Source organism: Pseudoalteromonas lipolytica (assembly GCF_001306915.1).
GTDB classification, from domain to species: Bacteria; Pseudomonadota; Gammaproteobacteria; order Enterobacterales; family Alteromonadaceae; genus Pseudoalteromonas; species Pseudoalteromonas simplex.
In genome coordinates, this window is sequence record NZ_LJTC01000007.1 from 57,672 (window position 1) to 115,342 (window position 57,671).

Annotated in this window: 52 protein-coding genes, 6 tRNA genes and 1 pseudogene (2 of these 59 cut by a window edge); 15 read left to right on the forward strand and 44 right to left on the reverse strand. The window is 42.0% G+C overall.

Features of this window, described 5'->3' with window-relative positions; translation table 11 throughout:
• Both AOG27_RS11370 and AOG27_RS11375 read left to right on the forward strand, forming a co-directional pair.
• Positions 1–406 carry the final stretch of an oligopeptide/dipeptide ABC transporter ATP-binding protein gene (locus tag AOG27_RS11370; RefSeq protein ID WP_054553142.1) on the forward strand. 587 nt of this gene lie to the left of the window's left edge, so only the last 406 of its 993 coding nucleotides appear in the window; its start codon lies beyond the left edge, outside the window; it ends in the stop codon at positions 404–406.
• Entirely contained in the window at positions 406–1,167 is a 762-nt protein-coding gene (locus AOG27_RS11375; RefSeq protein WP_054553143.1) for an ATP-binding cassette domain-containing protein, read from the forward strand. The genes AOG27_RS11370 and AOG27_RS11375 overlap by 1 nt, the downstream gene beginning before the upstream one ends.
• A gap of 101 nt (positions 1,168–1,268) precedes the next feature.
• Here the strand turns inward: AOG27_RS11375 and AOG27_RS11380 are convergent, their stop codons facing one another.
• From AOG27_RS11380 to AOG27_RS11440, 12 genes are all read right to left on the reverse strand, one after another.
• Entirely contained in the window at positions 1,269–1,667 is a 399-nt protein-coding gene (locus AOG27_RS11380) for a GNAT family N-acetyltransferase (RefSeq protein ID WP_054553144.1), read from the reverse strand.
• A gap of 83 nt (positions 1,668–1,750) precedes the next feature.
• The gene (gene ppiD / locus AOG27_RS11385; protein WP_054553145.1) at positions 1,751–3,652 is read right to left on the reverse strand and encodes a peptidylprolyl isomerase; all 1,902 of its coding nucleotides are present in this window, start codon (positions 3,650–3,652) and stop codon (positions 1,751–1,753) included.
• A gap of 158 nt (positions 3,653–3,810) precedes the next feature.
• Entirely contained in the window at positions 3,811–4,101 is a 291-nt protein-coding gene (locus AOG27_RS11390; protein ID WP_175580427.1) for an HU family DNA-binding protein, read from the reverse strand.
• A gap of 197 nt (positions 4,102–4,298) precedes the next feature.
• Positions 4,299–6,659, reverse strand: a complete 2,361-nt coding sequence (gene lon, locus AOG27_RS11395; RefSeq protein ID WP_054553146.1) for an endopeptidase La — start codon at positions 6,657–6,659, stop codon at positions 4,299–4,301.
• 143 nt (positions 6,660–6,802) lie between these two features.
• Positions 6,803–8,086 carry an ATP-dependent protease ATP-binding subunit ClpX gene (gene clpX / locus AOG27_RS11400; RefSeq protein ID WP_054553147.1) on the reverse strand — a complete coding sequence of 428 codons (1,284 nt, stop codon included), beginning with the start codon at positions 8,084–8,086 and terminating at the stop codon, positions 6,803–6,805.
• A gap of 135 nt (positions 8,087–8,221) precedes the next feature.
• Complete coding sequence (clpP, locus tag AOG27_RS11405; RefSeq protein WP_054553148.1) at positions 8,222–8,839, reverse strand: ATP-dependent Clp endopeptidase proteolytic subunit ClpP; 618 nt, start codon at positions 8,837–8,839, stop codon at positions 8,222–8,224.
• A 273-nt stretch (positions 8,840–9,112) separates the two neighbouring features.
• Complete coding sequence (gene tig, locus AOG27_RS11410) at positions 9,113–10,417, reverse strand: trigger factor (RefSeq protein ID WP_054553149.1); 1,305 nt, start codon at positions 10,415–10,417, stop codon at positions 9,113–9,115.
• 410 nt (positions 10,418–10,827) lie between these two features.
• Positions 10,828–10,904 (reverse strand) — tRNA-Pro (locus AOG27_RS11420).
• Between the two features lie 125 nt (positions 10,905–11,029).
• Positions 11,030–11,106: transfer RNA gene (locus AOG27_RS11425), tRNA-Pro, on the reverse strand.
• Between the two features lie 16 nt (positions 11,107–11,122).
• Positions 11,123–11,198: transfer RNA gene (locus tag AOG27_RS11430), tRNA-His, on the reverse strand.
• 23 nt (positions 11,199–11,221) lie between these two features.
• Positions 11,222–11,298: transfer RNA gene (locus tag AOG27_RS11435), tRNA-Arg, on the reverse strand.
• Between the two features lie 50 nt (positions 11,299–11,348).
• Positions 11,349–11,425, reverse strand: a tRNA-Pro gene (locus tag AOG27_RS11440).
• A gap of 341 nt (positions 11,426–11,766) precedes the next feature.
• Here AOG27_RS11440 and folD point away from each other — a divergent pair.
• A complete protein-coding gene (folD, locus tag AOG27_RS11445; RefSeq protein WP_054553151.1) occupies positions 11,767–12,621 on the forward strand; it encodes a bifunctional methylenetetrahydrofolate dehydrogenase/methenyltetrahydrofolate cyclohydrolase FolD in 855 nt (284 codons plus the stop codon).
• 50 nt (positions 12,622–12,671) lie between these two features.
• Here folD and AOG27_RS11450 read toward each other — a convergent pair whose 3' ends face one another.
• Both AOG27_RS11450 and cysS read right to left on the reverse strand, forming a co-directional pair.
• Positions 12,672–13,556, reverse strand: a complete 885-nt coding sequence (locus AOG27_RS11450) for a DMT family transporter (protein WP_054553152.1) — start codon at positions 13,554–13,556, stop codon at positions 12,672–12,674.
• A gap of 137 nt (positions 13,557–13,693) precedes the next feature.
• Positions 13,694–15,073, reverse strand: coding sequence for a cysteine--tRNA ligase (cysS, locus tag AOG27_RS11455; RefSeq protein WP_054553153.1), 1,380 nt, complete (start codon positions 15,071–15,073; stop codon positions 13,694–13,696).
• A 177-nt stretch (positions 15,074–15,250) separates the two neighbouring features.
• Between cysS and AOG27_RS11460 the strand changes: the two genes are divergently transcribed.
• The 3 genes from AOG27_RS11460 to AOG27_RS11470 are packed head-to-tail and all read left to right on the forward strand — an operon-like array spanning position 15,251 to position 17,375.
• Positions 15,251–15,742: a peptidylprolyl isomerase gene (locus tag AOG27_RS11460; protein ID WP_054553154.1), complete on the forward strand. Its 492-nt coding sequence runs from the start codon at positions 15,251–15,253 to the stop codon at positions 15,740–15,742.
• Between the two features lie 55 nt (positions 15,743–15,797).
• Positions 15,798–16,532 carry a UDP-2,3-diacylglucosamine diphosphatase gene (locus tag AOG27_RS11465; RefSeq protein WP_054553155.1) on the forward strand — a complete coding sequence of 245 codons (735 nt, stop codon included), beginning with the start codon at positions 15,798–15,800 and terminating at the stop codon, positions 16,530–16,532.
• A 51-nt stretch (positions 16,533–16,583) separates the two neighbouring features.
• The gene (locus AOG27_RS11470; RefSeq protein ID WP_054553156.1) at positions 16,584–17,375 is read left to right on the forward strand and encodes a transporter substrate-binding domain-containing protein; all 792 of its coding nucleotides are present in this window, start codon (positions 16,584–16,586) and stop codon (positions 17,373–17,375) included.
• A 72-nt stretch (positions 17,376–17,447) separates the two neighbouring features.
• Here AOG27_RS11470 and miaE read toward each other — a convergent pair whose 3' ends face one another.
• Positions 17,448–18,206: a tRNA isopentenyl-2-thiomethyl-A-37 hydroxylase MiaE gene (miaE, locus tag AOG27_RS11475; RefSeq protein ID WP_054553320.1), complete on the reverse strand. Its 759-nt coding sequence runs from the start codon at positions 18,204–18,206 to the stop codon at positions 17,448–17,450.
• Between the two features lie 230 nt (positions 18,207–18,436).
• Between miaE and AOG27_RS11480 the strand changes: the two genes are divergently transcribed.
• The gene (locus AOG27_RS11480) at positions 18,437–19,036 is read left to right on the forward strand and encodes a Yip1 family protein (protein WP_054553157.1); all 600 of its coding nucleotides are present in this window, start codon (positions 18,437–18,439) and stop codon (positions 19,034–19,036) included.
• 82 nt (positions 19,037–19,118) lie between these two features.
• Here the strand turns inward: AOG27_RS11480 and purF are convergent, their stop codons facing one another.
• The 22 genes from purF to AOG27_RS11590 form a co-directional block, all read right to left on the reverse strand.
• Entirely contained in the window at positions 19,119–20,645 is a 1,527-nt protein-coding gene (gene purF, locus AOG27_RS11485) for an amidophosphoribosyltransferase (protein WP_054553158.1), read from the reverse strand.
• Between the two features lie 18 nt (positions 20,646–20,663).
• Positions 20,664–21,158 carry a CvpA family protein gene (locus tag AOG27_RS11490; RefSeq protein ID WP_036969851.1) on the reverse strand — a complete coding sequence of 165 codons (495 nt, stop codon included), beginning with the start codon at positions 21,156–21,158 and terminating at the stop codon, positions 20,664–20,666.
• A 61-nt stretch (positions 21,159–21,219) separates the two neighbouring features.
• Positions 21,220–21,873, reverse strand: a complete 654-nt coding sequence (locus AOG27_RS11495) for an SPOR domain-containing protein (RefSeq protein ID WP_054553159.1) — start codon at positions 21,871–21,873, stop codon at positions 21,220–21,222.
• An 11-nt stretch (positions 21,874–21,884) separates the two neighbouring features.
• Positions 21,885–23,150: a bifunctional tetrahydrofolate synthase/dihydrofolate synthase gene (gene folC / locus AOG27_RS11500; RefSeq protein ID WP_054553160.1), complete on the reverse strand. Its 1,266-nt coding sequence runs from the start codon at positions 23,148–23,150 to the stop codon at positions 21,885–21,887.
• Between the two features lie 25 nt (positions 23,151–23,175).
• Entirely contained in the window at positions 23,176–24,051 is an 876-nt protein-coding gene (accD, locus tag AOG27_RS11505) for an acetyl-CoA carboxylase, carboxyltransferase subunit beta (RefSeq protein WP_054553161.1), read from the reverse strand.
• Positions 24,052–24,209: 158 nt separating this feature from the next.
• Positions 24,210–25,004, reverse strand: a complete 795-nt coding sequence (truA, locus tag AOG27_RS11510) for a tRNA pseudouridine(38-40) synthase TruA (RefSeq protein WP_054553162.1) — start codon at positions 25,002–25,004, stop codon at positions 24,210–24,212.
• 141 nt (positions 25,005–25,145) lie between these two features.
• Positions 25,146–25,478: a Na+/H+ antiporter subunit G gene (locus tag AOG27_RS11515; protein WP_054553163.1), complete on the reverse strand. Its 333-nt coding sequence runs from the start codon at positions 25,476–25,478 to the stop codon at positions 25,146–25,148.
• An 8-nt stretch (positions 25,479–25,486) separates the two neighbouring features.
• Positions 25,487–25,756 carry a K+/H+ antiporter subunit F gene (locus AOG27_RS11520; RefSeq protein ID WP_054553164.1) on the reverse strand — a complete coding sequence of 90 codons (270 nt, stop codon included), beginning with the start codon at positions 25,754–25,756 and terminating at the stop codon, positions 25,487–25,489.
• Entirely contained in the window at positions 25,750–26,286 is a 537-nt protein-coding gene (locus tag AOG27_RS11525; protein WP_054553165.1) for a Na+/H+ antiporter subunit E, read from the reverse strand. The genes AOG27_RS11520 and AOG27_RS11525 overlap by 7 nt, the downstream gene beginning before the upstream one ends.
• Positions 26,286–27,803 (reverse strand): monovalent cation/H+ antiporter subunit D, encoded by a 1,518-nt coding sequence (locus tag AOG27_RS11530; RefSeq protein ID WP_054553166.1) that lies wholly within the window; start codon positions 27,801–27,803, stop codon positions 26,286–26,288. The genes AOG27_RS11525 and AOG27_RS11530 overlap by 1 nt, the downstream gene beginning before the upstream one ends.
• Positions 27,800–28,144: a Na+/H+ antiporter subunit C gene (locus AOG27_RS11535; protein WP_054553167.1), complete on the reverse strand. Its 345-nt coding sequence runs from the start codon at positions 28,142–28,144 to the stop codon at positions 27,800–27,802. The genes AOG27_RS11530 and AOG27_RS11535 overlap by 4 nt, the downstream gene beginning before the upstream one ends.
• The gene (locus AOG27_RS11540; protein WP_054553168.1) at positions 28,144–30,936 is read right to left on the reverse strand and encodes a monovalent cation/H+ antiporter subunit A; all 2,793 of its coding nucleotides are present in this window, start codon (positions 30,934–30,936) and stop codon (positions 28,144–28,146) included. Before AOG27_RS11540 ends, AOG27_RS11535 begins: the two co-directional genes overlap by 1 nt.
• Positions 30,937–31,146: 210 nt before the next feature.
• Positions 31,147–32,349: a hypothetical protein gene (locus tag AOG27_RS11545; RefSeq protein WP_054553169.1), complete on the reverse strand. Its 1,203-nt coding sequence runs from the start codon at positions 32,347–32,349 to the stop codon at positions 31,147–31,149.
• The gene (nlpI, locus tag AOG27_RS11550; protein ID WP_054553170.1) at positions 32,333–33,211 is read right to left on the reverse strand and encodes a lipoprotein NlpI; all 879 of its coding nucleotides are present in this window, start codon (positions 33,209–33,211) and stop codon (positions 32,333–32,335) included. Before nlpI ends, AOG27_RS11545 begins: the two co-directional genes overlap by 17 nt.
• A 128-nt stretch (positions 33,212–33,339) precedes the next feature.
• Positions 33,340–35,469 carry a polyribonucleotide nucleotidyltransferase gene (gene pnp, locus AOG27_RS11555; RefSeq protein WP_054553171.1) on the reverse strand — a complete coding sequence of 710 codons (2,130 nt, stop codon included), beginning with the start codon at positions 35,467–35,469 and terminating at the stop codon, positions 33,340–33,342.
• A 242-nt stretch (positions 35,470–35,711) separates the two neighbouring features.
• A complete protein-coding gene (rpsO, locus tag AOG27_RS11560) occupies positions 35,712–35,981 on the reverse strand; it encodes a 30S ribosomal protein S15 (protein WP_054553172.1) in 270 nt (89 codons plus the stop codon).
• Positions 35,982–36,091: 110 nt separating this feature from the next.
• Positions 36,092–37,036, reverse strand: coding sequence for a tRNA pseudouridine(55) synthase TruB (truB, locus tag AOG27_RS11565; protein ID WP_054553173.1), 945 nt, complete (start codon positions 37,034–37,036; stop codon positions 36,092–36,094).
• On the reverse strand, positions 37,036–37,440 hold the full coding sequence (gene rbfA, locus AOG27_RS11570) for a 30S ribosome-binding factor RbfA (RefSeq protein WP_054553174.1): 405 nt from the start codon (positions 37,438–37,440) through the stop codon (positions 37,036–37,038). Before rbfA ends, truB begins: the two co-directional genes overlap by 1 nt.
• Positions 37,441–37,550: 110 nt before the next feature.
• Positions 37,551–40,208: a translation initiation factor IF-2 gene (gene infB, locus AOG27_RS11575; protein ID WP_054553175.1), complete on the reverse strand. Its 2,658-nt coding sequence runs from the start codon at positions 40,206–40,208 to the stop codon at positions 37,551–37,553.
• A 25-nt stretch (positions 40,209–40,233) separates the two neighbouring features.
• Complete coding sequence (nusA, locus tag AOG27_RS11580) at positions 40,234–41,733, reverse strand: transcription termination factor NusA (RefSeq protein WP_054553176.1); 1,500 nt, start codon at positions 41,731–41,733, stop codon at positions 40,234–40,236.
• A 38-nt stretch (positions 41,734–41,771) separates the two neighbouring features.
• Positions 41,772–42,227: a ribosome maturation factor RimP gene (rimP, locus tag AOG27_RS11585; protein WP_054553177.1), complete on the reverse strand. Its 456-nt coding sequence runs from the start codon at positions 42,225–42,227 to the stop codon at positions 41,772–41,774.
• Positions 42,228–42,516: 289 nt separating this feature from the next.
• Positions 42,517–42,593: transfer RNA gene (locus AOG27_RS11590), tRNA-Met, on the reverse strand.
• A gap of 243 nt (positions 42,594–42,836) precedes the next feature.
• On the opposite strand from AOG27_RS11590, the gene AOG27_RS11595 reads away from it, so the two are divergent.
• Complete coding sequence (locus AOG27_RS11595) at positions 42,837–43,301, forward strand: globin (protein WP_054553178.1); 465 nt, start codon at positions 42,837–42,839, stop codon at positions 43,299–43,301.
• Here AOG27_RS11595 and AOG27_RS11600 read toward each other — a convergent pair.
• The gene (locus AOG27_RS11600) at positions 43,292–44,083 is read right to left on the reverse strand and encodes a DUF4124 domain-containing protein (RefSeq protein WP_054553179.1); all 792 of its coding nucleotides are present in this window, start codon (positions 44,081–44,083) and stop codon (positions 43,292–43,294) included. The two genes, AOG27_RS11595 and AOG27_RS11600, sit on opposite strands and share 10 nt — an antisense overlap.
• A 105-nt stretch (positions 44,084–44,188) precedes the next feature.
• On the opposite strand from AOG27_RS11600, the gene AOG27_RS11605 reads away from it, so the two are divergent.
• The 4 genes from AOG27_RS11605 to AOG27_RS11620 all read left to right on the forward strand — a co-directional run bounded on the left by AOG27_RS11605 (position 44,189) and on the right by AOG27_RS11620 (position 48,575).
• Complete coding sequence (locus tag AOG27_RS11605) at positions 44,189–45,739, forward strand: cryptochrome/photolyase family protein (RefSeq protein WP_054553180.1); 1,551 nt, start codon at positions 44,189–44,191, stop codon at positions 45,737–45,739.
• 117 nt (positions 45,740–45,856) lie between these two features.
• On the forward strand, positions 45,857–46,870 hold the full coding sequence (locus tag AOG27_RS11610) for a hypothetical protein (protein ID WP_054553181.1): 1,014 nt from the start codon (positions 45,857–45,859) through the stop codon (positions 46,868–46,870).
• Positions 46,870–48,054: a peptidyl-prolyl cis-trans isomerase gene (locus AOG27_RS11615; RefSeq protein ID WP_235523694.1), complete on the forward strand. Its 1,185-nt coding sequence runs from the start codon at positions 46,870–46,872 to the stop codon at positions 48,052–48,054. The genes AOG27_RS11610 and AOG27_RS11615 overlap by 1 nt, the downstream gene beginning before the upstream one ends.
• Positions 48,051–48,575: a hypothetical protein gene (locus AOG27_RS11620; RefSeq protein WP_054553182.1), complete on the forward strand. Its 525-nt coding sequence runs from the start codon at positions 48,051–48,053 to the stop codon at positions 48,573–48,575. Before AOG27_RS11615 ends, AOG27_RS11620 begins: the two co-directional genes overlap by 4 nt.
• Before the next feature lie 39 nt (positions 48,576–48,614).
• Here the strand turns inward: AOG27_RS11620 and AOG27_RS11625 are convergent, their stop codons facing one another.
• Complete coding sequence (locus AOG27_RS11625; protein WP_054553183.1) at positions 48,615–49,064, reverse strand: Hsp20 family protein; 450 nt, start codon at positions 49,062–49,064, stop codon at positions 48,615–48,617.
• 328 nt (positions 49,065–49,392) lie between these two features.
• Between AOG27_RS11625 and AOG27_RS11630 the strand changes: the two genes are divergently transcribed.
• From AOG27_RS11630 to AOG27_RS11640, 3 genes are all read left to right on the forward strand, one after another.
• Complete coding sequence (locus tag AOG27_RS11630) at positions 49,393–49,851, forward strand: TlpA family protein disulfide reductase (protein WP_235523695.1); 459 nt, start codon at positions 49,393–49,395, stop codon at positions 49,849–49,851.
• 111 nt (positions 49,852–49,962) lie between these two features.
• Positions 49,963–50,226, forward strand: coding sequence for a GrxA family glutaredoxin (locus AOG27_RS11635; protein WP_054553185.1), 264 nt, complete (start codon positions 49,963–49,965; stop codon positions 50,224–50,226).
• A 147-nt stretch (positions 50,227–50,373) separates the two neighbouring features.
• Positions 50,374–52,179, forward strand: coding sequence for a DEAD/DEAH box helicase (locus AOG27_RS11640; protein WP_054553186.1), 1,806 nt, complete (start codon positions 50,374–50,376; stop codon positions 52,177–52,179).
• 135 nt (positions 52,180–52,314) lie between these two features.
• Here AOG27_RS11640 and AOG27_RS11645 read toward each other — a convergent pair whose 3' ends face one another.
• From AOG27_RS11645 to AOG27_RS11665, 5 genes and pseudogenes are all read right to left on the reverse strand, one after another.
• The gene (locus AOG27_RS11645; RefSeq protein WP_054553187.1) at positions 52,315–53,874 is read right to left on the reverse strand and encodes an AbgT family transporter; all 1,560 of its coding nucleotides are present in this window, start codon (positions 53,872–53,874) and stop codon (positions 52,315–52,317) included.
• 148 nt (positions 53,875–54,022) lie between these two features.
• Positions 54,023–54,301, reverse strand: coding sequence for a YfcL family protein (locus AOG27_RS11650; protein ID WP_054553188.1), 279 nt, complete (start codon positions 54,299–54,301; stop codon positions 54,023–54,025).
• Between the two features lie 2 nt (positions 54,302–54,303).
• On the reverse strand, positions 54,304–55,446 hold the full coding sequence (locus tag AOG27_RS11655) for an ATP-NAD kinase family protein (RefSeq protein ID WP_054553189.1): 1,143 nt from the start codon (positions 55,444–55,446) through the stop codon (positions 54,304–54,306).
• Positions 55,436–56,005, reverse strand: coding sequence for an elongation factor P hydroxylase (locus AOG27_RS11660; protein ID WP_054553190.1), 570 nt, complete (start codon positions 56,003–56,005; stop codon positions 55,436–55,438). Before AOG27_RS11660 ends, AOG27_RS11655 begins: the two co-directional genes overlap by 11 nt.
• A 90-nt stretch (positions 56,006–56,095) precedes the next feature.
• Positions 56,096–57,671, reverse strand: a pseudogene (locus AOG27_RS11665) (HD-GYP domain-containing protein); its annotated part runs 32 nt beyond the window's last position; the annotation flags it as partial.

A 57,671-nucleotide genomic window follows, 5' to 3' on the forward strand; every position in this document is an offset into this window, starting at 1 on the left:
GGTATTTAGACTGCTAAAAAGCTTAAACCAGCTAAAGAACATGTCGATTTTGATGATCTCTCACGAGCTTGAGGAAATTGTAGAGTGGTCTCATGGCATGCATGTTTTATACTGCGGTCAGATGGTTGAAGCTGGGCCGACTAACAAAATTTTTAGCCAGCCGCGACATCCTTATACCCAAGCACTGTTAAAAAGTTTGCCTGATTATGAGCAAGGGCTTGCTCACAAAGAGCCGTTTTATGCTTTAAAAGGCACCATTCCAACTTTACAACATTTACCTATTGGCTGCCGCTTAGGCCCACGTTGCCCACAAGCACAAAAAGAGTGTGTCGTTACCCCGAAATTGACCAAGCATCATAGCCAGAGTTACGCCTGTCATTTCCCATTAATTAAGGCGATGAAATAATGCAGCCCCTACTCAAAGTTCAAGCATTATCAAAGAGTTTTAATTTACGTGCCGGTTTATTTTCACGTAGAAGCTTTACTGTATTAAAAGATATTTCGTTTTGCTTAGGGCAAGGCGAGACGATCGCCATTATTGGCGAAACTGGCTCAGGTAAAAGTACTCTCGCCAAATTGCTTGCTGGGGCTGATAACGCAGATAAAGGGCAAATTCTACTTGATGGCAATATCATCGAAAATGATGGCTTGCGTGATAACGACTGTCGCCATATTAGGTTGATTTTCCAAGACTCTGAAGCGTCTTTGAATCCAGGTTTAACCATTGGCGATATGCTCAATGACTGTTTACAGTACAACACTGATTTAAACAAAGAAGAGCGTGAAGATAAAATAAAGCAAACCCTCGCAAAAGTGGGCTTGCTTTTAGATCACCAGCACTATTACCCGCATATGTTTAGTAGTGGTCAATTACAACGTATAGCGCTTGCACGGGCTTTAATTTTAGACCCTAAGGTTGTCGTGCTCGATGAAGCGTTATCGTCCCTTGACCCGTCTGTACGCGCACAAACGGTAAACTTATTGCTACGTCTACAAAAAGACACAGGCCTGAGCTATGTACTTATTACGCATCACCTAAGTTTGGTGCGTCATATTAGCGACCAACTTGTGGTACTTGATCACGGTGAGATTGTTGAATACGGCCAAACCGAAGCGATTTTCCAAGACCCCCAATCGGTGGTAACGCAGAAGTTGTTGAACTGCTGATAGTGAGCTGTCAGCTATCAGCCGTAAGCTGTCAGTTTGATTCGGCGTTAAAACGCCTCCTACTGACTGATTCGATCACTCCCCTTGCAGCTTTACTCATATCAAAACTTTTTATACATCCCTTGGCTTTGTGGTGCGACAAACTTGTAGCCAAGCTTTTCGTAAAAGCCAGGTTTGTCAGCGACCATAGTGACGTAACTACCTTCATAAGCGGCAGATTCTATGTAGCGGTCAACATGTTCCATAATGACACGCCCTAACCCTTGCCCTTGATATTCAGGTGATACAGCAATATCAACCACTTCAAAATTACAGCCGCCATCACCAATAACGCGGCCCATGCCAATCAACTCATCGTTTTTACGAATACAAATAGCATAAAGAGAGTTTGGTAACCCCGCCTTTGCAGCCGCTAATGAACGTGCTGATAAGCCAGCTTTAAGGCGCATATCACAGTATTCTTCTGCGCTTGGTAGCTGCTCTATTAGACTGTACTCCATAAAAGCTCCTTATAACTTGCATTACCTTTAACGTTAACAAAAAAGGCGCCAGTAGGCGCCTTTTATTTAACTCAGTTTGCTAATTATTCAGCAGCTTGAGTCGCTTTTGGTACTTGCACTTCAGCTTGTGCTTTTAGTGCTGCAATAAATACCATGTAGTTTTTATTCACTTGAGCCATCGTGATGTTTTGCTTTTGTTGCTCATTAATCTCAACTTCAGTCGCTGGATTAACTGCTTTTAGCGCAACAATTGCCGCATCGCCATTGTTTAGGTCAACAACTTCAACCTCTGGTGCACCTTGTGGGTGAGCCATTTTGAAAGCTTGTTGAACAATAGCTGGTGACACTGTGTAAGCTTGACGAGCAAGTGCAGCTTCTTGGCGTACTGTTAGGCCTTCAGCTTGTGCAACTTCGTTTAGGCTCTTACCAGCTTCGATCTCAGCGTATAGAGTGCGTGCTTTTTCTTTAGCAAGCTCCGATGCTTTTTGTGAAACTAACGTCGCCTTAATTTGCTCAGACACATCTGCTAGTGCTTTCGTAGTCGCAGCTTTGTGATCGTTTACACGAACAACAACAGCATGTTCATCACCTACTTCAATTACTTCTGAGTTCATGCGATCTTCTAACACTTCAGGTGAGAAAATAGCAGTAACAACTTGTGGGTTGTTTAGCGGCTCAGGTAATGCATTGCGAGTCACAAGTTCTGTTTTCTGCACTTCAACGCCTGCTGCTTCTGCTGCATCAATTAAAGTATCTGAAATTTCGAACGCAAGCTCACCCATTTGAGTTTGCTTTTCATAGAACGCATTAATTTTCTTAGTACGCTCAAGTTCAGCACGAAGCTCATCTTTTACGTCAGCATATGGTTTAACTTGCTGTGTTTGAATATCAGTAAGCTTGATGATGTGATAACCAAACTCTGATTCTACAACGTCAGAAATGTCGCCTTTGTTTTCAAGAGCATAAGTTGCATCTTCAAACGCAGGGTCCATCATGTCACGTTCAATCCAGTCTAGATCACCGCCCATTTCTGCACTCACTACATCATCAGAAGATGACTCAGCTAGCTCAGCAAAATCAGCACCGTTTTGTAACTGCGTTAGTAGCTCTTCAGCTTTCGCTTTTGCTGCATCATCGTCTTCGCTGTTATCAATTAAGATGTGCGATACACGACGTTTTTCAGGCTCAACATATTGGGCACTGTTTTGATCATAGTAAGCTTTGATATCTTCTTCTGAAACACTTGAATCAAGCGTTAAGCTCGCTGCATTTAAGTCAATGTAGCTTACAGACACTTGCTCTGGTGCTAAGAATTGCGGTTGATTCAACTCATAGTAATCAGCAATTTCTTGCTCTGTTACTTCGATACCAGCTTGTAATGATTCTTTAGCAACAACTAAGTAATCAATACTGCGCGTTTGCTGTTGTAGAGCAACGCTGTTGTTTAATTCATTTTCTAAGATGAAATCTGTACCAGCAACGGCACCCACTAATTGGCTGCGTGTCATATCTTCACGTAAATATTCACGGAAAGCATCTGGTTGGAAATTCATTTGACGAATAACTTGTAAGTAACGGTCGTTGCTAAACTGGCCGCCTACTTGGAAGTAAGGCATTTCTAAAATTGCTTTACGAACACTTTCGTCGCTTACACGAAGACCTAATTCTGCCGCTAGTTGAGTTTGCAATTCTTGTTGTACTAAACGGTCGATTACGCCTTGGCGAATTTGTGCCATGTAATTTGGATCAGCAGCGATTTGTGCGAAGTATTCACCAAATTGTTGTTCTAAACGGTTACGTTCGTTTTGGTATGCACGGCTGAATTCGGTTTGGCTAATTTTAACTCCATTTACTTCTGCAACGGGTTGCTCTGTGGTTTGTCCTAAATAACCACCGATCCCAGCTAAAGCAAAAGATAAAATCACCGCGCCTAAAATAATTTTGGCTGCAGGTCCCTGCGAACCTTCTCTGATTTTCTCAAGCATTTATCTATCTCTATTCTGATCAGGTACAAATTAACCCTGCTCATGTAAAAAAAGCGTATCTTACCAGATACGCTTTTTCACTTGAAGTAACTGGTGATAAGTTACCTAAATTCAATTTAAGTGTGATTAGGTATCTCTCACCAACTAATCTTTAATGATTAGTTTACTGCGTCTTTCAGCGCTTTACCTGCTTTGAAAGAAGGAATGTTTGCTGCAGCAATCTGGATAGTCTCACCAGTTTGCGGGTTACGACCTGAACGCGCTGCACGCTCACGTACAGAGAAAGTACCAAAGCCAACTAGCGCTACTGAATCGCCATCTTTAAGAGCGCCTGAAACAGCCTCGATGAATGAATCTAGTGCACGACCTGCAGCCGCTTTAGAAATGTCAGCGTCAGCTGCGATTTGATCGATTAATTGAGATTTATTCACAATATCATCCTCTTTCATTGTTATTATCAAGAGCGATTGTTTTTATAAAAAATAACATCACTGTTTTGAAAATTTATGAGCAAATTAAGTTTATGCTCAGTTTATTATATTTTTCTCAACCCTAGGCCACATAAGGCCTAGGCTTGAAAACTAGTGCTTAACTTATCATACCCTTTGTATTTGAAAAGCCCCTAAATGCACTTTTTTGCGGTTTTTTACTGGTTTTTTTCAGTTTCGACAGAAAAACTCTCTACTGGGTGCTTCAAAGCCAGTTTTAAAACGTCATCAATCCATGTAACTGGGTGAATTTCAAGGCCCTCTAATACGTTGTCTGGGATCTCTTTTAAGTCACGTTCGTTAATTTTTGGAATAATTACGGTTTTAATTCCACCACGATGCGCTGCCAGTAGCTTTTCTTTTAAGCCACCAATTGGTAATACTTCACCACGTAATGTGATTTCACCTGTCATTGCTACATCTGAGCGCACTGGATTACCCGTTAAGCTCGATACCAAACCAGTTACCATGGCAATACCAGCACTTGGGCCATCTTTTGGTGTTGCACCTTCTGGCACGTGAACATGAATGTCACGTTTCTCATAGAAGTCGCTATTAATGCGAAGTTTTTCAGCACGATTACGAACAACCGTCATCGCAGCCTGAATTGACTCTTGCATTACATCACCAAGCGAACCTGTGTAAGTTAGCTTGCCTTTACCTGGTACAGCTGCTGATTCAATAGTCAGTAAATCACCACCTACTTCAGTCCACGCAAGACCCGTTACTTGGCCAATACGGTCACCGTCTTCAGCTTTACCATAATCAAAGCGTTGTACGCCTAAGAACTCTTCAAGGTTGTTATCGTCGATAAGGACCTTTTTAGTGTCTTTATCAAGCAGGATGTTTTTAACTGCTTTACGGCATAGTTTTGACACTTCACGCTCTAAGTTACGAACGCCCGCTTCACGTGTGTAGTAGCGGATAATGCCAATAATTGCGCTGTCAGCAATTTCAACTTCATGCTCTTTTAAACCATTGCGCTTAACTTGTTTTGGAATCAAGTGCTGTTTAGCAATGTTTAGCTTCTCGTCTTCGGTGTAACCCGAAAGGCGAATAACTTCCATACGGTCTAATAACGGACCTGGGATATTAAAGCTATTTGATGTTGCCACAAACATCACGTCAGATAGGTCGTAATCAACTTCTAAGTAGTGATCAGCAAAATGGCTGTTTTGCTCAGGATCAAGTACTTCAAGTAATGCTGATGCAGGGTCGCCACGCATATCTGATGACATCTTATCGATTTCATCTAATAAGAATAATGGGTTCTTTACACCAACTTTAGTCATATTCTGGATTAACTTACCAGGCATAGAACCAATATAAGTACGACGGTGACCGCGGATTTCCGCTTCATCACGAACGCCACCTAATGCCATACGCACATATTTACGACCTGTAGAGCGTGCGATTGACTGACCTAGTGAAGTCTTACCTACACCAGGAGGACCGACTAAACATAAAATTGGGCCTTTAAGCTTATTAGTGCGTTGTTGCACCGCTAGATACTCAATAATACGCTCTTTAACTTTATCTAAGCCGTAATGATCACTATCTAAAATCTTTTGTGCGCCAGCTAAGTCTTTTTTCACCTTAGAGCGTTTTTTCCAAGGTACATTGATTAGCGTATCAATATACGAGCGCACGACGGTTGCTTCCGCCGACATCGGCGACATCATTTTTAATTTAGATAACTCAGCGTTTGCTTTCTCTTGCGCTTCTTTAGGCATACCAGACTCTTCGATGCGTTTTTTAATTGCTTCGAATTCATCGGGTACATCATCAAGTTCGCCAAGCTCTTTTTGAATCGCTTTCATTTGCTCGTTGAGATAATACTCACGCTGCGACTTTTCCATCTGCTTTTTCACGCGAGTACGGATTTTTTTCTCAACTTGCAGTAAGTCAATCTCGCCTTCCATCAGCGCCATTAAGTATTCAAGACGCTCAGTCACATCGGCAATCTCAAGCACTTTTTGCTTTTCAGGTACCTTAAGCGGCATGTGTGCTGCCATGGTATCAGCAAGACGCGCAGCTTCATCAATGCCAGACACAGAAGTAAGTACTTCAGGTGGGATCTTCTTATTAAGCTTTACATAGCCTTCAAATTGGCTAATTGCGCTGCGAATAAAGATATCTTGTTCTTGCTCGTCGATATGGCTTGATTCGATGAACTGTGCTTCAGCCACAAAGAAATCATCGTTATCTAAAAACGTTTCAACGCTTGCACGTTGTGTGCCTTCAACAAGCACTTTAACGGTGCCATCAGGTAACTTTAATAACTGAAGTACTGTGGCAATGGTGCCAACACGGTAGATATCATCTTGCTGCGGATCATCAACAGAGGCGTCTTTTTGCGCCACTAGGAAAATTTGTTTGTCCTTGTCCATCGCCGCTTCTAGGCATTTTATTGATTTTTCACGACCAACAAATAGCGGGATCACCATGTGTGGATAAACCACTACATCGCGCAGTGCCAACACGGGGATTTCGACTCGATCTGTTCTCTCAAGCGTCATTATATTCTCTTCGCACTTCATTTATTTTAAAGATTACTCAAGTATATGGGGATATGTAAGGGAAAGTTCAACATATTTATAAAAAAAGGAGCCTTTGGCTCCTTTTTCGTGTTCAACTGCTTAACTTTTAAACTATTACAGCTTTATTCTGATGCAGCTTTGTCTTGGTTACCGCTTTGGTAAATCAAAATTGGGTCTGATTCACCTTTAATAACGGTTTCATCAATAACCACTTTGCTAACATCATCCATCGAAGGTAATTCATACATAGTATCAAGTAATACACCTTCAACGATTGAACGCAAGCCACGAGCACCAGTCTTACGCTCCATTGCTTTATGAGCAATTGCGCTAAGTGCATCTTCGCGGAACTCAAGCTCAACATCTTCCATCGCAAACAATGCAGAGAACTGTTTAGTTAATGCATTTTTTGGTTCGCTAAGAATTTGAATAAGCGCTGCTTCATCTAGTTCTGTTAGTGTCGCAACAACTGGAAGACGACCAATGAACTCAGGGATTAAACCGTATTTCACTAAATCTTCTGGTTCAACATCTTTAAATGTTTCACTTAAGCTACGGCTACCTGATGATTGCTTAACTTCAGCACCAAAACCAATACCGGTATTTTTATGGCTGCGTTGTTCAATCACTTTATCTAGGCCAGCAAACGCACCGCCACAGATAAATAGAATCTTAGATGTATCAACTTGCAAGAATTCTTGCTGTGGATGCTTACGGCCGCCTTGTGGTGGCACAGATGCAACCGTCCCTTCAATTAGCTTAAGTAAGGCTTGTTGTACACCTTCGCCCGATACGTCACGGGTGATCGATGGATTGTCAGACTTACGAGAAATCTTGTCGATTTCATCGATGTAAACAATACCACGTTGTGCTTTTTCTACGTCGTAATCACATTTTTGCAGTAGCTTTTGAATGATGTTTTCAACGTCTTCACCTACATAACCTGCTTCAGTTAGTGTCGTTGCATCCGCCATAGTGAATGGTACATCAAGTAAACGAGCCATGGTTTCAGCAAGTAATGTTTTACCACTACCTGTAGGACCGATTAGTAGAATATTACTCTTACCAAGCTCAATATCTGCATTGATTGTTTGATTGCGTAAACGTTTATAGTGATTGTATACCGCAACCGACAGCACTTTTTTCGCGTGGTCTTGGCCAATCACGTAATCATCTAAGTGATTACGAATTTCTTTCGGCACAGGCAGTTTATCAGACGCATTATGCTTCGGCGCAATGTCTTTGATTTCTTCCCTGATAATATCGTTACACAGCTCAACACATTCATCGCAAATATATACTGAAGGACCAGCAATTAGTTTGCGAACTTCGTGCTGGCTTTTGCCGCAGAAAGAGCAGTATAACAATTTATTACTTTTGTCGCCGTCTGTAGGAGTGTCAGACATTCAGCTACCTCATTTATTACGTTGGCAGTAGCACTAGGCCACTGCTAATTCACTATGTTTAACTATATCAAAGAATATTAGTTTTCGCATAGTAAAGGGTGATAGCTAACAATACGTTATTATTAGCTATTCAGATTACTTCGATTCGCGGCTTGAAAATACTGAATCAACTAGGCCGTATTCAACCGCTTCGCTTGCGCTCATGAAGTTGTCGCGATCGGTATCACGAGAAACCACATCGAGTGGCTGGCCAGTATGTTCAGCCATTAAACGGTTTAGCTTATCTTTAATTGATAAGATTTCACGGGCATGAATTTCAAAGTCAGATGCCTGACCTTGGAAACCACCTAATGGTTGGTGGATCATTACACGTGAGTTAGGTAAACAAAAACGCTTACCTTTAGCACCACCTGATAGCAAAAATGCACCCATGCTTGCCGCTTGGCCAACACAAATTGTGCTTACATCAGGCTTGATAAAATTCATTGTATCGTAAATTGCCATACCCGCAGTCACAGAACCGCCTGGCGAATTGATATAAAGATAAATATCTTTTTCTGGGTTTTCTGATTCTAAAAACAGCATTTGCGCAAGAATCAAATTAGCCATGTTATCTTCTACTTGGCCAGTTAAGAAAATAATGCGCTCTTTTAAAAGACGTGAGTAAATATCATATGAGCGCTCACCTTTAGCTGTTTGTTCGACAACCATAGGGACTAGTGCGTTTAGAGGGTCTATCATACCGCTATTCATTCTTATTTAATTCCTTATCCGCTGCGACTCATCCTTACTATAAGGAAAGCACATTTATACTAATGTAAATTAAGCTGTCTATTCAATCTTTATAACTATATAGGAACTTATCAGAACAAATTCAATCCTCGTCGAAAAAAGTTCTGAAATAACATCAGTATTGTTGGTTTTTTTGAAACTGATACCACAAACTAAAATGGCCCGAGTACGCTGTATAAATACAGGGTAACACGAGCCATTTAATCGCTAGCGAGAGCTTAAGTCAATGACTTATTAAGCACCTTGCTGTGGATTCATGATGTCGTCGAATGCTTTTTCAACGTCAGTCACGTTTGCTTTAGCTAGGATAGCTTCAACTGCTTGCTCTTCCATCGCTACGTTGCGCATTTGCTGCATAAGCTGATCGTTTGCTTTGTAGTACTCTACTACTTCAGTTGGATCTTCGTATGCAGAAGCTACAGTTGCGATTAACTCTTCAACTTTAGCGTCGTCAACTTTAAGCTCGTTCGCTTTAATTACTTCACCTAGTAATAGGCCAGTCTTAACGCGAGTTACAGCTTGCTCGTGGAATAATTCAGCTGGAAGCTCAGGCATGTTTTTAGCGTCGCCACCGAAACGTTGTGCAGCTTGCTGACGTAGTGCATCAATTTCTTGATCTACTAGCGCTTTTGGCACTTCGATTTCGTTGTTAGCTAAAAGACCTTTGATAGCTTGATCTTTAACGTTAGCTTTAACTGCTTGGTCAAGCTCACGTGTCATGTTCTTTTTAACTTCTTCTTTAAGAGCGTCAACACCGCCTTCAGCTACACCGAATTTAGTTGCGAACTCGTCGTTAAGCTCAGGAAGCTCTTGAGTTTCAACTTTCTTAACAGTGATTGCGAAAGTAGCTGCTTTACCTTTAAGGTTTTCAGCGTGGTACTCTTCAGGGAAAGTTACTTCAGCAACAACTTCTTCGCCCGCTTTTTTGCCAACGATGTTGTCTTCGAAACCTGGGATCATACGACCTTGACCAAGTTCTAGTGGGAAGTCTTCAGCTTTACCGCCTTCGAACTCTTCGCCTTCGATAGAACCAACGAAGTCGATAGTTACACGATCGTTCTCGCCAGCAGCTGCGTCAACTTCAGCCCAAGAAGCGTGTTGCTTACGTAGAGTTTCTAGCATGTTAGCTAGGTCTTCGTCAGTTACAGATACAGCTGGCTTTTCAACAGCGATTTTATCTAAACCTTGGATTTCAACTTCTGGGTAAACTTCGAAAGTTGCATCGAACTCTAAATCTTTACCAGCTTCTAACGCTTTAGGAGCGAAAGTAGGTGAACCAGCTGGGTTAATTTTTTCAGAAACGATTGCTTCAATGTAGTTGCGTTGCATTAATTCGCCAGCAACTTCTTGACGTACTGCAGCACCGTAACGCTTGTTGATGATAGACGCTGGTACTTTACCAGGACGGAAACCATCGATACGCTGGGTTTTAGACAGTTGTTGTAAGCGTTTTTTTACTTCAGTCTCAACGTTCTCTGCAGGAACGGTGATGGTCAGACGGCGCTCAAGGCCTTGAGTCGTCTCAACAGAAACTTGCATGATTTACCTCAATCTTCAATTTTGGCGACTGTTCGCCTTCCTTACAAACAAGGTGATCTCCATGAGTGATAGCAAGTTTTAACGCTGAAAATTTCAACTTAAAACGGCGCATTGTAACCATGAGATACCATTGCTGCTTTGCCCCTATGGGCACTATGTTAAACAATAGACGCGGCATTATAACCTAATATTTATGATAGTCGAGTCTGGGGGGCAATTATTTGGCTTATATAGCAGCAATCAGCGTTTAAGTGCGTAAAAAACGAACGCAATAAATTAACAAAGGAGAATTAAGCTGAATTAAAGGATGTATTTAGAAATTTAGAAGTGGTCGGCGATGCAGGATTTGAACCTGAGACTGAATTGGATATACCCAAACCAATTGTTCTTTGACCATAATTCTTTAAAAGTGGTCGGCGATGCAGGATTTGAACCTGCGACCCCTTGGACCCAAACCAAGTGCGCTACCAAACTGCGCTAATCGCCGATACTGAGAGAAGTTTTGAAAATAAAGACCACTTATTAAAAGTGGTCGGCGATGCAAAATTTGCACCTTCGACTGAATTGGATATACCCAAACCAATCGTTTTTTAACCTTGAACTTTCTAAAAGTGGTCGGCGATGCAGGATTTGAACCTGCGACCCCTTGGACCCAAACCAAGTGCGCTACCAAACTGCGCTAATCGCCGATATCTTAGAGTAAATTGGGGTGACTGATGGGGCTCGAACCCACGACAACCGGAATCACAATCCGGGGCTCTACCAACTGAGCTACAATCACCACGGCATTTACATATTTTCAAATGGCGCACCCGGAAGGATTCGAACCTTCGACCAACGCCTTAGAAGGGCGTTGCTCTATCCAGCTGAGCTACGGGCGCATCGAAAACTTCATAAGCTTGCCTGTAAGCGCCGCTTCTTAAAGAAGAAGTGGTCGGCGATGCAGGATTTGAACCTGCGACCCCTTGGACCCAAACCAAGTGCGCTACCAAACTGCGCTAATCGCCGATGCTTACTGTTGTTTGCGAGTGACCTCGTTAACAACGGGGTGCATAATAGTGATTTGACCGAGTCAGGTCAAACATTTTTTTAAGAAAATAATTCAATCGGTCACTTTTAGTTCATAATGGTTAAATATTGCAAATATAAGCTAAAATTTGAACTCTTTTTTATAAAGTAGCGCTTTATATAAGATTGCATCTTGGCGCTATGATGCTTTTCTGCGAAAATACGCAACATAAATAAATATGATCAAACAAACATGATTTGTGTATCCACGCCCCCTTTATTGGATAATCATATTTAGATGTATCAGTATCAAGTTAACTAACCCCAATTAAAGGTCACCCATGACGGCAAACATCATCGATGGTAAGGCAATAGCTAAACAAGTACGCAGCAATGTAGCAGAGCGAGTTGCAGAGCGTGTAGCGAATGGATTACGCGCTCCAGGACTAGCAGTTGTGTTAGTTGGTCAAGATCCAGCTAGCCAAGTGTATGTTGGTTCTAAACGTAAAGCATGTGAAGAAGTCGGCTTTGTATCTAAGTCTTACGATTTACCTGGCGACACAACTGAGCAAGATTTACTTGCATTAATAGATCAACTAAACGAAGACAAAGAAGTAGACGGTATTCTAGTACAGTTACCTTTACCACAAGGTCTTGATGCTGAAAAAATTCTTGAACGCATCACACCACATAAAGATGTTGATGGTTTCCACCCTTATAACATTGGTCGTTTAGCTCAGCGTATGCCGGCACTTCGCCCTTGTACGCCAAAAGGGATTATTACCCTACTTGACTCAACAGGTGTTCGCTACAAAGGTATGCACGCAGTTGTTGTTGGTGCATCAAACATTGTTGGTCGTCCTATGTCACTTGAGCTTTTACTTGCAGGCTGTACAACAACGGTGTGTCATAAGTTTACTCAAGATTTAGAAACGCATGTTCGCCGCGCCGATTTATTAGTTGTAGCGGTGGGTAAACCTGAGTTTATTCCGGGTGATTGGGTTAAAGAAGGTGCTATCGTAATCGATGTAGGTATTAACCGCCTTGAATCTGGCAAGCTTGTTGGTGATGTTGAATACGATATCGCTGAACAAAAAGCACATTTCATTACACCAGTACCAGGTGGTGTTGGTCCAATGACTGTGGCAAGCTTAATCGAAAACACCCTTGAAGCGTGTGAAAAGTACCACAGCTAAGAAGAGCTAAATTATTGCAAAAGGCTGCCAATTGGCAGCCTTTTTTGATTTTAAGTTTTTTGTAGTTTGAACAGTCTGAGCTTTAACATCTGGGGGAGCACTGAAAACACAATCATCATAAACATCAATAGGTATTGCCAGTCTTGATATTGTTCGTTTATGAGTAAAACAGCGCATACGATTCCCGCAATTGGGTTAGCTATCGTTCCGAATGAAAACTCAGCTACAGTCATGCGTCCTAATAACCAAACATACAGAATATAAGCGATGGCAGTATTGGGCACGATTAACCAAAATAATGCCGAATATTGCAGCGCTGAGATAGGCTCAAATACCACTTGGTATTGTTCTGGGTGAAGTAAACTGCCATCAATAAACGCAGCCAATAATAAAATAGTGCCGCCAATGATTAACTGCCAGGTAAGCACAACCCACCAATGAATATGCACCGACAAACTCTGTACCAAGGTGCTACCAATCACAATAGTCAGTAAGGCCCCAAATAAAGCAGCCACTCCCAATACATTTAATGACACGTGTGCTGGGTCAAACAACAACCATGCCAATACCACCAGCGCCATAGCACAGAATGCTTGAATTTTTGCAGGGCGCTGTCCTTTAGTAAGCCAAGCATATATCAAAGCCACAACCGGCACAGACACCATCCCTACCCCAGCTATAGCTGCAGGAAGGTTTACTGCCATGATAAAAATAAAGGCAAAAAACAACGCGATATTCACAGCACCTAGCGTTAACAAACTTGGCCACTGCGAACGGGTTGGCAAACTAGGTTTAAGTAATAAAAGTAACAACCCTGCAGGTAGTGCACGCAATGCGCCTAATAAAAGTGGCGGCCAATCAGGTGTGGCATATTTGGTCACGGCATAGGTGGTGCCCCATAAAAAGGCGGGGATCATGGCAAATAAAATATTCAATGTCTGTCCTTGTTAATACGAAGAGATGACATGGTAAAACCTCAAGTAAAGTTGAGGTCAATAGCTGTGTCGAGTTAAAAACAAAAAAGGTTGCCTCGTTGGCAACCTTTTTTAATGAGTTATCTTTCGATGGATACTTAGGCTTTACGCCATGTTGTTTTACCAGCTGAATCTTCAAGTACCACACCAAGTGCATTCAATGCATCGCGGGCTTCATCAGCTGCCGCCCAATCTTTGTTTGCGCGGGCTTCATTACGTTTTGCTATTAACGCTTCGATGTGTGCTACTTCATCATCAGCTTGGCCACCTTGTAAAAAGGCTTCTGGATCTTGTTGTGCTACCCCTAATACCTCTGCAACACTGCGTAGTACATAAGCGAGCTTACCAGCTTGCTCTGCATCGCTGTCTTTAACACGGTTTAGCTCTTTTGCTAGTTCAAATAACACGGGTAGTGCTTCTGGTGTGTTGAAGTCATCATCCATCGCTTTTCTGAATTTAGCCACATATTCATTGCTAGCTAAATCGCATTCGATTGGCGTTACCCCGCGCAGTGCAGTGTAAATACGTTCAAGTGACGAACGTGCTTGCTCAAGGTTTTCTTGCGAATAGTTAAGCTGGCTACGGTAATGACCTGATATTAAGAAATAACGAACTGATTCAGCATCGTACTCTTTTAATACGTCACGTACGGTAAAGAAGTTGTTTAATGACTTAGACATCTTCTCTTTATTAACCTGTACCATCCCTGTGTGGATCCACGTATTTACGTACTTGCCGTTATTTGCACAGCATGACTGAGCAATTTCGTTTTCATGGTGCGGGAACTGTAAATCTGAACCACCACCGTGAATATCAAAATGTTCGCCTAAGTGCTTAGAGCTCATTGCTGAACATTCGATATGCCAACCAGGACGACCCTCACCCCATGGTGAAGACCATGACGGCTCTTCTGGCTTGGCTTTTTTCCAAAGCACGAAATCAAGTGGATCTTGCTTATCTTGTGCAACTTCAACACGTGAACCAGCCTGTAGCATGGTTAGGTCTTGTTGTGATAAAGCACCGTATTGCTCAAAGGTTGATACGTCAAACAATACATCACCATCTGCAGCAACATACGCATGGCCTTTGGCAATTAGACGCTCAACCATCGCGATGATTTCATCCATATGGTTTGTTACTGTAGGCTCAACATCTGGACGCAGCATATTTAAGCTGTCGAAATCTTCATGCATGGCTTTGGTCATACGAGTCGTTAAATCATTAATTGACTCACCATTTTCGTTAGCACGTTTAATGATTTTGTCGTCAACATCAGTGATGTTACGAACGTATTTTAAATCGTAACCGATGTGGCGTAGGTAACGCACAATCACGTCAAAACCAACGAAAGTACGAGCGTGACCAATGTGACAGTAATCATAAATGGTGATACCACACACGTACATGTCGATTTTGCCATCAACAAGGGGTTTAAACTGCTCTTTTTGTCGCGTAAGTGTGTTGTAAATTTGTACCATTTATAAAATGTCCTTAACGGTGTTTCGAGATTCTCTATGGTAACACTTGCAAAGCCGCTGCTCTAGCGCTTTATCAATTGAATAAGCAGTTTGTTAATCGTTTTAAACAAGCTCTTTGTTAATCAAACACAACTACTATAAAATAGCCCCATTATTAAACCTGATATAGGAAACCTCATGGTTGTACTACACACAAACTTTGGTGACATCACTATCAAGATGCACGAAAGCGATGCACCAAACACAGTTAAAAACTTCTTAGAGTATGCCAGCGCTGGCTTTTACAACGGTACTATCTTCCACCGTGTAATCGATGGTTTTATGGTACAAGGCGGTGGTTTTGAGCCGGGTATGGTTCAAAAAGAAGTAAACAACCCTATCGAAAATGAAGCAAACAACGGCCTTGCAAATAAAGTGGGCACATTAGCAATGGCACGTACGCCGGATCCACACTCAGCAACTGCGCAGTTCTTCATTAACGTTAACGACAATGACTTCTTAAACTTCAGCAGTGAAACATCACAAGGCTGGGGCTACTGCGTGTTCGCAGAAGTTGTTGAAGGTATGGACGTGGTAAACAAAATCAAAGGTGTTGCTACTGGCAGCGCTGGCTTCCACCAAGACGTACCTCTTGAAGATGTTATCATCGAAAAAGTAACGGTTAGCTAATTTAATCGTTTAGTCTTTTTGAGCGGGCCTGTTGCCCGCTTTTTTGCGAGTAACCATGAAACAAAGTTATTTTATTGCCGATCTCCATTTAACAGAAAACCGCCCAGACATCACTGCGGCATTTTTTGATTTTCTTGATAACAAGATTATTAATGATGACGTTGATGCGCTGTATATTTTGGGTGATTTTTTTGAAGTATGGGTCGGTGATGACTATCAAACTGACCTTTCAAAGAGTGTTGCCGCACGTTTAAGCCAAGTCAGTGAAAGTGGTACTGAGGTGTTTTTTATCCATGGTAATCGCGATTTCATTATGCGAGAAGACTATGCAAAAAGCGCGAGTATGACGTTATTGCCTGAGCAAGTTGTTATTGATTTATACGGTACTCCAACCGTTATCTTGCACGGTGATGAAATGTGCACTCAAGATATTGAATATCAGAAGTTTCGTAAAAAAAGCCGTGGTTGGTGGTGGCCAAAACTAATGCTTGCTATGCCGCTTTGGTATCGTAAGAAAATTGCCCGCAACGCCCGCGAAAAATCAAAACAAAGCCAAGCTGGCAAAGCATTAGAGATTTTAGATGTGACCGAAGATGCGGTTTTAGCCATGTTTGAAAAGCATCAGGTTGCTAATATGATCCACGGTCATACCCACCGCCCCAATGTGCATCACTATAATATAAATGGTAAAACGCTAACCCGCACTGTACTGGGTGACTGGTATGAACAAGGTTCATACTTAAGAGCTACTCCTGAAAAACAAAAACTAGTCCATACGCCCTTTAAATAAGCGTATTTTTAACTATGCTATAAACAGTAATGTTAAATACCTTCTCTGTTTATGAACCGATTAAGCCTTTTCTGTTGCTGTTTACTGTTCAGCTTTTCAGTCCACTGCCAAACTTGGCAATTGGTCACTGAACCATTCCCACCCTATTTTATTGGTGAACAACACAAGCCTGGCTGGCTTCATGAAGTGATCATCGCAGCACTGAAAACACAAAATCAAAAAGCCTCTATCGAATATACTCAATGGGCTCGAGCATTAAAACTGGCAAAACGACATAGACGTGTGGCAGTACTCGGAGCTTATTATACTGAGTTAAGAACGCGAAGCTTTATTTATTCACAACCTCTTGCGACAGCTCACACAGTACTTTTTAAACGCGCAGGCAGCGAGATAACTTTTACTGGCTCACTATATTCACTAAAACCCTATACGATTAGTAAAGGAGAAGACTATGCAGTTAGCCCAGAGTTTGAACAACACCCAGAGCTTACTGTAACAACCACTGATAGCTTAATTGATAGCTTATTACTACTAAAACATGGCCGCGTTGATTTAGTTGCAGGCACAAAAGAGGTCGCTTTGTATTGGCTCAGCAACAGCGAGCGGTTACAACAAGCAAAGCAAGTAGAAGTTGAACATATTACCCCGACTTTAGCTACGCAAAATTTACACGTGATCAGCGACAAACATCATCCCCAAGCAAAGCAATTTCAACGTAGCTTACATTTAGGTCTAAAAGCGATTGTGGCTTCAGGTGAACTAGAAGAGATTCTCCAAAGCTATGAGTTTACTGACGAGCAAACTCGTCAATTAACTCAATTATTAAGCAGAAACCTGCGCTAGTTGCGGTAATAAGAATTCAAATTTTAAGGAACTGAGCTTACTTGTGATACATAGGTACTCAAAAAAGCTTACCTAAGCTGGCACACCACTATGAAATTTAAAGTCTTCGTCAGGAGTTGATATAAGCTCAGCTTCAAGCTGACCAAAAAATTCCACACGCTCCGTGATATCAAACTCACTGATTTCTTGTGCAAGAGATAAATAGTCTTGGTAATGACGCGCTTCAGAGCGCAGTAGTGAAATATAAAAGTCACCTAAGCGCTTATCAACATGCGGGGCTAATTTAGCAAAACGCTCGCATGAGCGGGCTTCGATGTAAGCACCGATAATTAATTTATCTACCAAAGCATCAGGCTCGTAAGTTTTTACATGGCGCAGCATTCCTTTGGCATAACGACATGGGGTAATGCTTTTATATTCAATGCCGTATTCATCCATGATCTCAAGCACTTGATAAAAGTGATGAAGCTCTTCTTTTATAAGCATCACCATTTTATCGATAAGGTCTTGCCCGTAAGGTGAATTCGATTTTGGGATCATTGATTTAGTCAGCTTGTTTTTATCTGCAAGCTCTCGCCAATCACCTTCACGCTTATAAACAAGCGTTTCAAAGGGTTTTAACCACTCAAGCAACGCATCACTACTTTCTTTATCAACTGCATACTTACGAATTAAAAACATCGCAGACTGGGCTGCTTTTAATTCACAAATTAGGTGATCAATTAAAACCACATCTAAGTTTTCTTTTTTGGTTGCCGCAGCAATCCACTCATCAGGCGTTTCGCACTTTAAAAAAGAATGAATGGGCGCTAATAAATCAGAATAAGGCACTGAATAACTTCTCATCAAAAATCTTAATTCGATTTTATCACATAAATTAGCCCGCATTCCACGACCCACATCAGTGCAAAGTAATTTTCTATATGCACTAAAGAGTTACATTTAATCGGCTATATCGATTATTTCAGCTTCTTGACAAGATTTAATTACTGAACCATAACTTAATCAAAGCTGTACAAAAATAAAGCAGCTCATATTCCTTTTTTACAGGGGCAATAATTATGATTCTAAACCACTTATGGGGCTTATACGCTCACCCACTCGAAGAATGGCAGACAATTGATAACCGTCACGAAAGCTTGCGCTATAGCTTATCGCACATTTTATTAATTGCTTGTATCCCTTCACTCATGGGCTACTATTCATCAGTTTATTTGGGCTGGAGTATTGGCGCAGGTGAAGCAGTATATCTAACCCATGATAGTGCATTACTTATCGCGGTTGCGATGTACTTTGCACTAATTGCGGGCGTGTTTGCACTTGCATACTTAGCTCATTGGATGGCAGTGACCTTTGGTGCAAAACCCACCTTTACACAAACCCTAGAACTTGCTGCGTATACAGCCACGCCAGTATTTATGTCTTCATTTGCGGCATTCTTACCTGAGCTATGGTTTGTGGTGTGTGTAGGTCTTGTAGCACTGGCCTACTCAGTTTACTTGCTCTATACAGGAGTGCCAATTTTAATGCATATTCCTGAAGAGCGAGGTTTTATCTATGCCAGTTCAGTAGTCACCTGTGGGCTGATCTTACTGGTAATTATTTTGGCTGCCACAGCTATTTTATGGACTAACGGAATTGTCCACCCTATGTTTACTTAAGTTCATTGTTATTTTCCTTTCTTTCCATAAACAAAAAAGGAGCTGTAAAGCTCCTTTTTTATACCAGTCAAATCAAGGCTGATTAATCAGCGCTGTTTTCTTCTTGGTTATGTAACTCTAAACTTGCTGACATCGCATTTTCACGAGTTGATTTCGCTGAATCATTACGTAAACGATCAATGTGGTTTAGGTAATCTTGGTCGATATCACCTGTGATGTATTGACCATCAAATACTGATGTTTCAAAACGGGTGATTTCTGGGTTTTCTTGGCTTACTGCTGAGATTAAGTCATCTAGCGATTGATAGATAAGACCATCTGCACCAATGCTTGCGTTGATATCTTCAACTTCACGGCCATGAGCAATTAGCTCAGCTGCCGATGGCATATCAATACCGTAAACGTTCGGGAAGCGAATCTCTGGCGCTGCTGATGCGAAGTAAACGTTCTTAGCACCTGACTCTCGGGCCATCTCAACGATTTGCGCTGACGTTGTACCACGAACAATTGAGTCATCAACAAGTAATACGTTTTTACCTTTGAACTCACGGTCAATGGCATTCAGTTTTTGACGAACTGACTTCTTACGCATTTCTTGACCTGGCATGATAAACGTACGGCCAATGTAGCGGTTTTTAACAAAACCTTGGCGGTATGGCAGGTTAAGAGCTGATGCAATCTCTAGTGCTACGTCACATGATGTTTCTGGGATTGGAATAACCACGTCGATGTCTTTGTCAGCCCATTCACGTGCGATTTTCTCACCTAACTTAGTACCCATGTTTACACGTGTTGCATAAACAGACATACGGTCAATTGTTGAATCTGGGCGCGCAAAGTAAACAAACTCAAAGATACACGGCGAGTAAGTTGCTTTTTCAGCACACGCTTGCGAGAAAAGTTGACCATCTTCAGTTACGTAAATTGCTTCACCTGGTGCAACGTCACGAACAAACTCAAAACCATCTGTTTTTAAAGCAACGCTTTCTGATGCAAACATGTACTCAGTACCATTTGCAGTTTCACGCTTACCAAATACTAATGGGCGAATACCGTTCGGATCACGAAACGCAACAATACCGTGACCGATGATCATTGCAATCGTTGCATAACCACCGGTTACTTTATTATTCACTTCAGTAATCGCAGTGAAGATATCTTCAGCATCAAGTTTTAGCTTATTAGATTTGCTTAACTCATGCGCCACGATGTTAAGTAAAATTTCAGAGTCAGATGTTGTATTAACATGACGGCGAGCTTCTGAAAATAATTGCTGCTTTAATGCTTCTGCGTTTGTTAAGTTACCATTGTGCGCAAGTGCGATACCAAATGGCGAGTTAACATAGAAAGGTTGCGCTTCAGACGAGCTAGAAGAACCAGCTGTCGGGTAGCGAACATGGCCAATACCAATTGTACCTTGCAGACGTTTCATATGACGGGTATGAAAAACATCTTTTACAAGGCCATTGGCTTTACGTAAGCTAAACGTGTTGTTTTCAATGGTAATGATGCCAGCTGCATCTTGACCGCGGTGTTGCAAAACAGTTAAGCCGTCATATAACGCCTGATTAACAGGAGAAGTTCCGACTATGCCAACGATACCACACATTAAATTTATCCTCGCCGATTAACGGTTTACAGAATTTAAAAAGCTCGAGTTGTTTTCGAGGTACGAGAAGAACCACTCAACAACAAAGCCAAATTCTGGAATCAAAATAGAGTTGCCCCACCAATGCGTATTAGGTGCACCGGTAAAAGCATCAAGAAAGAAGAGTAACGCGCTTACGACCAACACGCCACGAAGAGCACCAAACACTATGCCGAAAACACGGTCTGTGCCAGATAAACCAGTACGTTGTACAAGTTCACCTAAAATATAGTTTAGTAACCCACCCAACAGGAGTGTCGCAAAGAATAATATGGCTATTGCGGCTGCATTTCTTAAAAGGGGTTCTGAAATACTTGTTAGGAAGGATGCTAAATATTGGTAAAACAAACTAGAGATGATAAATGCGCCAGCCCATACAGCTAATGACATTGCTTCTTTTACAAAGCCACGTATTAAGCCGATGATAGTGGATAGTGCAATAATGCCAAGTATGGCGTAATCAACCCAGATCATAAGAACCAACTAGTCGTTAATTTGGGGCGCATTCTATAAGAGGTATACTCAAAATACCAGATCATTTTGTAATTTCAAACTGAGTAACTTTGCCGTTTAACTTGGTTAACTGCTTTAACTCAGTAAGCTTACTTTCTAACTCTTTTTTGCTAAGTGAAGGACCTACAAAGACTTTTGTCAGAGTGCCATTCGGGGTTTTGATTGGACGCGTAAAGGTTTTGAAACCATTCGCTTTTAATTTTTCTTGCAGTGATTTCACATTAGGTGCGTGAGAAAAACTACCCAGTTGAATAACATAAGCCATTTGTGTGAGGTTTTCTTCTGGCTTACGGGTTGGCTCAGGGGCTTTAGCGACTGGCTTGGCAGGCTCTTGCACTGCAACTTTTGGCTCACCTTTGTTAATTACCGGCTCATCGATAGAAGCTTCAACCATTTGCGGCGCAGTATCAATTTGCTGGGTTTCATTTGCGACAAGATCAGCGTCGTTTGCTTGCGTATCTTCAACCGGAATTTGCGAAGGTTGCTCAGCAGAGGCGACTTTATTATCAATCACCTCTTGCAAGTCTATCGTAGTGAACTCAGGGCGTTCAGGAATAGCTTTAAAGCCTTCTTTATAATGAACCTTCTCACCATCCAAAATGTTTGGAATGAAGACAATAGCCGCCACAACCACAATCGTGGTGCCTACTAAGCGATTAATAAACCCTGCGTTCACCGATTTCCTCTCTATTTTTTAAAGTAATTGATGGCTGCAGCCACAGTTATAAACGAACCGAACACAATCACTAACGTGTTTTCATCAACATTTGGTAATAACGTATCTAGCGCAGTTTCAACACTCTCATAGTGCGTACTAGGCGCTGTTGATGTGGTTTCGGCTAGTGCTTTAGCAAGATTCTCAACTTTATCGCCGCGAAAACAATCTAAACTTGCTAACGACCACTGGTCAACAACATTTGCCACGGCTGACATAGCAGCCACCTTATCTTTATCTGCAAGCATAGCGACTAATGCATGAATTTTAAACCCTTGATCTTTATACACGCTTAATTTGCGTGCCAAATATCGAGCTGACTCAGGGTTATGCGCAACATCGGTAAAAATAAGCGGCTGCTCACTTAACTGCTGAAAGCGCCCTTCTACAGTCAGATTCGCTAAGCAATCACGCACTTGTTGCTCGCTTGGTAGTAGCTCAAGCTTTGCAAGTAAGGTCAACGCGGTTGCTGCATTTTGACAAGGGATAGCAGGCTTAGCTAAGCGCCAATCTTTACCTTGGTACTGCCAGTTAAAGCCTTCACTGTCTTCTGTGAATATGAAGTCACGGCCTGATAACACCATATCAGCGTTAATTTCATTACCATAATCAGTCACTGTATGCGGAATCGCTAAATCGCCAACAATAGCTGGTGTGTTGGTACGGAAAATACCGGCTTTATCGTAACCAACAAGTTCTCGAGTATCGCCTAGGTATTCTTTATGGTCTAAATCTATGGTGGTGATCACACAAGCATGTGGGTTCACTATATTAGTCGCATCAAAACGGCCACCCAGCCCCACTTCTAGCAGCACATAATCAACGGCGTGACGTTTGAAAATAGCCAGTGCGCCTAAAGTACCGTACTCAAAATAAGTAAGCTGCGTGTCACCACGGCCTTTTTCAAGCATATCGAAAGCATCAACGTGGAATTGATCGTCAAGCTCTTGGCCATTAATACGTACGCGCTCGTTATAACGAATAAGATGCGGCGAAGCATAAGTACCGACACTGTAACCCTGTGCAAGTAATAAACTTTCTAGGCAACGGGCTGTGGTCCCTTTACCGTTTGTGCCTGCAATGAGGATTATTTTGCTTGATGTATCGAGTAAGCCGACTTGGTTTGCCACGCGTTCTACGCGCTCTAAACCCATTTCGATATTAGCAGGATGGACACTTTCTAAATAACAAAGCCAATCATCAAGGCTTGATGATTGGCTAGGAAGGATTTCTGTCATAGCGTTTAATCAGTTAAGCTGAAATTTACGCTACTCTATGCTCTTGTTCAGTAGAAGGCAAGTTCATAAATTTCGCTAAGATACGTGCAAGGGTGTCACGCATTTCACGACGGTCTACAATCATGTCGATTGCACCATGCTCTAGCAAGAATTCACTGCGTTGGAAACCTTCAGGAAGCGTTTCACGTACTGTTTGCTCAATTACGCGAGGACCCGCAAAACCGATAAGCGCTTTAGGTTCCGCAACGTTTACATCACCAAGCATTGCCAGTGATGCAGATACACCACCCATTGTTGGATCAGTTAATACTGAAATAAACGGTAAGCCTTTTTCGCTCATTTTTGCAAGTGCAGCACTTGTTTTAGCCATTTGCATTAACGACATAAGTGCTTCTTGCATACGTGCACCACCTGATGCAGAGAAACAAATAAGTGGCATGTTGTGCTCTAAGCATTGATCTACAGCTTCAACAAAACGAGCACCTACTACTGACGCCATTGAACCACCCATAAACGAGAACTCAAAAGCAACAGCAGCAACAGGAATACCTTTTAGGCGGCCTTTCATTGCTACAAGTGCGTCTTTTTCGCCGCTTGCTTTTTGTGCTTGGGTAATACGGTCAGAATATTTTTTAGAATCTTTAAACTTTAATACGTCTTTTGGTTCGTGCTCTGCACCAATTTCTTGGCGATCAGCATCATCTAAAAAGTTTTCAAGACGTTTACGGCCACTTAAACGCATGTGGTGATCACACTTAGGACACACGTTGAGTGCTTTTTCTAATTCTGCTTTATATAAAATTGAATCACAGTCTGTACACTTAGCCCAAACCCCTTCTGGGATTTCTTTACGACCTGATGATTTAGTCGTTTTAGGTAAGATTTTTTCTAACCAACTCATTTGCAACTCTCTTAATGCTGTTCTGTGTCGCAGTCTGTTTAATTGAAAACACTCGCTTGTGTTTCTGATAACAAATAAACAGACAGATTTTTTCAATTAAAACATGAATTACCCGCAGACGATATAAAAAACTGGTCTTAGTAGTAGTCTACTAAAGTCTAACTGTCTGAATCAGGTAAAAACAAAGGCCCTAATGGTGTTTTAGGAATGCCAAAATGTTCAGGGTAATCCACGTCAACTAAGTAAAGGCCAGCGGCTTTTGCTGTTGCACTTGCCTTAGCGCGCTCTTTTAAATCAAGTAATTCTTTTAACCACACAGGTTCATGCTTATGTAAACCTATGTCCATCAAACACCCGGTAATGTTTCGTACCATGTGATGTAAAAACGCATTGGCTTTGATATCAATGATCACATAATCACCTTGGCGTTTTACCGATAAATGGTGAATAGTACGATTTGCTGTATTTGCTTGGCAGTGTAGTGCTCTAAACGAAGTAAAGTCATGCTCACCTATTAAATACTGACAGGCTTCTTGCATTTTAGTTTCGTCTAATGGGTGATGAAAATGGGTCACCCCTTCACTCATGATAGCGCCGCGATAGGTGTAATTATAAATCACATAGCGATAGCGACGTGCTGTGGCACTAAAACGAGCGTGAAAGTCTTCGCTTACAGGCTTGGCAAAGCGAATAGCAATATCTTTTGGCAGTAAGGTATTCATACCCATCGTAAACGCGACCATTTCACGCTCAGCGTGAGTATCAAAATGGATCACCTGCCCAGTGCCATGTACACCCGCATCGGTGCGGCCTGCACAAACAATTTCGACTGGATGATTACAAATACGCGACAACGCCGTTTCTACTTCTTGTTGTACGCTATTGACGTGTGATTGACGTTGCCAACCACTGTAACGCGCGCCGTTGTACTCTACTCCAAGTGCTACTCGCATAATGCTCTATTTACCTACTGTACTAAATGACGGGGCATTTTATGCGATCTACGAGCGCAATAAAAGCCACTGTCGTAGATCACATTGTTCTGGTTACTCAGATATCACACCAACTCGCTTAACTATTGTTGCGAGCTAGTATTAATCTTCTTCGATGTTATCGAGGCCCTTGGTGCCATCTTTAGCACGAAGCTTATGGTGGATGGCTGATTTGATCAGCATATAGCCGCTAATAGGTGCGGTGATCAGTAAGAAAATTGAAATCAAAATTTCTTTCACACTGATGCCATCGTGGGTGTAGCTAAAATACACCATGGCAGCAATTAGCAGTGATGCCATGCCAAGCGTTGTTGCTTTAGTTGGACCGTGCAGGCGCATAAAAAAGTCAGGCATTTTCACAAGTCCGATTGAACCTATAAGAATAAAGCAACCACCAATTAATAATAAGATTGATACAATCCATTCACTCATCATTTGCTACCTTATTCAATAATATCGCCACGCAGCAGGTATTTACATACAGCTACAGTGCTCACAAAGCCAAGCATGGCGATTAATAATGCGGCTTCAAAATATAAATCGGTGCCCATGCTCATGCCATAAAGAATAATTAAAGCAATGGTATTTATGAACATAGTATCTAAAGCCAATATACGATCAGGTACCGACGGCCCAACAATTAAACGCCATAGGTTTAACAATAAAGATATGGCTATCATTGCAAAAACAATTAGAAAAACGGTATCTAGCATCGAAAAATCTCCTTAAGCGGTGCTTCGTAGCGCTGCTTAATAGTATTAATTAACGCTTGTTCATCAGCTAAATCGAGTACATGAATCAATAAGTAGCGCTGCTGAATTTCTTCGCCCTCTTCGAGTGATTCAGGAATAGGATAAACCTCTGCACTCACTGTACCTGGTGTTAAAGATACTGTGCTGGCCAAAATAGTGATTGGCATTTCATGGCTTAAATCCAACGGTACTTTGATAAAACCTGGGCGTAACTTTTTCGTTGGCCCAAGGATCAACAGGGCTACTTGTAAGTTAGCAGTCACAATATCGTACAGCACTAACAATAAGTGCCTAAACGCAAGACCTGGCCTAACAATAAGCGGCTGAGGATCACGAAATGGGAATGTGATCCAAGGAATAGTAATGGCAAAAAATGCAGCTAAAAACAGGTGTCCTGGCGACACACTGTTATTTAACAACAGCCATACAATGAATAATAAAACACTGCGAAATGGTGTTGGCAACCAACGAAAGCGAGCTTCTAAACGCATTATTGGCCTCCTTGTAATACAGCGTTGATGCTAGTGTTGATATCAAACAACTGCTCTGATGTTGCTAACATATAGTCTGAAATAGGTCCTGCAAACACAACCATTAAAGGTGAACACGTAAGTAATGCAACTACAGCTATCACTTTAACAGGGTGTGCTTTAGTGCCTTCAATTGCTTCACTGTCTTTATGGGTGTGATCCCAAAATAAGCTAGTACCAGCTCGTGAAACCGCCACTAATAACGCTAAACTAGACACTAGGTAGATTGGCCAAAACAACATGGCTTTTTCGCTATCTAGCGTGCTCTTTAAAATCCATACTTTGCCGACAAAGCCAGATAACGGTGGCATACCCACAACAGCAAGCGCAGCCACTACAAAACAAGTACCAAGTAAATATGGCTGTGCAACGGCGCGCCCTGCGACTAACCGGTCGGCAACTTTACCACGTTGCTGAGCAATTAAATCCGCAATTAAGAATAGTGCAGCGCAAATAATGGTTGAATGCACTAAGTAGTAAAGTAATGCCGCGGTTGCAGCAACATTTTGAATCGCAACCAATGCCACTAAAGTACCGACAGATACAACCACCAGATTCGCAATAAGCTTTCTAAAATCTTGACTCGCTAATACACCAATACCACCCATTACGATGGTCGCTAGTGCTAAGCCCCATAACCAAGGCTGTGCCATATGAGCAAGCTCACCAGCATTATCACCAAATATTACGGTATACACGCGCAACATGGCATACACACCGACCTTGGTCATAATCGCGAATAATGCAGCAACTAATGGCATTGCACTGGCGTAGGTATTCGGTAGCCATAAATGTAACGGTAATAACGCGCCTTTTAACGCAAATACCACGATTAACAGCAAGCCACCAATTTTAGCAAGGTAAACATCATCACCCGTCAGCTGTGGTACTTTTTGCGCTAAATCAGCAATGTTCAATGTGCCTAGCACACCATAAAGTACACCCAGCGCAATTAAGAATACGCTTGAACCAATCAGGTTTAAAATGACGTATTGCAGTGCAGCTCGGGTGCTATGTTTATTGCCGGCATGCATCAATAATGAATACGAAGCAATCAACAGCACTTCAAAAAATACGAACAGGTTAAATACATCGCCCGTTAAAAAGGCACCATTTACACCTAACACTAAAAAGTGCACTAACGGATGGAAAAAGCTCCCTTTTTTATCATCACCTGCACAGCTATAAAGCACTACGACCGCACCAAGGAAACTGGTAAGTAGCACCAATAGCGTTGCTAGCCTATCGGCAACCAGCACAATACCAAATGGTGCAGACCAATCACCAATTGCGTAAACAAGCGGTGCGGTACTATTTACGTGAAATAATAAATAAGCACTGACCAATAGTGTGACAATCGACAAAATAACCGACGAAACACGACGAATATGTAAGTTTTTACCACATGGCGGCATGAGTAAAATCACCCCTGCCAACATCGGAATTAAAATTGGTAAAGAAGCTAAATGCTGAATCATTTTTGCTCCTTCGATGACTTAACAAGATGGCCATCGACATGGTCATTACCCAAGTCAGCACGGCCACGAATCGCTAAAATAACCACAAAAGCGGTCATCGCAAAGCCAATTACAATGGCGGTTAAAACCAGTGCTTGAGGGAGTGGATCGGCATACTCACTACCTGTACCAAGTACAGCGGCTTTGTTAATAGTTAAGCGACCTGAAGAGAATAAAAACAGGTTAACTGCATACGACAACATAGTCAGGCCGAGTACCACCGGGAAGGTACGAGCCCGCAATATTAAGTAAATTCCGCATGCAACCAGCACGCCGACGCATGATGCGTACAATACTTCCATTAAATATTTACCTCTTGCTTGGGTGTATCAGCAGTTAATTTACCTAAACTTGCTAAAATCATCAGCGTTGCACCTACAACAGTTAAATACACACCTAAATCAAATACGATAGCACTAGCAAGTTCTGTCTTGCCGACTAGCGGAATATCAAAATAATCAAACCAGGTTGTTAGGAATGGACGTTCGAAGAACCAACTTCCAATACCTGTAAACAATGCAATAGCAATACCTGACGCAATAATCTTACGATAATTCACGTCAAATCTGTCTGCAATCCAATGCGAACCATTAGCCATATATTGCAAAATAAATGCAATCGCGGTAACCAGTCCTGCAATAAAGCCTCCACCTGGTAAGTTATGACCACGTAAGAAAATATACGCAGACACAAGTAATGCTAGTGGTAACAAACTTTGTGAAATGCTCGACAGTAGAATTGGGTAACGCTCTCTTGCCCATGGGCGCCCTTCACTATCACTTGCTGGCATAAACAGCGGCAAGTTAATAAGAAGCTTATAAATACCTAACGCAGCAATACCCAATACGGTAATCTCACCTAGGGTATCAAAACCCCTGAAGTCAACGAGGATAACGTTTACAACGTTTGTACCACCACCGCCAGTTTTTGCATTAGCAACAAAGAAGTCAGAAATTGACTCAAGTGGTCTTGTCAGCAGTGCATAACAAATACTCGCCACGACCACACCAATTGCCGATGAGATACCCAAGTCTCGCAGAATACGCAGTGAGCTTGATTCTTTCGGAGTACGCTGTGGTAAAAAGAACAGTGCAAGCATCAGTAGCATTACGGTGACAACTTCAACCGTTAACTGGGTTAGCGCTAAATCTGGCGCAGAGAATCGAGTAAATGCAACAGACACCATCAGGCCTACGATTGAAATCATAATCAAAGATATCATTCGTGAGCGGTGCCAAATAACCGTTGCCAGCGCACCAATTATTAGTAAGCCGGCACCAATAGCATTATGGAAATCGATTGGCGTTAACTCACTTGCTCCTGCTAACTGGCGCATTTCAAATAAAGGCCAGCCCGCACACATAAGCACCACCGCAATCATTACAAAGGCATAGCGCTGTAACGAGCCATTTTCGATTCGTTTAATCTTTTCTTGTGACCACTTAATTAAGCTATATAAGCCACGCTCAAAGCCTTTCTTAGCATTCAAAGTTGGCAATGAAGCTTGGAAATGGAACAGATGCTTACGCTGCACATAAATCATCACACCCACGCTTGTTGCAATAAAGCTCATCAACAGTGGTAAGTTAAAGCCATGCCATACCGATAGCTTATAATCAGGGGCAGCATCACCAAGCACAGCATAAGACGCCGCAGCTAAAATATCGCTTACTGCAAAGTGCGGGAACATACCAACGAGTAAACATAGCACAACCAAAATTTCGATTGGTACACGCATATAGCGCGGTGGCTCATGAGGCTGTTTTGGCAAATCGATTGGGTCGCCATTGAAAAACACGTCGTGAATAAAGCGTGCTGAATACGCGACAGAGAGTGCACCAGCAATCGTTGCTAACACTGGAATTAACCAAGACATAGAGCCAAGCACTTGCTGATGCAGTGTTTCGGCAAAGAACATTTCTTTCGACAAGAAACCATTTAACAGTGGCACGCCCGCCATGGCTGCCGCTGCTACCATAGCTAGTGTGGCGGTATACGGCATAAATCGCCACATACCATTTAGTTTACGCATATCACGGGTGCCAGTTTCATGGTCAATGATACCCGTTGCCATAAATAACGACGCTTTAAAGGTTGCGTGGTTAATGATGTGGAAGATAGCAGCCACTGTAGCAAGCTCAGTGTCTAAACCAAGCAGTAAGGTAATTAAACCTAAATGGCTGATTGTTGAATAAGCCAGCAAGCCTTTTAAATCATGCTTAAATAACGCGATATAAGCGCCAACCAATAAAGTCGCCAGACCCGTCATTGCCACTAAGATAAACCAAGTATCTGTGCCTGAAAGCGCAGGATAAAAACGCGCTAATAAAAAGATACCTGCTTTAACCATGGTTGCAGAGTGTAGGTAGGCACTGACTGGTGTCGGTGCCGCCATCGCATGTGGTAACCAAAAATGAAATGGAAATTGTGCAGATTTAGTAAATGCACCTAAAAGCACTAATACCAGCGCAGCTTCATAAAGTGCATGAGATTGAATAAGTGCTTTGCTTGCTAAAATCACATCAAGATTATAGCTACCAACAATATCACCAATCAGTAATAAACCTGCTAGTAACGCAAGACCACCGGCACCGGTAATAGCAAGTGCCATGCGTGCGCCTTTGCGAGCTTCTGACTTATGCCACCAATAGCTAATCAATAAGAACGAGCTAATACTGGTGAGCTCCCAGAAAAACCACAGCTGGATCACATTATTCGACATCACGATGCCGACCATTGCGGTCATAAATAGCATTAAATAGCAGTATAGCTTTGGCATTGAGTCGCTACTACTCAAGTAATAACGCGCATAAAAAATCACCAGGGTACCGATACCCAAGATCATATATAGAAAGAGTAACGTTAAACCATCAAGTCGAAACGAGACTTGCATGTTTAAAAGAGGGATCCACTCAGCAGTGTAGCGAATTGTTTCGCCAGAAAAGACTGCAGGGGTATACGAAAATACAATTCCAAGGGCAATCAAAGGCGCTAACATGGTCAAAGCAGTGCTTTGGTTACGTGTTAGTTTTGAAGTGCAGGATGAAATAACACTGCCGATTAAGGATAACAGGGGTATCCAGAGCAAAGTCATAATTAGGAGCCTTTTAGTGTCATAAGAATATCAATACCGCTCTAGTTTTAATTAGTTGCGTACTGTTCATTTGGATGGTTAAAAGTTGGCTTAAAAAAAGCTTACAATGCGTATAGTTATACTGATCAGGTGCTATTTTGTCTATAGGAGACACACCTATTCGCACAACATTTAACCACTTTGCATGCTAAAATAGCAATAAATAGACGATTAGTCAGAAAATTTATGCTCTTTGGAAGCTGTTGTAAACACTGGCTTTAAGCCTAAAAAGGCAAAATATTCAGAAAACCGAATCGGCTTTGTTAAGGGCTGGTTAATTTGTTTTTGCCAAAGCTCACGGTATTGCTCAGACAGGCTCATAGTTTGGTACTGCATAATCGACCAATTAGGGCTTGGTTTATAGGCTTTTTTGTTGCTACAAGCGATACTTTTTTGCCACCCTTTTGGCGGAGAAACCTCATTTGCAATAAATAGATTTGGCGCAACTAGCCCCTGTTGATTACACAGCCACTGTTGTTTTTGCTCTGCTAAAACATATTCATCTTCAAAACCATTAAAATGCATTAGCTCATGTAGAAATACCGCGTAAGATTGCGATGAATTAATATGCATAATCCCGCCAAGCACATTAGCAGCCCCTTGCTTTGACATCATCACAATAAAGTCAAAACCTTCAGGCCATGAATACTCAGCCGCATTTTGCCAGTTACATTCAAGCGCCCCATCGTTGCCATCACAGCTAAACTTATCGGCAACATAAACAACCTCAGTAAAACAAAAGCTGCCTTTTGCAGGCTCAGGCGCTTTACTGTATTGCTGCTTATACTGCTTTAAAGTATCAATGCCTTTGTAATGATCTGTCATCATTAAAACATTAAATTGGCACTGACTGCTTGCCTGTACACTTGATGTTGATAAGGCTAATTGCTGTTGCTGCGCATAAGCTGGGTCAATTTGAGCTGGCGGCATTTGTTGCTGCAACAGCCAAGCTTGCTTGGCATCTCCGTCAGGTAACTTGCCAGCTTTACCTAGGTAACTTATATCGAGCCACTGGTTTGCTCTAACTAGCTGCTCCGCTAAGGTTTGTTGCTGCGCTGAAGTGAATTTAGCAAAGTAAGGCTGCCACCATAATTTTGCTGCGTTGTAATCTAGTTGCTGCAAAAATCTGAGCGCAAGCTGATACGCAGCATTACTATCATTTAGCTTTGCTAACTGGCGAAGCTGTGAGTTGCGCAGCACTAAATGCTGCAAATTAATGGCGCTGGGCGCCAAGTGATAGATAGCCGTTGCTTGTGAAGGAGTGGTATTTGCGTAAAAAGCGTAAGCGGGAATAAAACGAGACACTGAGCTTGAAACAAAACCCAAGCTCAGCAATAGAATAACAGTAAAAAAAACCTTAGCTTGCGTTTTCACCAGCCATTAACTCAAGCTCTAAACGGGCATATTTGTATTCAACAAACTCATGCACATTGGTGGCAAGTGCAAGTCTAAAGTAATCGGCAGCAAGGTAGTTATCACCCGCCGCTTGATGCATTTTAGCTAGGTAGAAATAAGCTTCGCATAAGCGGTGCGCATACTCTTGCTCTGAAGTCACACCTTCAATAATGCCAGATAAAAACTCAAACTCACTAATGTCACCTAAATAAAGTGCCAATAGTTGGTAACCCCATTGCGACTCATCAACACCCTGCGAGTTAGCTTTTAAATCAACTAAGGCCTGCGCTTTATCAGCTTCTGATTGAGCTAAATAAAGCCATAGCACACGGTAAGGGTCGCTTGGTGAACGATTTAAAAACTGCTGTAAATCATCTTGTGCAAGTGATGGGCGGTCACCATAGTAAAGGGCAATACCACGATTTAAATAGGCATACTCATGCTGCTCGTTAAGCTCAAGTGCCGAATCAAAAAACTCATAAGCTTGTTCATACTGCTGCATTAGTGTGTGATGAATGCCTAAGAAGTTATACACCTCAGCTAGGTCTGGTTTGAGCTTAATCGCACGGTTAAAGTCAATACGCGCCAAGGTCGACATACCTAAGCTGTCAAATAATACACCGCGATCATAATAAAGTTTGGCTTGTTGCTCGGCACTTAAATCAGCACGGTTTAGTAATTCAGAATAGCGAGCAATCGTAATTTCGTTACGAAAATCAGGCGCTAATGGTGCGGTAAAAGGCACATTAACAATAGGGACTGACTCAGGTTGTGAAGTTGTTTGACATGCACTTAAAGAAAAAATAGCCACAGCGGTCAATGCTAAGTGTTTAAAAATCATTAAATTCCTTAATACCTGAATTCTCTGTAGACAAAGGCGAAGCGGATAGGTTTCATTAAAGCATAAAAAAAGGGGCTAAACAGCCCCTTTTTCTTATATCCAGTAAATAACTGGTTATGTAATCATCATTAAGCGTCTTTAGACTCTTCTGCTTTTTCTTCAGCAGCTGGTTCCATAGCTTCTTTGATGCTTAGACGTACACGACCTTGGCGATCTACTTCAAGAACTTTAACTTTAACTTCTTGGCCTTCACTTAGGTGGTCAGTTACGTTGTTAACACGCTCTGTGCTGATTTGTGAAATGTGCACTAGACCGTCTTTACCCGGAAGGATATTAACGAACGCACCAAAATCAACGATACGTACAACTTTACCAGTGTAGATAGTACCTACTTCTAGTTCAGCAGTTAATTGCTCGATACGCTTGATTGCATCGTTTGCGCTGATGCCGTCAGTTGCAGCGATCTTGATTGTACCGTCATCTTCGATTTCAATCGTTGTGCCTGTTTCTTCAGTAAGTTGACGGATAGTTGCGCCACCTTTACCGATAACTTCAGCAATTTTCTTCGCAGGGATCTGCATAGTGTAGATGCGAGGTGCGAATTGAGATAACTCTTCAGAAGGTGCTGCAATCGCTTCGTCCATAACACTTAAGATGTGTAGACGTGCTGCTTTCGCTTGTTTAAGAGCAATTTGCATGATTTCTTTAGTGATACCTTCGATCTTGATATCCATTTGTAGTGCAGTGATACCGTTTGAAGTACCCGCTACTTTAAAGTCCATGTCACCTAAGTGATCTTCATCACCTAAGATATCTGAAAGAACAACGAAATCGTCGCCTTCTTTAACTAGACCCATCGCGATACCAGCAACAGATGCTTTGATTGGTACACCTGCATTCATAAGTGCTAGTGATGTACCACATACTGATGCCATAGACGATGAACCGTTTGATTCAGTGATTTCTGAAACGACACGGATTGAGTATGGGAAGTCAGTAAGTGTAGGTAGTACCGCAGCGATACCACGCTTAGCTAGGTTACCGTGACCAATTTCACGACGCTTAGGAGAGCCTACAAAACCTGTTTCACCTACGCAGAACGGAGGGAAGTTGTAGTGAAGCATGAAGTGATGCTTGTTAGTACCTGTTAAGTCGTCGATTAACTGTGAATCACGCTCAGTACCAAGCGTTGCAGTTACAAGTGCTTGCGTCTCACCACGCGTGAAGATTGCAGAACCGTGAGTACGTGGTAAAACACCCGTCATTACGTCTAGTGCACGAACCATATCCGGTTCACGACCATCGATACGTTTTTCACCAGCGATGATACGGCCACGAACGATTTCTTTTTCTAAAGAACCGAATAGTTTACCAACTTCTTGCGTATCTAGCTCTTCGCCTTCAGCAAGTTCAGCTGTTAATGTAGCAACCACTTCTTCTTTCGCTGCACCTAGTGCTTCTTTACGCGCTACTTTGTCAGTGATGCGGTATGCTTCACCTACTTTATCAGCAGCAATTGCAGAGATTTTCTCAGCAAGTGTTACGTTTTTCTCTGGTGCAGTCCAATCCCAAGCAGGTTTACCCGCTTCAGCTTTGAACTCGTTGATTGCGTTGATGATAGCTTGAGATTGCTCATGACCATAAACAACCGCACCTAACATTACGTCTTCAGATAGTGTTTCAGCTTCTGATTCAACCATAAGTACTGCGTTATCAGTACCAGCAACTACTAGGTCTAATTGGCTTTCTTCAAGCTCAGCTAGTGTTGGGTTAAGTACGTATTCACCATTGATGAAACCAACACGTGATGCACCGATAGGACCATTGAATGGGATACCAGAGATAGCAAGTGCTGCTGAAGTACCGATCATAGCAACCATGTCAGGTTGGATTTCTGGGTTAACAGAAACAACTGTCGCGATTACTTGTACTTCGTTTACGAAGCCGTCTGGGAAAAGTGGACGGATTGGACGGTCGATTAGACGAGCGATAAGTGTTTCGCCATCGTTAGGACGACCTTCACGCTTAAGGAAACCACCAGGGATACGACCCGCAGCGTACATACGCTCTTGGTAGTTAACTGTTAGTGGGAAGAAGTCTTGACCTGGTTGTGCATCACGCTTACCAACAACAGTAACTAATACTGAAGTGTCGCCAATGCTTGCTAGTACTGCGCCGTCAGCTTGACGAGCGATAGCACCTGTTTCTAGGGTCACAGTGTGTTGACCTAGTTGAAATTCTTTAATAATTGCTTGCACTTAAAAATTTCCTTTAAATGTAAAAGCAACTCAGAGCTATGCTCCGAATTGGTAAAAAATAGTCCATCAAAGTACCAATTACAGTACTTAATTGTGCTTATGAAAACACGATTAAGTACTACAATTGGCAATGATGTTTTTTGATATCTAAGCAGTATCCACTACCTAGGTGTGCGCTAGTATACCTTTCATGCGCGCACAAAAAAAGGGGCTAAATAGCCCCTTTTCTCGTAATCTAGTTCTTAGCGACGTAGGCCAAGCTCTTGGATTAACGCAGTGTAACGTGCAATGTCTTTACCTTTAAGGTAGTCAAGCAGTTTACGGCGTTGGCTTACTTTGCGAAGAAGACCACGACGTGAGTGGAAGTCGTGCTTGTGGCTAGCAAAGTGACCTTGAAGCTTGTTGATATCGAAAGTTAGAAGTGCAACTTGTACTTCAGGTGAACCAGTGTCGCCTTCAGCGCGTGCAAATTTAGCGATGATTTCAACTTTTTCTTGATTGCTTAGTGACATAGTAACTCCAAAAATTAATTTAAATTGTGTTTTAGCCGATCACTAATTCAGCCAAAACGATTGAGCGGGGCGTATTCTACCCAGCTTTGCTAATAACTACAAGGTAATCTTTACTCAGGCAGTTGATTTGATAAGCCACGCTTTGATTTCAAGTGGCCGTCTTTATGACGCTCACCAGTACCAATGAACACCCCATCAGCCATTACCTTTACCACACCATCTGGTACAGGCTTACCAATCACCACTGTTTGACCATGACTAAATGCCACGCCCTGCTCTTGAGTGATCTCAATCACAGGTAAATCAACCAAAGCAGTATCCATTGGCAGTAGTAGCTCATCGAGGTAGCTTGAAGGCGCAACATCGTCTGCTTTTGCCTGCTGTAGCTTTTCTTCAAGTTGCTCAAGAGTGACCATTTTTTCACTTGGATAATGGCCAACAGCACTGCGATGTAACATGATGACATGCGCACCACAGCCAAGCTTTTCACCTAAGTCGTCGACAATAGTACGAATATAAGTGCCTTTAGAGACGTGTGCCGTCATTTGTACTTCGTTATTAGCTTCATCAAACTCATCAAGCGTTAAACTAAATACATTAATTTTTCGACACTTACGCGGCACTTCGATACCTTCGCGAGCATATTTATACAAAGGCTGACCTTGGTATTTAAGCGCAGAGTACATCGAAGGATATTGATCCGACTCACCTAAAAAACTGGCAATTTGCTCAGCTAATTGTTCACGGGTGACCGATACGTCGCGCGTTTCAACCACTTCACCATCTGAATCAGAGGTCGTGGTTCGCTCACCAAGTTTGGCGCGTACAACATAGGTTTTGTCAGTATCAAGCAAGAACTGGGTAAACTTAGTCGCTTCACCAAAACAAATAGGCAGCATACCCGTCGCGAGCGGATCAAGCGCACCGGTGTGGCCTGCTTTTTGAGCAAAGTAAATTCCCTTTGCTTGCTGCAATGCTTTGTTTGATGAAATACCTTGCGGCTTATTAAGTAATAAGATGCCGTCAATAGCACGACCTTTACTGCGTCTAGCCATTAGTCTTTAGTGCCTTCTTCGCTGTCATCTTCGTCTACATGCTTGGCATTGTCTTCACGAATAACTGAGTCAACCAAGTTTGAAATACGCATACCTTCCATAAGCGAGTTATCGATCACAAAACGTAACTCAGGCATGATGCGCGCACGAATGCGTTTACCTAATAAAGAACGAATATAACCCGTTGCTTCATTTAAGATTTTAGCGCTTTGCTTGGCTTTATCTTCATCGTCAGTATTAAACACTGTGATAAATACTTTTGCGTAAGATAAATCGCGAGATACCTCAACCGCAGACACTGTCACCATGCCTAAGCGTGGATCTTTGATTTCGCGTTGAAGAATAACAGCAATCTCTTTTTGAATTTGCTGTGCAACACGATCAGTGCGAGAAAATTCTCTCATTTCATTTCACTCTAAAATAATAACTTATTGATGTTAAAGAATAAGTTAATTTAATTACGAATACACAAATGGGGGCTAGGCCCCCATTTAAAATAGTGACTTAAACGAAATTAAAGTGAACGTTGTACTTCAACCGTCTCGAATACCTCGATTTGGTCGCCAACTTTAACATCGTTGTAGTTCTTAACGCCGATACCACATTCCATACCGTTACGTACTTCTTGAACGTCATCTTTAAAGCGACGTAGTGACTCAAGTTCACCTTCATAGATAACCACGTTATCACGAAGTACACGGATAGGCGCGCTACGCTTAACGATACCTTCAGTAACCATACAGCCTGCGATTGCACCAATCTTCGGTGACTTGAACACGTCACGAACTTCAGCAAGACCAATGATCTCTTGCTTGAATTCTGGTGCAAGCATACCTGACATCGCTTGTTTAACTTCTTCAATCAGGCTGTAGATTACGCTGTAGTAACGTAAGTCTAGGTTTTCTGACTCAATTACTTTACGAGCTGATGCATCAGCACGTACGTTAAAGCCAACAACGATTGCGTTTGACGCCGCTGCAAGCGTTGCATCAGTTTCAGTGATACCACCTACACCTGAACCAACAATCTTCACTTTAACTTCATCAGTAGAAAGCTTAGTTAATGAATCAGCGATTGCTTCAATTGAACCTTGTACGTCAGCTTTAAGAACGATGTTAACTTCTGATACATCGCCTTCAGCCATGTTCGTAAACATGTTTTCAAGCTTCGCTTTTTGTTGACGAGCAAGCTTCACTTCACGGAACTTACCTTGACGGTAAAGTGCTACTTCACGTGCTTTACGCTCATCTTTAACTACTGTTGCTTCATCACCAGCAGCAGGGATACCAGATAGACCTAAAATCTCAACTGGGATAGACGGACCCGCAGACTTGATATCTTTACCGTTCTCATCTTTCATCGCACGAACACGGCCATATTCAAGACCACACAGTACGATATCACCTTGGTTAAGCGTACCAGACTGAACTAGGATTGACGCAACTGGACCACGGCCTTTATCAAGACGCGATTCAATTACAACACCTGCAGCCATACCTTCAGCTGGTGCAGTTAGCTCTAGGATTTCAGCTTGCATTAGTACCGCTTCAAGTAGGTCATCAATACCTAAACCTGTTTTTGCTGAGATATGAACGAATTGCGTGTCACCACCCCACTCTTCTGGGATAACGTCTAATTGTGCTAGTTCGTTCTTAACGCGATCTGGGTCGATGCCTTCTTTATCCATCTTGTTTACTGCGATGATTAAAGGAACGCCTGCAGCACGGGCGTGCTGAACCGCTTCTTTAGTTTGTGGCATTACACCATCATCCGCAGCAACGACTAGGATTACGATATCCGTTGCTTTAGCACCACGAGCACGCATTGATGTAAACGCGGCGTGGCCCGGAGTATCTAAGAACGTGATCATGTGACCATTTGTTTCAACGTGGTATGCACCAATGTGCTGTGTAATACCACCTGCCTCACCTGAAGCAACTTTTGCTGAACGAATGTAGTCAAGTGTTGACGTTTTACCGTGGTCAACGTGACCCATTACCGTTACAACCGGCGCACGAGGAATTGCTTTACCTTCTTCGCTACGATCGCTTAGTACTTTCTCTTCTAATTCGTTTTCTTTAACGATAATAACCTTGTGACCCATTTCTTCAGCTACAAGTTGTGCTGTTTCTTGGTCGATCACTTGGTTGATGGTAACCATGTCACCCATCTTCATCATCGTTTTAACAACTTCAGCACCTTTAACAGCCATACGTGATGCAAGCTCAGCAACAGTGATTGTTTCACTGATACGAACTTCGTTTTTCACGTCTGCTGTTGGTTTTTGGAAACCATGTTGTAAAGACGTTGGTGCTTTCAGCTTACCTTTCTTGCCTTTAGGACCTGTAGGCTGTTTCTCTTTTTGAGGTCCTTTTTTCTTTTTCTTACGACGAGCGCTTTGCTCTTCACGTGCATCAGATTCATCTTCTGCTTCACGTGCGTAAGTAGAAGTCGTAAGGTGGTGATCAGCGTTTTCTTCACGCTGCTTACGCTCTTCTTCTTCCTTTTTCCAGCGAGCTTCATTTTCTTCAGCTAGCTTTCTTGCCTCTTCTGCTTGACGTTTCGCTTCTTCTTCAGCTTTTCTCAATGCGGCCTCTTCTGCTTCTTTTTGCAGACGCTCAGCTTCGGCGCGATCTTGTTCAGACTTAGCACTTTGCTCTGGGGTCATCTGCTTCTGTTTCGCTTTACGCTCAGCTTCAGCTTTACGTTTAGCCTCTTCTTTGGCTTTACGCTCAGCTTCTTCTTTCGCTTTGCGCTCTGCCTCTTGTTTCGCTTTAAGCTCTTCAGCTTCTTGCTGGGCTTTAAGCTCTGCTGCTTTACGTGCAGCTTCTTCTGCAGCTAAACGCTCTTCTTCTTGCTGTTGCTCAATGGCGCTTTTCTTAACGTAAGTACGTGTTTTACGTACTTCAACTTGCACAGACTTCGCTTTACCTGTAGAGCCAGTTACGCTTAGCGTACTTTTGCTTTTACGTTGCAAAGTCATGCGAGCTGGGCCTTCTGAGCCCGTGCCGCCGTGCTGCTTGCTCAAGTGATCTAATAACGTCGACTTTTCAGACTCAGTTACCATATCACCTGCTTTTTTAGAAATACCGGCTTGTTCTAGCTGCTGTAGTAATTTATCAACAGTTGTACCAATATCTCCGGCTAGTTTTTCAACATTTACTTCTGCCATAGTGTGTAATACCTCCGTTAATAAATTACTCGTCTGCGAACCAACAAATGTTACGCGCAGCCATAATTAGCTTGCCAGCTTCTTCTTCTGAAAGTTCAGTGATGTCTACTAACTCATCAATGCCTTGCTCAGCTAAGTCTTCAAGTGTTACTACACCTTTACTAGCCATAACAAATGCAAGGTGACGCTCTAAGCCTTCAAGTGCTAGTAGGTCTTCTGCAGGTTCTGCACCTTCTAGGCTTTCTTCAGTTTTAAGCGCTTTCGTTGTTAATGCGTCTTTTGCACGTGAACGTAAGATATCAACTGTTTCTTCATCTAAACCGTCAATTTCTAAGAATTCTGATGCAGGTACGTAAGCCACTTCTTCAAGTGTTGAGAAACCTTCGTTGATAAGTAAAGTTGCAAACTCATCATCGATATCTAAGTATTCAGTGAATAAGTTGATTAGCTTATCTGATTCAGCTTCGTTCTTCGCACGCATGTCATCAACGGTCATTACGTTTAATTCCCAACCAGTTAATTGGCTAGCAAGACGAACGTTTTGACCATTACGACCGATTGCTTGTGCTAGGTTATCGGCTTCAACAGCGATATCCATTGAATGTGTATCTTCGTCCATTACGATTGACGCAACTTCTGCTGGCGCCATTGCATTGATAACGAATTGCGCTGGGTTGTCATCGTAAAGAACGATATCAACACGCTCACCACCAAGCTCAGTTGAAACTGCTTGTACACGTGCACCACGCATACCAACACACGCACCTACTGGGTCGATACGTTTGTCGTTAGATTTTACCGCGATTTTTGCACGAGAACCTGGATCACGTGCAGCTGCACGTAGTTCAATCATCTCTTCGCCAATCTCTGGCACCTCAATGCGGAAAAGTTCCATTAGCATTTCTGGCTTAGAACGCGTTACAAATAACTGCGCGCCACGAGCTTCTGGCTTAACTTCGTATAGAAGACCACGGATACGGTCACCCGGGCGGAAGTTTTCACGCGGTAACATATCATCACGGTAGATAACCGCTTCAGCATTGTTACCAAGGTCAAGTACGATAGCATCACGGGTTGCTTTTTTAACAACACCTGTTACTAATTCGCCTTGTTGATCTTTGTATTCTTCAACCACTAATGCACGCTCAGCTTCACGTACTTTTTGTACGATAACTTGCTTAGCCATTTGTGTTGTAATACGGTCAAACTTGATTGACTCAATTTGTTCTTCAACGTAATCGCCTAATTGTAGGCTTTCGTCTTCAACCTGTGCCGCTTCAAGTGTGATTTCGCTGTAAGGGTTTTCTAAAGAACCATCTTCAAGAACTTCAGCAATCTTCCAACGACGGAATGTGTCGTAATCACCTGTTTTACGATCGATTGATACGCGAACTTCAATTTCGCCATCGTGTTTTTTCTTTGTCGCAGTCGCTAATGCGAACTCTAACGCTTCAAAAATCTTTTCTTTTGGAACCGCTTTCTCATTGGAGACGGCTTCAGCAACCAATAATATTTCTTTTGCCATGGGTTATGCCTCGCTTGCCCTATTCCTTCGCACTCGAATTAAAACTTTGCGATGATGTTCGCACGTTCAATGTTACTGATCATAATCATATGCTCAGTGCCATCTGCTGAAAGTGTGATCATATCACTGCTAACTGATACTAAATCGCCTTTAAAGTTACGACGACCATCTTGCGGAAGCTTAGTACGCACGCGTACTTCTTCTCCTTGCGCCTTCTCGTAGTGATCTTGTTTGAATAATGGACGATCAACACCAGGAGACGAAACTTCCAAATCATATTCATTTGTAATTGGGTCTTCGACGTCTAAAATTGCGCTAACTTGACGACTAACGTCGGCACAATTGTCAACCGTAATCCCTGCATCGTGATCGATATAAACACGTAATGTAGAGTGGCGACCAGCTTGCACAAACTCAAGACCATGTAACTCAAAGCCTAACATTTCAACGGCCGGTGAGAGCATGGCTACTAAATCTTGCTCAAGTTTTGTCACGAAAATCCTCCATACAAACAAAAAAAGGGCATATAGCCCTGAAATACTGAGTTTAATAATGATTTAAAATCACCGCCAAGCAGATACAACAACGCCCCGAACCAAGCGGGGCGTCACACCTAAAGCATAAAACTGTGTGGCCTAGGGCCAAGCTTGGTTGCGAGTCAGTCACCTGACTAAATTAAACTAGATAGCCTAAACGCAAAACGCGCATTACCAGAATGCGCGACTTCATACAGTAAAAATTACTGTGCATACTAAGTACACTTACAATGCCTTAGCATGTATTTGGTTGCGGGAGCCGGATTTGAACCGACGACCTTCGGGTTATGAGCCCGACGAGCTACCAGGCTGCTCCATCCCGCGCCAATAGATATTAAAAGTTACTTAATATCATTTAATCGAGTGCTAAACACCTCAATTCAATGGCGGCTATTATAAGCATGTAGCGCTCAATTAGCAACCTTCCTATATGAATTAGTTAGACTATTTTTTGCCTAAAAATTTTATGACAACCTTGTCATAAAATTTCCCATAACTGAAAATTCTCGTCTATATTTAGTCATATAATAAGAATAACCTATAGCCTTGGCTATTAAGCGATTTACTATGAGTCTATCTTCATTTCAAAAAAGACTGTTACTACAAGATATTGAATTGCTAAAACCAGATTTCCATCAGTTTACAAGCGCATATCATCGCATTCTTAATGCTCGTCAGTTAACCATGACAGTGCCTGAGCAAGACAGCATAACTAAGCGTAGCTATATTCTTTACTGTGCGCTCAACAAAGTAGTAAGTCACCTTGATGACTTACAGCAAGTCACGCCGTTTATTCATTATTTAGCGAATAACCTGAGCTTTTTAAACGTAGCGTCAAAAGATATTGATATTCTTTGTGAGGCTTTTATTGAGACTCGCCTACTCTTTATCAAGACATACAATAGCCATCAGCAACAAGCTTGGGAGCTGGCTATTCGTATTTTTTCTAATATTGTGAAAAGTTACTTATTTTCACACTCTACCGTGGTTTCTATTAAAACAAGACGCTTCGTTTATAAAGCTCACAATTGACTCAGTTCATTTCGAAGTCTATCAATTTGCCTTTGCTCAACAGAGATAAGTGTATTGAAGCGGCTTGTCAACGCACTCATTTTATCAACTAAAGCTTGATCACTATTTGCGTCAGCTAAGTTATTTGGTCTATGACTAACTTGCTTTTCTAGTAAGCTAATCTGTTGGTTTAGTTGTTCGTTATAAGTATCGATCTTATTTTCATGCTCAGAGATTTGTAGCATGATTTGTTTGCTGCGAATAAAGCTATCAACCTCATCGTTATTTGATAGTTCATTGAAACTATTGTTTATTCTGTTATTTTCGGCGATTAGTCTGTCAATACTACGCTGTTCATTGTCAATAAGAACAGCATAACGCTCAGATACAGCACTCATTTGCTTTGCAATAGCGGCTTGTTTTTTTGCACCAACTAAGTTTTGTAACTGCGCATCGGACTGATTATTTAATGCTGCAATTTCATTATTCATACGAAGCTTAAAGGTATCTATTTTATTATTATGCTCAGCTATTTCTGCTGCTATTTGTTTGGTCCTGATATAGCTATCAACTTGACCAGTCGTTTGAGAATATACTGACTCAGTACTTTTTCCTTGTACAGCATTGGATAGGAAAGGGTTTTGCTCTTTTATTGTTATTAATTTAGCATCTTCCCCACATGGCAACTGACTAAACTCAACCACACCATTTTTTTCGCACTGATACACTGATGCACTCGCCGCAGTGCTTATAAATAAACATGTAGCCCAAATAATATGAGTATTAATAGTGTTAGATTTCATTTTTTGCCTTCCATAGTTATACCTTATTTATACACTAACTTTATCGATCTATCTCCTAGTTTGTTTCGTAGTTAATTCAATTATGATCCACTAAGGTTTTTAGAAGTGCAATATGCCACCCTGAGATTTATCTTTGGCGATCAACTCAATGCAAGTCATAGCTGGTTTAAAAATAAATCACAACCAGACACACTGTACGTGATTGCCGAATTGAAACAAGAAACAGACTATGTAAAGCATCATTTGCAAAAAGTGACCGCTTTTTTTGCTGCAATGGAAAACTTTGCTACAGCACTCAAAAATGCCAACTTGAACTGCCTGCGTTTAACACTTGATAATACAGAAGATGATGCCACGCTACCTGAATTGCTCACCCGCTTAGCGAAGCAGTATCAATGCCAAAATATTGAGTATCAATATCCAGACGAATACCGCCTTAAAAAGCAACTTGCAGATTTTTCACAGCAGAGCGAATTTAATGTCAATGCAGTTGATTCGGAACACTTCTTGTTACCTTTTAACGATATTGACCAGCACTTTAAGCCAAATAAACCGGTAAAAATGGAGTTTTTTTATCGTGCTATGCGCAAACGTTTTAATATTTTAATGGACGATGATAACCAACCTCGTGGAGGCAAATGGAATTTTGATCAGCAAAATAGAAACAAGTTAAAACCAAGCGATCTTAAAGAAATTCCCGAACCTTTGTGCTTCGGTCACGATGTTAGCCACATCCTTAAACGGATAGAAAAGCACAAAATAAATACCTTTGGTGAGTGCAGCGATACCTTAATTTGGCCAACCACGCGCGCTGAAGCAAAGCAGTTACTTGATTTTTTTTGCGACCATTTACTGGTGCATTTTGGTCAGTTTCAAGATGCCATGACATGCCAGTCCCAGTACCAATGGTCTTTGTATCACAGCCGTTTATCGTTTGCTCTTAATACGAAAATGCTGCACCCGATGCAGGTCATCGAACAAGTGTTAACTAGCTTTGATAAGCAACCTATTGATATTGCTCAAGTTGAAGGTTTTATTCGGCAAATTCTCGGTTGGCGCGAGTATGTACGTGGTATTTATTGGCAAAATATGCCTGATTACGCCAGCAAAAATGCCTTAAATGCAAAGCGTGCCCTACCCGACTATTTTTGGCACGGCAAAACAAACATGAATTGTATGCACCATGCCATTACACAAAGCCTGCAAACGGCTTATGCACACCACATACAACGTTTGATGATCACGGGTAACTTTTGCTTATTAACCGCTATTAAGCCTAGTGAAGTAGATGAATGGTATTTAGGTATTTATATCGATGCCATAGAATGGGTAGAAATGCCCAACACTCGGGGAATGAGCCAATTTGCTGACGGGGGATTAATTGCCACTAAACCTTATGCTGCCAGTGGAAATTACATCAACAAAATGAGTGATTATTGCAAACACTGTAGCTACAACATTAAAGAAAAAACCACTGAGGATGCTTGCCCATTCAACAGCCTATATTGGCATTTTATGTTAGAACATGAACAGCAGCTATCACAAAACCCTCGTATCGGTATGATTTATAACAACTGGTATAAGCAAGATGAATCTGTTCAGCAAGCAACTCTTAAACGTGCTAATTGGTGCTTGGATAATTTAGAAAAACTGTAATGACAAAGTACCATATCGGGTAAACTTGTTAATTAAATGTTTAATTATTTTGTCACTCTAGTGTAATCACGCTCTTTTTTAATAGCGCTGCATATTAAATAACACTTTGAGGACACAATGAAAAAAACACTTATTAGCGCAGCGTTTTTAGTTGCATGCAGCAGTAACGTACATGCGTTTAGTCAAGAAACCCACAAACGTATCGTGATTGATGCCGTTAACTACATGCAACAACACCCAAGCACAACACAATACGCTGCGTTAGTCAGCTATGCTCAGCAAAATAATATGACTGTCGCTCAGCTTGGCGAGCTACTTGGGCAAGCAGCCTATGACGTCGATGATTTTGAGGACACGTTTTTTTGTGGTGCTATTACAGGTTCTTGCGTACAAGCACCAGTTTGGGGTGCTGCAGAAAGTATTGTGAAATACACCAGTTATTGGCACTTTCAAAATCACACGCAAGGTGCTGATCAACATGGCAACGACTTTGGCGGCTACAACTATCAAAAACTAACAGTATGGGGAGCTGTTGATAATCTTGCCGCAACGTGGCTCAAAGGTGATTACCTTGATGATGGTAAAGGTGGTGAAACAGGCTGGTTCAATGCTGACTCTTCAAAATATAATAGCTATGGCGTTACTGAAGCCCATTACCGTATAGATAGCCAATCAAGTTACAGCATGTATGATGACTTTGAGGAAATGCCATTCCAACCTATCGATAACTTAGGGCAATACTGGTATCAAAGTTACTTACAAAGCGGTAATCCACAGATTTTAGGTTTTGTATTTCACACCACCGATTTACTCCAACCTCATCATACTTGGACAACCTCCGATCTAAATCACTCAAGCTGGGAAAGTTGGGTGAATGATTATTACGACCAAGAAAATCTCAATGATCCAGCACTCGTATCACAAGCCATGGCGACCTTTGCTGCATTAGATACACAATCAACTGATGTACGCCCTTTGTTAACCCAAGGCGGTGCATTTTCTTATGCACAAGGTGGGATCGTGTTAAATTCAAAAGATCATTACGACCGACTCGATACTGCAAAACAAGTGGTTCCTCATGCGATTGCGATGGTGGTTCACCTACTTAATCATGCCATGGTTGCTCGATAATGCGTGGGCTTTACATTTTGACAGCACTGCTAGGTTTGCTTTTTAGCAACCTAGCAGTTGCTGCGTTTAATCAATACACAGAATCTGAAATTGATCTCATGTGGCAGGTCTACAAAGAACAAAGCCCTGATATTAGCAAACAGCAAACACGTGAACGCCTTTACGAAAATCAATTTTTACTTAAGTACGCACAGAAAAACATGCCTGAGCTTGTAGAGCGCCAAGCGAGTGTTGGCTTTTCAACTCATTACCATGTAATGCGCTACTTAGATAATCTGTTTATTCATCAGTTAAATCTCACCGGTAAACCAGCTACAACTGGGCTTGAACCATTTGATAAACACTGGCTGAAAACCGACTTAGGGCTATATCCGCTGGATGGTCAGTACAGTGATGCCCAAATCAAACAGTTCAATGATATTAAACTCGATTTGTTTGAAAACTCAATGACGCTGTACGAATTTATTGCACCTCTTTCTATGCAGACTCGCTTTCGTTTGCATCAAGGAGATAGCGAACTGTTCAAAACCGAAGTTTTAAAACATCGACAATTTCTTTTGCATTTAAAGCAAGCTGATGCGGTCATACAAACACAGCAAATTTCGCTACCCCATCTTTATTCTATAGCCAAGGGCGATATCCTAAGGCCTTCGATTCAAAGCTGGTTAGGGGTAAAAGGTATTATGCATGTAGAGAGCCCTGTGTTAACTCGCTTAGAGAACAAGGTTACTGACGCTGAAATCCAGCAATATTACCAACAACACAAAGAAAGATTTCATTATCTAAAATCGGTTAAGGCCCATGGCGGCGAATTTACCGATAGAGAAGCGGCTTTAGCATTTAAAAAGCAAGCTGAAACAAGCTCAATACAACACGCACTAAAGCAATTAAATCAGCCCGATATTTACGCTCAATATAATAACTACTTAACCCGAGAGCATAAACGAAATTGGGCAGTACAATTAGCATTCACTCAAAAGCCTCAACAGTTAAGTGAGGTAATACGCTCACCGAATGGTTTATGGGTGGTAGTAATGAGCTATGATCATGCGTTTGGCTACTTTGACGCAAATGACGAAACAGTACGCTATCAAGCCAAAAAGGCCATCGCGGTTGAAAAAGCCATAATTAACTACCAACAGAGTTGGTTGGCGTGGCAAAAAGCGCATGGGATTAAGTTATGAAATGGCTAGCTTTAGCACTTTGTGTGCTTTTTAGTGCTGCAGTTATTATGCATGTGCAATCAAAACATATTGCTTTAGTGCCTGCTGAAAAAGCACTGCTGCCCGTTGAGGTTGAGAAAAAAGATGTTCGTAATCAACAAGCAATGACCAGTATGCACGTAAAGCCAACTTTAATTGTCAGTGAAACAATCGATGAGGCCGTTACAAATGCGGCAATCACAACTCCCGATTACTTTCCACCCATTGCAAAACAACCCCAGCAGACGAAGCGGTTTACAGGTGATCTTAATGACCATAAAGCGTATGAGGCATACCATCAAACACAACAAACTGAATTAGAACTTCGCTTTATTGATGCCGCAGAAAGTAAAATTGCTACTCTCGAATCCCTTTTAGAACGTGGTAAGCAAGCGGGATTGTCAGAAGATAAGCTTAATGAAGCCGAAGATAAAATTGCGGCTTTAAAGACGATGCAAGCGGAATTAGTTGCTAAACATAACGAAAAAAGCCGCCTCAAATGAGGCGGCAAAACTAACTAGGGGAAACAATGCTATTGGTAATTACTTGTTTTCGAGTAATTTACCGTTACCGATTTCAATTTTACGTGGTTTTAAAGCTTCTGGAATTTCACGCTCTAAATCGATACTTAGTAAGCCGTTTTCAAGGTCTGCACCAAGTACTTTAACGTGGTCACCTAATTGGAACTTACGTTCAAAGTTACGCTCTGCAATGCCTTGGTGAATGAACTTACGTTCAGCATTATCATCTTGTTTATCAGCTTTAGTACCGCTGACTTTCAATGTGTTGTTTTCTGACTCGATGGTCAATTCACTGTCACTAAAACCTGCTACAGCCATAGTGATACGATATTTGTCTTTATCGAGTGCCTCGATGTTGTACGGAGGAAAACTTGGCTGCTTGTCTGTGCGAGCTGCCGCATCCATTAATGATGCTAAATGATCGAAACCGATGAATGAACGATAAAGTGGTGATAAGTCTACTGTACGCATAATTATATCCTCATATTTAAGCGATATTCTGTTAGTACTCTTCTATTGAACCAGTGCTAACAAAGTTAAATTAATACTATATATTTCAATTACTTTAGTTTGTTTGGGACCCATCAGGCGTCCTCACTGAACTATTTATGGGCGGGTAAAATCTTTTCAAGATTTTTAGCAAAAAAAATTGTAATTTTTTAAATTAAATGAAAGTTAAGTGCTCTCAAACTGGTCTGAATAGGTTGATTTTAAAGGGCTAACCACGTACAAAATAACAATGAAAAAAAATCCAACTTTTTTAAAAAAATTTATCCGTGTGCTAAAAAATGTCGTTTTAATGGCAGTCGTTGTGTATGCCGTGACCGCATTTCAGCAACGTAATTTACTCTCAACTGATAAAACCCCTGCCCCCTATTTTAATTTAGCCACGCTAAAAAACCCGACAGAGCGGATGACCATTGCACAATTACAAGGCAAGCAAACAGTGGTGTATTTCTTTGCGCCTTGGTGCTCAATTTGTCGTTACAGTATGCCAAATTTAGAAAAGGCTCATCAGCAAGGTAAGTTAAATGCCATAGCAATTGCCCTTGATTACCAAAACATTACTGAAGTAAAACAGTTTACTAATTCACTCGAATTAACAATGCCGGTGCTACTTGGCAGTAAAAGTACAGGTCAAGATTATAAAATCAGTGCCTACCCAACTTATTATGTTATTGATGAACAGTTGGCCATTACTGCGCATTCTATAGGTTACTCAACAGAACTAGGCCTTAGAATACGAACTCTAGATTAGCTCAATCGCTAATAATGAGAAAAAACAGAATAGTGCAATCGATTTTATGCGCTGTTTTTATTCATTTAATCCGTTAAGATGATAACCAGATAAACCATCGAGGAGAGCGATATGTTAACTGTAATTTTTGGCCGCGAAGGCTGCCCATACTGTGTTCGTGCAAAAGACGTTGCTGAAAAACTAGCAAATGAGCGTGACGATTTTAAATACCGTTATATCGACATCATTAAAGAAGGCATCAGCAAAGCAGATTTAGAACAGTCTGCAGGCAAACCTTGCCCAACCGTACCACAGATTTTTATTGACCAAGCCCACATTGGTGGCTTCACTGAATTCGAAGCGTACGCTAAAGAAAATTTAGGGTTATATCAATAAATTGTAAACGTGGTTGATTTTAGCAAATTTAAACTGATTAAATTATGACCAACATCAACCACATACAAATTAGTTGTAATTTATACAAGCAATTGCCTTGTATTTCCTATACAATGCGCGCCTCTTTAAATTCGTTGAGGCGTATTAATGTCAGAACCAGTCACGTTTGAATCTCTAAATCTTTCTCCTGCAATCCTTAAAGCAGTTGAAGAGTTGGGTTACAAGACTCCATCTGAAATCCAAGCTCAATGTATACCGTTATTGCTAGAAAGAAAGGACGTACTGGGACTAGCGCAAACGGGTACAGGTAAAACAGCAGCATTTGCACTGCCGTTACTAAATAATATTGACCCGTCTGTGAAGCAGCCACAGATCCTTGTTTTAACGCCTACGCGTGAACTTGCGATCCAAGTAGCTGAGGCATTCGAACAATATGCTAAGCATACTCGTGGTGTTGAAGTTTTAGCCCTTTATGGTGGCCAAAGCTATAGCATCCAACTAAGTGCACTTCGTCGTGGCGCGCAAATCATTGTTGCAACGCCAGGTCGCTTAATTGACCACATTAACCGTGGCACAATCAAGTTTGAGAGCTTACAAGCCCTTGTTCTTGATGAAGCAGACGAAATGTTACGCATGGGCTTCATTGATGATGTAGAAAGCATCATGGAGAAAACGCCACGTGAAAAGCAAACATGTCTTTTCTCTGCGACCATGCCTAAGCAAATTCAAAATATCAGCAGCAAGTACATGAATGAGCCTGAGCAAGTTCATATCTCTGCGCGTAACTCAACTGTATCAACGGTTGAGCAAGTATTTTGGAATGCACACGTACACAAAAACAAAGCTATCGTTCGCTTCTTAGAAGCAGAACAATACGATGGTGCAATTGTTTTCGTACGTACACGTAACGACACGGTACAGTTAGCTGAATTACTTGAGCGCGAAGGTTTCTCTGCGGCACCACTTAATGGTGACATGAACCAACAAGCACGTGAACGTACAGTAGATCGTTTGAAAAACGGCCTAGTTGATATCGTTATTGCAACAGACGTTGCTGCACGTGGTCTTGATGTAGACCGTTTAAGCTTAGTAATTAACTACGATATTCCACAAGATTCAGAAGCCTACGTTCACCGTATTGGCCGTACTGGTCGTGCGGGTCGTCAAGGTAAAGCGATTCTTTTCGTAAAACATAACGAGCGTTATTTACTTAAAAATATCATTCGTCATACGAAATCTGATATCGCACAAGTTGATTTACCAACAGCTAAAGTTGTTGAAGAAAAGCGTATTAAAGCGCTTCAAGACAAGCTTACAATTGCGCTTGAAAACAAAGACATCACTTTCTTTAATCAAGTTGCTGCTAACATGGCAGAGAAACTTGAATTAAGTGCTGAAGACTTAGCAGGTGCATTACTTTGTTTAGCGCAGCAACAATCACCAATCAAGGTTGAAGAAGTTAAAGTTCAACCACGTGGCGAACGCAACGAGCGTCGTCGCAATGACCGTGGTGATCGTGGCGACCGCCAAGGACGCGAGCGTAAACCTCGTGAGCCGCGTGAGCGCAACAGCCGTAACATGGGTCCTATGGATACTTACCGTATCGAAGTAGGTCGTGAGCACGGTGTACAAGTTAAAAATATCGTTGGTGCGATTGCTAACGAAGCTGATATCTCAAGCAAGTTCATTGGTGATATTCGCTTACATGACAATCACAGTACGGTACAGTTACCACAGAACATGCCAAAAGATGTGCTTGATCACTTCCAAAAGGTATTTATCTGTAAACGTCCGATGAACATGACGCTAACGCAAGACCAAGGTCCTGCGGCTCCTCGCTCTGAGCGCCCAAGTGGTGATCGTGGTGATAAGAAGCGTAACTTCAAAGACCGTGGTGAAAAACGTGGTGGCCCTCGTAAAGAGCGTCGTCCAGTGAGCTTCACTGCGAACTAATTGAAGCTTTAAGCAATAAAAAAACCTTGTCATGAGAGTGACAAGGTTTTTTTGTGTCTGTAGTAAAGCTGTCAGCCGTCAGCTATCAGACTTCAGTTTTTTAAAGCCTCACGCTGGATTGCTGAGGCTTTGTCCTTATGAGCCGATGGCTGGGTATGCGTAGCTTGATTGAAGACCTAGTGGAATGCCTAAGCCCCAGTACGCGAGTAAGAAGATACTCCAACCGATTAAGAAGGCGATTGAGTACGGTAACATCATCGCGATTAAGGTGCCGATACCGGTGCCTTTAACATACTTTTGGCAGTACACAACAACCAGTGGGAAGTATGGCATTAGTGGCGTGATGATATTCGAGCTTGAGTCACCTACACGGTACGCAGCTTGTGTTAAATCAGGTGAAATACCCAGTTGCATCAGCATGGGTACAAAGATTGGCCCTAATAGCGCCCATTTTGCCGAGCTTGAGCCAACAAATAGGTTCACGAACGCCGTTAAGAAGATAATACCGACCACCGTGACTGAACTTGGCAGAGCCATTGCTTTTAATAATTGCGCCCCTTCAATTGCAAGTAATGCACCTAGGTTTGATTTACTAAATGCAGCAATAAATAACGCACAGAAGAACGCCATAACAATATAGTAAGCCATACCGCTCATCGCTTTGCTCATTGCATCGATCATATCTTTAGAGCTTTTGAAGGTACCCACGGCAAAACCGTAGACAGCACCAGGGATCCAAAACAGTAAGAAGATAAGTGGCACAATTGATTGCATTAACGGTGAACGGAAATTAGTTAATGAGCCATCACTGCTTCGCATTGCAGAGTCGGCTGGCGCTGAGACAAACCAAAGTAGAGCAAGGCCTGCAATCATCACTGTGCTTGCAATATAGAACGCACGTTTTTCATCACTGCGTGCTTCATCAAAGGCAGGTAAGTCTTCAGTATCTCCATCAAGTGGCGTATTTTGTAAACGTGGCTCGATGATTTTATCTGTGATATACCAGCCTAATAAGATAATAAACAGGCTCGAAGCTGAGGTGAAAAACCAGTTGTTGAGCGGGTTAATCGCCATATCTGGGTCAATAATTTGCGCGGCACTTTGGGTAAAGCTTTGCAGTAACGGGTCAATACCTGATGGAATAAAGTTTGCGCTAAAGCCACCACTTACCCCAGCAAAGGCAGCTGCAATACCAGCTAGCGGGTGACGCCCCATCGCATAGAAGATAACCCCAGCAAGTGGGATAACTAGTACGTAACCGGCATCAGTTGCGGTATGGCTGACAATCGCCACTAAAATAATAGACGGTGTTAAAAGCTGCTTAGGCGTTACTTTTAACATTAATTTAAGGCCGGTATTGATAAAGCCAGAATGCTCAGCAACACCAACACCTAACATAGCAACCAGCACTACACCAAGCGGCGCAAAGCCAGTGAAGGTTTTCACCATTGAAGATAAGAAGGTGGCAAGGGAGTCCCCTGCTAATAGGTTATTTACAACGATGGCTTCGCCAGTGCGCGGATCGATTGCATCAAATGTAGTGCCCGAGAAAAGCCAAGATAAAAACCAAATAAGTAGCATTGCGACTAAGAATATAATCGCCGGATCAGGCAGCTTATTACCCACCCTTTCTATGGTATTTAGAAAACGTGCGATTGCACCACTTGGTGCCTGCACATCATTATTGTTATTCATTTTCAAATTCCCTGGAAAAATATCTCGTTAACCTTAACGTATCTAACTACTAAGGTAAATTTTAAGTTAATGGAATTACCTGATAAAGGTAAAGTGATTATGTAAAAAAAGCGACACAGGTCGCTTTACAGAATTTTATTTAATTAGATTAAGCTGCAAGAGCTTTAACTTCATCCCACAGGCGCACAACAAGCTCTTTATCTTCTTCGTTTAACTCACCGTTGCGATAAGCTTTAACTAGGCTAGATTCAACTTGATTATTTAACTCATCAATCGATAAGTTTAATTCTTCTACTTGTGCATAGCCTACTGCTAAGTCAAAGTGACCACGTAAATAGCCACCAGCAAATAGCTCGTCGTCAGTTGCTTTATCGACTAAATCATCAAAATATTGCTGCGCTGCATCAATATAACTTACTAAACTCATTGTTACTTCTCCTCTGGGTGCAGCCCATCTTGATGACCCACTGCATACATAATATGGTCATTGAAACCGGTGGTTACGCGAATATAACCACTTAATTCATCGTCTAACTCACTATCACCCGTATCGGCAATCAGTGGTCGGCCATTCAAGGCCTGTAATTTAGTTTTAGTGGCCACCACAATAATGTTGTCGCGGCCAATAGCACGAATAAGTGCAGGGCTTAATTGCTGATTACCTCGGCCAAAGATATGGCCTTGGCCACCAATTAAGGTGATCACCAATTTGGTTTCTTTACCTTCTGTGAGCTCAAGTAATTGCTGAGCAGTTAAATCCTGCGCAATAAGCTCTTGTTCTGCCACTAAGTCTACACCTAGCAAGGTATTTTCAAGACCCATTTCTTCCATAATTGCCGCGACTGTAGAACCACTGCCCATCACATATAAGCAGTCTTCATCCATTTCACTAACAACATAGGCAGCTATATCGGCAAGCACTAATTCATCGGTTTCTTTACCGCCATTTTTAACGGCCTGTACATAACGTACTTCACTAGGCACTTGCATTTCACCATAGCGCTTAGCTTTTACCGTGCCTTCGCGAAATGCTTCTTCGTCGATATCCATCACATCAGCATCACCAAGGCTTACAAGTTCACCTTTAACTAGCATCTCAACAACACGCCCTGCTGCTTTTGGGGTAATAGCATAAACCCCAGAATGAATTTTGCAGCCTGCAGGAATACCTAATACAGGAGTGCTATCGCCAACAGCATGGCAAATATTGCGGGCAGTACCATCGCCACCCGCAAATAAAATAAGGTCGACACCTTGCTCAACTAATAGCTTGGCAGCCTGCTCTGTGTCATCTGGGGTGGTGATATCGTTTGTGTGGTAAATAACGTGGCTTTGAAAGCCTAGTTGCTTTGCCGTTTGCTCGCCCATTTCACCGTTTACAGTGTAAATGATTAAGTCATCTTGATGGGCAAGCAGCACTTCAAGTGCCGCTCGGGTGCGTAGGTTTGCTTTTGGCTCAGCACCAAGTTGCATTGCTTTTGCTGCGGTATCTGCGCCATCACTGCCCTTTAGTGCGACACTGCCACCTAAGCCGGCAACCGGGTTTACAATTAAACCTAATTTAAACTGCATCAGATAAAGCTCCTGGGTTGCCATGAAAATCGCGCTGCCACGTAAACTGAGCAGCCGTTAGTGGCCATGGGGTTTTATAGAAATCACTCAATGCTTTAAGAAGTGCTGTTGTGCGCTGATTAAAGCCAGATGCTAAAAAGCTCAACACTTGCTGGTGAACGCGCGCTTGAAAATCGAATCGGCAGGTTTGCTCGCCATTTAAATTATCAACCGATACATTAAAATCGAAACCTGCTGCAGTACTGAGCGCCCATTCAATAGCTTGGGGCTTTACTTCAACTGCTTCAAATTCAGCTTGCTGGTGCTTATCACGACCATCTGGGCAATACCAATAGCCATAATCTTCTTTTAACCGACGTGCCTCTCCAGCCACTAGCCAATGGGCAATTTCGTGTAAGGCGCTGGCATAAAAACCGTGGGCAAACACAATTTGGTGATAAGGCGTTTGCTCATCAGCAGGCAGATAAATAGGTTCATCATCACCCTTTATCAAACGCGTGTTATGGCTTTGATAAAAGGTGCGTTCAAAAATAGCGATTAAGTCAGCAATCTGATGCATACGGCTTGAATTCATCTCGTTAAAAGCGTCACTAAAAACGAGGCGAATTGTACGGACTTTTCACTCCAAAGTAAAAGCAACCGCCCTCAGTTACAGGTATTTTGCGATATCAACATCATCGATTTGCTCTGGGTTTAAATAGCGTTTTGCATACTTTAGGTAAATACCAGAAGTTAAAAATAGCTCAAATACATCATGGTCAATGTGATCGTCAGCAACCATTTTCGCTAAAATATCAATGGCAACACTGAGCGGTTTGGCTTTTTTGTAAGGTCTATCTGCCGCGGTTAATGCTTCGAAGATATCAGCAAGTACTAACACACGTTCGGGTATTGATAACTGCTCAGCGGTTAATTTTCGCGGATAGCCTGTCCCTTTTAAAGTTTCGTGATGAGTAGAAGCATAGCGCGGAACTTTCGCTAGTTCTTTCGGGAATGGCACACTACCTAGCATACGAATTGTGCTGATCACATGCTCATTGATCTTAAATCGGTCTTCCGCTGTTAACGTGCCTCGTGCCACAGATAAGTTATACACTTCACCAAGGTTATATTTATACTCAGGAATTGCCATGTTAATGCCTAAACTTTCTGGGTACTCAACGGCTTTTTCGTGTGGAATTAAATCACTTGGCTTATCGCTCAGGAGTGACTCTTCAACAGGTAAATGCTGATTTTTCAAATCAGCCATACGCATTTCTTCAAGGGGCGATAAACCTAAACTTGCGTCAAAATGACGCTGCCACTTGATGCTAGCAACCTCATGTAAACGAGACAACTGCGCTTCATCCATAAACTCACCACCAACATTACAAGCGGCAATGAAGCTAAAGTCTGCGTGTAACTTCTCTGTTTGTTGCTCAAGCTTTTGTTTAAGCACAGATTGCTGCTCTGGATGCGCTAATAGTTGCTCATAGTAGGTAATTTTTGCATCACGTAGTAGCACTTCAAATCGGGTGCGTACCTCATGAATACGGTTATAAATGGTTTCGAGCTTAGTGCCTTTATCAACAATATGCTCTGGTGTAGTGATTTTACCGCAGTCATGTAGCCACGCTGCTAAGCGGAATTCTCGTCGCTCATCCGGGGTTTTAAAACTGAACTCAGAAAACGCCTCATCTGTTGAACCTGATGCTGCATCAGCAAGCCAAATACCCAACTCAGGCACCCGCTCACAATGCCCTGCCGTATATGGCGATTTATCATCAATGGCTTGCGCTATAAGCTCTACAAATGACTCCATCAACGCTTTTTGTGAGTTTTCATGTTGCTCAATCGAGCGACTCATATCAACCATCGAACTAGCTAAATAATGAATTTCTAAAATATGACTCGAAAGCGTTGAAACCTCATTGTAGTCACGCTGTTGAATTTTTTTATTCTCACCCACTAGTTTAAGTATTGGGTTAACGATTGAAGAGGCAAAAAACCAAGAGACGGGCAGAAGCAAGAGCAAACATAACCCTGTAACTAATATTGAGATCTGAATCTTTTCTTTAATAATTGCTAATACATCGTTTTTAGCCACAAGAACCGCAAAATAATCAATTTCATCAGATTGCATTTCACTACTGAGTGGCAGTTGCAATACAAACATATATTTCTCAACACCATCCTCATTCACACTTAGCATTTTGCCAAATTGATGTTGTTCATTAGCGAGTCCT

What these genes read in the sequence shown, in the direction of transcription:
- clpP (WP_054553148.1), bottom strand. Translation starts at nt 8,839, where the DNA reads ATGAATAGCGGTATGATAGACCCTCTAAACGCACTAGTCCCTATGGTT.
- folD (WP_054553151.1), top strand. Translation starts at nt 11,767, where the DNA reads ATGACGGCAAACATCATCGATGGTAAGGCAATAGCTAAACAAGTACGC.
- folC (WP_054553160.1), bottom strand. Translation starts at nt 23,150, where the DNA reads ATGACAGAAATCCTTCCTAGCCAATCATCAAGCCTTGATGATTGGCTT.
- infB (WP_054553175.1), bottom strand. Translation starts at nt 40,208, where the DNA reads ATGGCAGAAGTAAATGTTGAAAAACTAGCCGGAGATATTGGTACAACT.
- truA (WP_054553162.1), bottom strand. Translation starts at nt 25,004, where the DNA reads ATGCGAGTAGCACTTGGAGTAGAGTACAACGGCGCGCGTTACAGTGGT.
- lon (WP_054553146.1), bottom strand. Translation starts at nt 6,659, where the DNA reads ATGACGCTTGAGAGAACAGATCGAGTCGAAATCCCCGTGTTGGCACTG.
- AOG27_RS11630 (WP_235523695.1), top strand. Translation starts at nt 49,393, where the DNA reads ATGGCAGTCGTTGTGTATGCCGTGACCGCATTTCAGCAACGTAATTTA.
- truB (WP_054553173.1), bottom strand. Translation starts at nt 37,036, where the DNA reads ATGGCTAGACGCAGTAAAGGTCGTGCTATTGACGGCATCTTATTACTT.
- purF (WP_054553158.1), bottom strand. Translation starts at nt 20,645, where the DNA reads ATGTGTGGTATCGTTGGCATAGTCGGAACTTCTCCTGTTAATCAGGCG.
- AOG27_RS11380 (WP_054553144.1), bottom strand. Translation starts at nt 1,667, where the DNA reads ATGGAGTACAGTCTAATAGAGCAGCTACCAAGCGCAGAAGAATACTGT.
- tig (WP_054553149.1), bottom strand. Translation starts at nt 10,417, where the DNA reads ATGCAAGTTTCTGTTGAGACGACTCAAGGCCTTGAGCGCCGTCTGACC.
- AOG27_RS11595 (WP_054553178.1), top strand. Translation starts at nt 42,837, where the DNA reads ATGAGTCTATCTTCATTTCAAAAAAGACTGTTACTACAAGATATTGAA.
- ppiD (WP_054553145.1), bottom strand. Translation starts at nt 3,652, where the DNA reads ATGCTTGAGAAAATCAGAGAAGGTTCGCAGGGACCTGCAGCCAAAATT.
- AOG27_RS11460 (WP_054553154.1), top strand. Translation starts at nt 15,251, where the DNA reads ATGGTTGTACTACACACAAACTTTGGTGACATCACTATCAAGATGCAC.
- AOG27_RS11540 (WP_054553168.1), bottom strand. Translation starts at nt 30,936, where the DNA reads ATGACTTTGCTCTGGATACCCCTGTTATCCTTAATCGGCAGTGTTATT.
- AOG27_RS11625 (WP_054553183.1), bottom strand. Translation starts at nt 49,064, where the DNA reads ATGCGTACAGTAGACTTATCACCACTTTATCGTTCATTCATCGGTTTC.
- AOG27_RS11490 (WP_036969851.1), bottom strand. Translation starts at nt 21,158, where the DNA reads ATGATCTGGGTTGATTACGCCATACTTGGCATTATTGCACTATCCACT.
- AOG27_RS11535 (WP_054553167.1), bottom strand. Translation starts at nt 28,144, where the DNA reads ATGGAAGTATTGTACGCATCATGCGTCGGCGTGCTGGTTGCATGCGGA.
- nlpI (WP_054553170.1), bottom strand. Translation starts at nt 33,211, where the DNA reads ATGATTTTTAAACACTTAGCATTGACCGCTGTGGCTATTTTTTCTTTA.
- AOG27_RS11530 (WP_054553166.1), bottom strand. Translation starts at nt 27,803, where the DNA reads ATGATTCAGCATTTAGCTTCTTTACCAATTTTAATTCCGATGTTGGCA.
- AOG27_RS11615 (WP_235523694.1), top strand. Translation starts at nt 46,870, where the DNA reads ATGCGTGGGCTTTACATTTTGACAGCACTGCTAGGTTTGCTTTTTAGC.
- AOG27_RS11375 (WP_054553143.1), top strand. Translation starts at nt 406, where the DNA reads ATGCAGCCCCTACTCAAAGTTCAAGCATTATCAAAGAGTTTTAATTTA.
- accD (WP_054553161.1), bottom strand. Translation starts at nt 24,051, where the DNA reads ATGAGTTGGTTAGAAAAAATCTTACCTAAAACGACTAAATCATCAGGT.
- AOG27_RS11645 (WP_054553187.1), bottom strand. Translation starts at nt 53,874, where the DNA reads ATGAATAACAATAATGATGTGCAGGCACCAAGTGGTGCAATCGCACGT.
- rbfA (WP_054553174.1), bottom strand. Translation starts at nt 37,440, where the DNA reads ATGAGAGAATTTTCTCGCACTGATCGTGTTGCACAGCAAATTCAAAAA.
- clpX (WP_054553147.1), bottom strand. Translation starts at nt 8,086, where the DNA reads ATGTCTGACACTCCTACAGACGGCGACAAAAGTAATAAATTGTTATAC.
- AOG27_RS11470 (WP_054553156.1), top strand. Translation starts at nt 16,584, where the DNA reads ATGAACCGATTAAGCCTTTTCTGTTGCTGTTTACTGTTCAGCTTTTCA.
- AOG27_RS11525 (WP_054553165.1), bottom strand. Translation starts at nt 26,286, where the DNA reads ATGCGTTTAGAAGCTCGCTTTCGTTGGTTGCCAACACCATTTCGCAGT.
- AOG27_RS11655 (WP_054553189.1), bottom strand. Translation starts at nt 55,446, where the DNA reads ATGCAGTTTAAATTAGGTTTAATTGTAAACCCGGTTGCCGGCTTAGGT.
- AOG27_RS11515 (WP_054553163.1), bottom strand. Translation starts at nt 25,478, where the DNA reads ATGATGAGTGAATGGATTGTATCAATCTTATTATTAATTGGTGGTTGC.
- AOG27_RS11390 (WP_175580427.1), bottom strand. Translation starts at nt 4,101, where the DNA reads ATGAAAGAGGATGATATTGTGAATAAATCTCAATTAATCGATCAAATC.
- AOG27_RS11465 (WP_054553155.1), top strand. Translation starts at nt 15,798, where the DNA reads ATGAAACAAAGTTATTTTATTGCCGATCTCCATTTAACAGAAAACCGC.
- AOG27_RS11660 (WP_054553190.1), bottom strand. Translation starts at nt 56,005, where the DNA reads ATGCATCAGATTGCTGACTTAATCGCTATTTTTGAACGCACCTTTTAT.
- nusA (WP_054553176.1), bottom strand. Translation starts at nt 41,733, where the DNA reads ATGGCAAAAGAAATATTATTGGTTGCTGAAGCCGTCTCCAATGAGAAA.
- AOG27_RS11480 (WP_054553157.1), top strand. Translation starts at nt 18,437, where the DNA reads ATGATTCTAAACCACTTATGGGGCTTATACGCTCACCCACTCGAAGAA.
- AOG27_RS11610 (WP_054553181.1), top strand. Translation starts at nt 45,857, where the DNA reads ATGAAAAAAACACTTATTAGCGCAGCGTTTTTAGTTGCATGCAGCAGT.
- AOG27_RS11620 (WP_054553182.1), top strand. Translation starts at nt 48,051, where the DNA reads ATGAAATGGCTAGCTTTAGCACTTTGTGTGCTTTTTAGTGCTGCAGTT.
- AOG27_RS11650 (WP_054553188.1), bottom strand. Translation starts at nt 54,301, where the DNA reads ATGAGTTTAGTAAGTTATATTGATGCAGCGCAGCAATATTTTGATGAT.
- cysS (WP_054553153.1), bottom strand. Translation starts at nt 15,073, where the DNA reads ATGGTACAAATTTACAACACACTTACGCGACAAAAAGAGCAGTTTAAA.
- AOG27_RS11640 (WP_054553186.1), top strand. Translation starts at nt 50,374, where the DNA reads ATGTCAGAACCAGTCACGTTTGAATCTCTAAATCTTTCTCCTGCAATC.
- AOG27_RS11635 (WP_054553185.1), top strand. Translation starts at nt 49,963, where the DNA reads ATGTTAACTGTAATTTTTGGCCGCGAAGGCTGCCCATACTGTGTTCGT.
- AOG27_RS11600 (WP_054553179.1), bottom strand. Translation starts at nt 44,083, where the DNA reads ATGAAATCTAACACTATTAATACTCATATTATTTGGGCTACATGTTTA.
- AOG27_RS11520 (WP_054553164.1), bottom strand. Translation starts at nt 25,756, where the DNA reads ATGCTAGATACCGTTTTTCTAATTGTTTTTGCAATGATAGCCATATCT.
- rpsO (WP_054553172.1), bottom strand. Translation starts at nt 35,981, where the DNA reads ATGTCACTAAGCAATCAAGAAAAAGTTGAAATCATCGCTAAATTTGCA.